This is a genomic window from Nocardia sp. NPDC102475, from assembly GCF_055584605.1.
Genome location: NZ_JBVJLS010000028.1, coordinates 3,612 through 60,269 on the forward strand (window position 1 = coordinate 3,612; position 56,658 = coordinate 60,269).

Genomic DNA, 56,658 nt, shown 5'->3' on the forward strand with positions numbered 1-56,658 from the left:
GGCCACATGTGTCCACATCGGAAGCCTGGACGCGGAACCCGGTCGTCAGACGGCCGGAGAGATTCCGGTGGGTCTGTGGATCTCCTTGGGGCTGAGCATCTCCGGAAGGGCGGACGTTGTCGTACCGTGCACGGCATTGCTGGTGGCCACATGTGTCCACATCGGAAGCCTGGACGCGGAACCCGGTCGTCAGACGGCCGGAGAGATTCCGGTGGGTCTGTGGATCTCCTTGGGGCTGAGGATCTCTGGGGGCCAGGGGCTGCAAACCCGAATACTCCAGGGGTGCTGGGTGTCTCGGTGGGGCGGAATGTAGTTGTGGCGGTGTATGTCCCATAGCGGGGGCGGTGTCCGGCTACTCGGGACATTAGGAAGGCCGCCCCGGTGTGGGGCGGCCTTGGTGTGAATTCGGTTGGGGTGTTGCGTTTGTCGCCGCTCAGCCCGCCGTCGTCAGTTGGTGATTTCGGCGTTCTCGCGCTCGTCGGCGTCGATGTCGTCTTCATCGGCCGAGACCTCGGGGATGGCCTTGGTGCGCGAACCGCCGGTGACCGACTTGGTGCCACCGCCGATGGACTTGCGCTGGTCCGGAACCCCGTCCAGCAGTTCGCTTTCCCGGTTGACGGCCGCGAGCATGGCGGGCACCGAGTCGAGCTGGCCGCGAATACCGAGCAGCTGGGCGAGCACCCGGCCGCGCAGCACGCGCATCTCCTCGGCGAGTTCCTTGGCGTGCGCGATCTTGCGCTCGGAGGTCTGCGTGGCGGAGGTGATGAGGCGGTTGGACTCGTCGGTCGCGTCCTTGATCCGCTGAGCGGCCTCGGCGCGGCTGGTGGCCTCGAGCTCCTCCATGGCGCGGGTGAGCTTGGTGCGACGCTCCGCCATGGTGGCCTCGAAGTCCTGCTGGGTCGCCTTGCGCTTGGCATCGGCTTCCTTGCCGAGGCGGTCGGCCTCGGCCTGAGCGGCCTCGATGATCTTGGCAGACTCGGTACGCGCATTCGCCAGGGTCTGCTCGAATTCGATTTCGAGCGCCTCGCGCTTCTCCTTGGTCTCGGCGAGCAGCGATTCGTACTTACCACGCATTTCGGTGGCTTGCTGCTCGGCGATCGACACCATTTCCGCCGCCTCGGCCTGCGCGAGCGCGCGGACCTCGGACGCCTCGTCGGAAGCCAGGCGCAGCATCCGAGAGATGCGGTCGGACATGCCTTCCGCAGTGGTCGGCGGAACCGAAAGGCGATCGACTTCCTTACGGAGCTCGTCGATCTCGTCCCGCGCGTCCTCCAGCTGGCTGGCGAGGTTACGGGCTTGCGCCGCAGCGGCATCCCGATCTGTGGCGGTGACCCTTAACTCGGCATCGAAACGGTCGAAGTAGTTGCGTACCTCGTCTTGCGCATAACCCTTGCGCACAACGGTGAAGGGCAGTGCAACGAAGCGATTGCGATCGGACTCAGGTGACGACATGGCACACAAACTACAGCCTACTTGCACCTCATGGTGACTCGACCGCGAATGTGATGCGGACGAGTTTTTCAGGCCCGATCTTGATACTAGTGCGTAACATTCGCGTTCGGTTCGACCAACTCGATCAGCACACCGCCAGCATCCTTCGGATGAATGAAATTGATGCGCGAATCGGCGGTTCCGTGACGCGGGGCGTCGTACAGCAAACGCAGACCTCGATCACGAAGATACATGGAGACGGCCTCGATATCGGTAACTCGATAGGCGAGTTGCTGCAGGCCCGGTCCGCTGCGGTCGATGAACTTGGCGATGGTGGAGTCCGTGTTGAGTGGCGCCAGCAACTGCAGGGCAGTCGCGCCGTCCGGTGCGCCGGGCAATGACAGCATCGCCTCGTGCACACCTTGGGCCTCGTTCACCTCCCGATGGGTCTCGATCATGCCGAGATTGTCGGCATACCAGGCAATTGCGGCATCCAGGTCGGGTACCGCGATGCCCACGTGGTCGACGGCGATGACGTAGTCGCCGGGGATGAAGTTCGACGGGTCGATAACGTTGCTCACCCTTCGAACGTAGCGCCTGATCTGACACACCCGGCCGGAGGTCGTCATTAGTCCCTTGCGCTTGCCCGAGCGTAGGCGAGGGCGCCGCGTACCTGATAGGGGGTGTTCGAGCAGCACAAGCTACCGTGGGGTACAGAGGTTGACGTCGCGGGTGCTCGGTGCGCGACGCTGTTCGATCAATGAATGCGAGGCTCGTCGTGACCACAACCGTGATCGTTTCCGGTGCGCGTACCCCGGTCGGTCGGCTGCTCGGGGGTCTGAAGGACTTCACCGGTTCCGACCTGGGCGGTTTCGCCATCAAGGCGGCGCTGGAGAGGGGTGGCGTCGCGCCGGAGCAGGTCGACTACGTGATCATGGGCCAGGTGCTCACCGCGGGTGCGGGGCAGATCCCGGCCCGGCAGGCTGCGGTCGCCGCGGGCATCCCGATGGATGTACCCGCGCTGACGGTGAACAAGGTGTGCCTGTCCGGTATCAATGCGATCGCGCTGGCGGATCAGCTGATTCGCGCCGGCGAGTACGAGATCGTCGTCGCGGGCGGTCAGGAATCCATGAGCCAGGCCCCGCATCTGCTCGAAAAGAGCAGGGAGGGTTACAAATACGGCGATGTGACGCTGCGTGACAGCATGGCCTACGACGGTCTGCACGATATCTTCACCGACCAGCCGATGGGTGCGCTGACCGAACAGCGCAACGACGCCGAGCCGGTCAGCCGCGAGGATCAGGACGCGTTCGCGGCGGCCTCGCATCAGCGTGCGGCGGCGGCGTGGAAAAACGGCGTCTTCGATGACGAGGTGGTCCCGGTGTCGGTGCCGCAGCGCAAGGGCGATCCGATCGTGGTGAGCACCGACGAGGGCATCCGCGCGGACACCACCGTCGAATCGCTGGCCAAGCTGCGCCCCGCTTTCCGCAAGGACGGCAGCATCACCGCGGGCACCGCCTCGCAGATCTCCGACGGCGCGGCCGCGGTGGTTGTGATGAGCAAGGAGAAGGCGCAGTCGCTGGGCCTGAGCTGGATCGCCGAGATCGGCGCCGCGGGCGTGGTGGCCGGTCCGGATTCGACGCTGCAGGATCAGCCCGCCAATGCGATCGCCAAGGCCTGTGCGCGCGAAGGTATTTCGCCCGCCGAGCTGGATCTGGTCGAGATCAACGAGGCGTTCGCGGCGGTCGGCATCGCGTCCACCCGCAAGCTGGGCATCGATCCGGAGAAGGTGAACGTCAACGGTGGCGCGATCGCCATCGGTCACCCGCTCGGCATGTCCGGTGCGCGCATCCTGCTGCATCTGGCGCTGGAGCTGAAGCGGCGCGGTGGCGGTATCGGCGCTGCCGCGCTGTGCGGTGGCGGCGGTCAGGGTGACGCGCTGATCATCAAGGTGTAATTCCAGGCTCCGCCGGCCCGGATATACCGGGTCGGCGGAGTTCAGGTGTGACCGGTTCAACTACGACCCGTCGTAGCAGTCCGGCACAATGGTGGCCATGGGCAATTTCTTCGACTTGAGCACCGTGGCCAAGCGGTTCCGCTTCATCGCCGTGCTGGAGGCGATCTCCTGGGTTTTCCTGATCGTCGGCATGGTGTTCAAGCGCCTCCCCGAACCGGCGCTGTGGCCGGTCAAGGTGTTCGGGATGACGCACGGCATCATTTTCGTCCTTTTCGTCATCACCGCGATCCTCGCGGCCCGCGAGCTGGCCTGGAACACCAAGACCACGGTGCTCGCGTTGCTGTCGAGCATTCCGCCGTTCTTCACGGTGCTGTTCGAGGTGTGGGCGGTGCGTGCGGGCAAGCTCGGTGAGCTGAGCGACGTGACTTCCGTCGACTCCGGAGCGCCGGCCTCGGTCACGCCGTGACAAACTGGAAACCGTGACTCGACCCGCTGCCCGCCGCCCTTCGCCAGCCGTCGCCGCCGCCATGTCCGGTGCGGTGGATCTGTCCAGCCTGAAGCAGCCCCCGGCCGGTGCGTCGGGTGCGGGAGGCGGCGGCGATTACGCCGTCTCCGAGGCGGATTTCGAAACGAAGGTGCTGCGCCGGTCCACCCAGGTGCCGGTGGTCGTCGCGCTGTATTCGCAGCGCAGCCCGGGCAGCGTCGAGCTGGTCCGGACGCTGGAGCGGCTCGTCCAGGAGGACGCGGGCGCGTGGGATCTGGCGACGGTCGAGGCCGAGGCCAATATGCGGATCGCCCAGGCCTTCGGTGTGAAGGGCATTCCGACGGTGATCGCGGTGGCGGGTGGTCGCCCGCTCGCGGATTTCGAGGGCGCTCAGCCGGAGCCGCAGGTCCGGCAGTGGTTGAGCGCGGTCGTCGAGGCGGTCGGCGGGCAGCTCGAGGGTGGTGAGCAGCCCCAGGCCGTAGAGGACCCGCGTTTCACCGCCGCAGAGGCCGCGCTCGAGCGCGGCGACATGGCTGGCGCTGAAGCGGCCTATGAGGCCATCATCGCCGCGGAGCCGGGAAATGAAGAGGCAAAGAACGCACTGCGTCAGGTGCGCTTCCTGTCCCGTGCCCAGACTGTTTCGGATTCCGCGATCGCCACTGCCGATGCCGATCCGGCCAATGTCGACGCGGCCCTTGATGCCGCCGATGTGGAGCTGATGAGCCAGCAGCCGGAGGCCTCGTTCGACCGGTTGATCGCCGTGATCAAGAAGACGGCAGGCGATGATCGCACCAAGGCGCGCACCCGGCTGCTCGAACTGTTCGAATTGTTCGACCCGGCAGAGCCTTTCGTGGTCGCTGCCCGCCGCAAGCTGGCTGCCGCGCTGTACTGACTCCGGCTGCCGCGGCGCGCATGGCATCGGCGGATAGCCTGCACTGATTGAATCGCCAGGCACTATCCGCCGATCGCAGCGGTGCGGTCGGTTGCCGGGCGGTCATCTGCAACGCACCGGCGCGGCTGAGCGCCGAGCGCTGCGGGACTGGCGCGGCTGAGCGCCGAGCGCTGCGGGACTGGCGCCGCTGAGCGCTGCGGGTGGCTTGCGGCTCTCCCTACTGTGTGGTGCCCAATGACTCTGGTGCGGGCTGGATCGCGGGTGTTCGGAGCTAGCGCCATGGTGGCCGAGGGCCGGGCTTAGCGCCGCGGTTTTGCCTGCGCGACTCACCCGGGTGGCCTGCTCAACCTAGCGTGTTGTGGCTTATGTCTTTGGGGCCGTAGCCGGGCTGCGCGGTGGCGCTCGCCCTGCCCGCGTGGTGGCTTATGTCTCCGGCGCGAGCCAGATCGCGGTATTCGGCGCGAGCGCCACGGTGGCCGAAGCCGGTCGACCGTGCCATGGCTCATCGGTCGCTTTGACACCGCCCAGGTTTCCGATGCCGGAGCCGCCGTATTCGGCGGCGTCGGTATTGAGGATTTCGCGCCAGGTGCCTGCGCTCGGCAGGCCGACGCGGTATTCGCCGTGCACCGAGCCGGAGAAATTGAAAACGCAGGCGATCACCGAACCGTCGGAACCGTAGCGCAGGAAGGCGATCACATTGTTTTCGCGATCGTCGGCCTGCACCCAGGAGTAGCCGCCGGGGCTGGTGTCCTGACTCCACAGCGCGGGATGGCCGCGGTAGACCGCGTTCAGATCCCGGACGGCGGCCGTAATGCCCTGGTGCAGTGGGTTTTCCAGTTCATGCCAGTCCAGGCCGCGGTCGTGTGACCATTCCCGGAACTGGCCGAAGTCCTGGCCCATGAACAGCAATTGCTTACCGGGATGCGACCACATGTAGGCCAGCAGTGCGCGCACGCCCGCCGCCTTGGCGAAATCGTCGCCGGGCATTCTGGTCCAGAGGGTGCCCTTGCCGTGCACGACCTCGTCGTGGCTGATGGGCAGCACATAGTTCTCGCTCCAGGCGTACACCAGCGAGAAGGTGATCTCGTTGTGGTGCCAGGAGCGGTGGATCGGATCGCGCCCCAAATAGCCCAGGGTGTCGTGCATCCAGCCCATATTCCATTTCATGGTGAAGCCGAGGCCGCCGACATCGGCGCCGCGGGTGACACCGGGCCAGGTGGTGGATTCCTCGGCGATGGTGACGACGCCGGGATGGCGGCGGTGCACGGTTTCGTTGAGGTCCTGCAGGAAGTCGACGGCCTCCAGGTTCTCCCGGCCGCCGTGCACATTGGGTTCCCATTCGCCGTCGGCGCGTGAGTAATCCAGGTACAGCATGGAGGCGACCGCGTCGACGCGCAGTCCGTCGATATGGAATTCCTCGATCCAGTACCGCGCGTTGGCGACCAGGAAGTTGCGCACCTCGTTGCGGCCGAAGTCGAAAATGTAGGTGCCCCAGTCGAGTTGCTCGCCGCGGCGCGGGTCGGCGTGCTCGTAGAGCGCGGTGCCGTCGAAGCGCGCGAGCGCCCATTCGTCGCGAGGGAAGTGCGCGGGCACCCAGTCGAGCAGTACGCCGATGCCTGCCGCATGCATGCGGTCAATAAAGGCGCGGAAATCGTCGGGGGAGCCGAAGCGGGCGGTGGGTGCGTAGTACGACGTGACCTGGTAGCCCCAGGAACCGCCGAACGGGTGCTCGGCGATCGGCAGCAGTTCGATATGGGTGAATCCGGCCGCGCGCACGTAATCGGCGAGCTGATCTGCCAATTCGCGGTAGCCCAGGCCGGGACGCCAGGAGCCCAAATGTACTTCGTAGACGCTCATCGGGGCGCGAGTGGCGTCGGTGCGTCCGCGGGTCGAAACCCAATCGCCGTCGGACCACACATAATTGCTTTCGGTGACCACGGATGCCGTCGCGGGCGGCAGCTCCGTCGCGAACGCCAGCGGATCGGCGTGATCCACGGTGCGTCCGTCCGCGCCGTGCACCCGGAACTTGTACTTGGTGCCGACGCCGACCCCCGGTACGAAGACCTCCCATACCCCGGAGGACCCGAGCGAACGCATCGGTGCGGTACTCCCGCTCCACCCGTCGAAATCCCCGATCACGGTGACACCCCGGGCATTCGGTGCCCAGACGGCGAACGAGGTCCCGTCCACCTCGCCGTCGAGGGTGGTGTAGTGACGCGGGTGCGCGCCGAGCACATCCCACAGGTGTTCGTGGCGGCCCTCGCCGATGAGATGCAGGTCCAGCTCGCCGACGGTGGGCAGGAAGCGGTAGCCGTCCGCGCTGACGATCGTCTGTCCGCCTTGGTAATTGGTGACGATGCGGTAATCCATCAGGTCCGGATGCGGTACGACACCGGCGAAAATGCCGTGCCCCAATGACTTCAGCGGATGGTCGACGCCGCCGACCCGGGCGAACACGGTATCGGCATGCGGGCGCAGCACCCGCACGATAGTGCCGTCTGGATGCGGGTGCGCGCCGAGCACGGTATGCGGATCAGTATGGGTGCCCGCCGCGAGCAACATCAGATCGCGACGCTTCATCGAAATGTCCTCCGGAACGCCAGTTCCGCGCGCGCCTGCTGCGATACTGCGGGCAGCGTGAGAATGTGCGCGACCGCGCCGGCCGGATCCAGCCGCACGTAATTGGTCTGCGCCCAGTGGTATTCCTCGCCGCTGACCTCGTCGAACACCACCGGATGGTCGTGCCATTCGCGGCCGATGGCGGGCAGATCGAGCGAGATCATGCCCCATTCGGCGCCATAGGGATTCAGATTCACCACGACCAGCACCGCGTCACCGCTGACCGGATCGATCTTCGAATAGGCCAGTAGTGCGTCGTTGTCGACGTGATGGAAGTGGATGCAGCGCAACTGCTGCAGCGCCGGATGCGCGCGCCGGATCTCGTTGAGCCGAGTGATCCACGGCTCCAATGATTCTCCGCGCGAGAGCGCCTCGGCGAACGGGCGCGGGCGCAACTCGTATTTCTCCGAATCCAGGTATTCCTCGCTGCCCGGACGGACCGCCTGATGCTCGAAGAGTTCGAATCCGGAGTAGACACCCCAGGTCGGGGCCATGGTCGCGGCCAGCACCGCGCGGATGGCGAACATGCCGGGCCCACCCTGCTGCAGGCTCTCGTGCAGGATGTCGGGGGTGTTGACGAACAGGTTCGGTCTGGCCTCGTCGGCCTTGGCGGCCAGTTCGTTGCCGAATTCGGTCAGCTCCCATTTGGCAACGCGCCAGGTGAAATACGTGTAGGACTGGCTGAATCCGCGGCGGGCCAGACCATAGAGCCGGGCCGGTCGGGTGAACGCCTCGGACAGGAAGATCACATCGGGATCGGTGCGTCGCACCGTCGCGATCAGCCATTCCCAGAAGTCGGCGGGCTTGGTGTGCGGGTTGTCGACGCGGAAGATCTTGACGCCCAAGCCGATCCAGTGCCGGACTACCCGCAGCACCTCCGCGTACAGCCCGTCCGGATCGTTGTCGAAGTTGACCGGGTAGATGTCCTGATACTTCTTCGGTGGATTCTCGGCGTAGGCGATGGTGCCGTCCGGGAGCGTGGTGAACCACTCCGGGTGCGCGGCGACCCACGGATGATCCGGTGCACACTGCAATGCCAGGTCGAGCGCGACTTCGAGGCCGAGTTCGGTTGCGGTGGTGACGAATTCGGTGAAGTCGGCGGTGGTGCCGAGTTCGGGATGGATCGCGTCGTGCCCGCCATCCTTCGATCCGATCGCCCACGGGGAGCCGACGTCACCGGGATCGGCGGCGAGCGCGTTATTGCGGCCCTTGCGGTTGATCTCGCCGACCGGGTGGATCGGCGGCAGATAGACGACATCGAAGCCCATGCCCGCGATGCGCGGCAATTCCTTTGCGGCGGTGGCGAAATTGCCGTGGATCGGGTTGCCCGTGGCATCACGGCCGCCGGTCGAGCGCGGGAAGAACTCGTACCACGAGCCGTACAGTGCGCGTTGACGTTCCACCAGCACCGAGTGCTGTGGGCCGCGAGTGACCATGTCCCGCAATGGCGTATCGCGCAGGATCTCCGCGACCTCCGCGCTGAAGGCGGGGGCGACCCGGGCGGGCAGCTGTTCGCCGGCGCGCAATGCCGTCGCGGCGGCGCGCAAGCGCTCGAACTGCTTCTTGGGCACCGCCTGCGCGGCGCGTTCGAACAGCCGGGCACCGAGCTCCAGGTCGTTGGCGAGGTCGGCGGCGCTCTGCCCGACGGCGAGCTTGGCCTCTACCGCCGCCCGCCAGGTGGCGATCGGATCGCTCCAGCCCTCGATGCGGTAGGTCCACGCGCCGGGCATGTTCGGTACGAAGGTGGCATTGAAGACATCCGGCTCATAGTCCGGCGTCATGCGAATGCGGGTGATCCGCGTCGAGCCGGGGCCGCGCACCGTCAGCGTGGCGGAGACGGCGTCGTGCCCCTCGCGCCAGACCACGGTTCGCACCGGAAACACCTCGCCGACCACGGCCTTGGCCGAACGACCGCCGGGTATCGAAGGGGCGGTGTCATCGATGGCGATGCGGCCGGTCACGTCGACCAACCTACCGGGTGCGGGTCGGGTAGACGGGATCAGCGTGCGTCGGCCGCAAGACCGAGACCGAGTGCGACCAAGATCGCGCCGAGCGCGCGCTCCACCCGCTGCCGGATTCCGCTTCGCCGCAGCCAGGTCCCCGCGCGGTCCGCCGCCAGCACGATGCCGATGCACCAGGCGGTATCGATGACCAGCTGGATACCGGCCAGGATCAGCACGGTCGGCAGCACCGGCCCGCTCGACGGCAGGAACTGCGGCAGGATCGTCAGGCCGAAGACGGCCGCCTTCGGATTCGCCGCGATCGAGATCAGCGAGGCGCGGAACGCCGAACCGGGGGTGCGGCCGGTGGGCAGCAGCTCGGTCATCCTGCTGCCGAATTCGTCCGCGCCGCGCGCGCCGCGCCAGGCCTGCACACCGAGCCAGATCAACACCAGCGCCCCGATGACGTGCACCGCCGTATTCATGAACCGGTTCGCGACCAGCAGCACAGACAGACCTGCGCCACCGGCGAGCGTCCAGCCGAACACCCCGATCTCGTTCCCGGCCACCGCCGCCAGCCCGGCCGCGCGACCGTCGCGCACTGCGCGCTGGAGGAACAGCGCCGTCGCCGGTCCGGGTAGTGCGGCCAGAATGAGGCAGGCCAGCAGGAACTGGGGGAGCACATCGATCCAGTGCGGCATCAGCCGATGCTCTCATTCACCCAGGTTCGCCGCGAGTGATATTCCGGTGCGATTCAGTAGCGGCGGCGGGCAGTTCCTGTGGTTCGTCGCGTCTGGTCCGGTTGCTCGGTCGCAGGCCAGCGGCGGCCTCGATGGGTCCCGTGGCCCGCTGGAGCCACCAGGTACTGCGGCATTGGGTAGGGTTCGATTGGTGAAGGCACTCCGTCGTTTCACCGTCCGTGCCCATCTGCCCGAGCGTTTGGCGGCCCTGGGCGAACTTTCCACGAATCTGCGCTGGTCGTGGCATTGGCCTACCCAGGATCTGTTCGCGGAGCTCGATCCCGAACTGTGGCGCGAGCTCGGCCACGATCCGGTGCGCATGCTGGGCGAGGTGCCCGCGGCGCGGCTGGACGAACTCGCCGCCGATGCGGACTACGTCGGGCGAGTGGATGCTGCCGCCGCGGATCTGCGCGACTATCTGACGCGGCCGGGCTGGTTCCAGCGACAGACCGATGAGCCGGTGCGCGGCATCGCCTATTTTTCGATGGAGTTCGGCGTCACCGAGGTCCTGCCGAACTATTCGGGCGGCCTCGGGATTCTCGCCGGTGATCATCTGAAGTCCGCATCGGATCTGGGACTGCCGCTGATCGGCGTCGGATTGCTCTACCGCTCCGGCTATTTCCGGCAGTCGCTGACCGCGGACGGCTGGCAGTCCGAGCACTATCCGGCGCTGGATCCGCAGGGGCTGCCGTTGCGGCTGCTGACCACCGAAGGTTCGCCGGTGTTGGTCCACGTGGCCATGCCCGATCAGCGGGTGCTGCGGGCGCGGGTGTGGATCGCGCAGGTCGGGCGGGTGCCATTGCTGCTGCTGGATTCCGATATCGCCGAGAACGATCCGGAACTGCGCGCGGTGACCGACCGGCTCTACGGCGGTGATCAGGACCATCGGATCAAGCAGGAGATCCTGGCCGGTATCGGTGGCGTGCGGGCGGTGCGCGCCTATACGCGCGCCGCGGGTGTGCCGGATCCCGATGTGTTCCATATGAACGAGGGGCACGCCGGATTCCTCGGCGTCGAGCGGATCCGTGAACTCGTCTCGGCCGGACTGGATTTCGACACCGCGCTGACTGCGGTGCGGGCCGCCACCGTGTTCACCACGCACACGCCGGTGCCCGCCGGTATCGACCGGTTCCCGATGCCGTTGGTGCGCAGATACTTCGGCGGTGGCCACGGGGAATCCGAATCCGCCATGCTGCCAAGGCTTTCCGTCGACCGGATCGTCGCGCTCGGTCGCGAAGCCGATCCGTCCGTATTCAACATGGCGCATATGGGCTTGCGACTCGCCCAACGCGCCAACGGCGTTTCCAAATTGCACGGCGAGGTGAGCCGCGCCATGTTCGCGCCCCTGTGGCCCGGCTTCGACGCGACCGACGTGCCGATCGGTTCGGTAACCAATGGTGTGCACGCACCGACCTGGGCGGCGCGCGAATGGTTCGACAAGGCACGCGAGCACATCGGTCCCGAGTTGGTCGAGGAGGCGCGTGGCTGGGAGAAGCTGCGCGATTTCGACCTGGGTGAATTGTGGTCGACCCGGAATGCTCTGCGCGCCACCCTCGTTGCCGAGGTGCGCCGACGGGTTCGCGCGTCCTGGTTGGAGCGCGGCGCGGCTTCGGCTGAATTGGGGTGGGTCGATAGCGTTTTCGATCCGAATGTGTTGACCGTCGGTTTCGCGCGCCGGGTGCCGACCTACAAGCGGTTGACACTGATGCTGCGCGATCCGCAGCGCTTGCGTGCGCTGCTACTGAATCCCGATCGGCCGATGCAACTGGTCGTCGCGGGTAAGAGTCATCCCGCCGACGATGGCGGCAAGGCGCTGATTCAGCAGGTCGTTCGGTTCGCCGACGATCCGGAAGTGCGTCATCGCATCGTCTTCCTGCCCGATTACGACATGTCGATGGCCCGCTACCTGTACTGGGGTTGCGATGTCTGGCTGAACAATCCGCTGCGTCCGCTGGAGGCCTGCGGCACCTCCGGTATGAAGTCCGCACTGAACGGCGGGCTCAACCTCTCCATCCGCGACGGCTGGTGGGACGAGATGTACGACGGCGAAAACGGTTGGGCCATACCGACCGCCGACGGCGTCTCCGATGAACACCGCCGCGACGACCTCGAGGCCGCCGCCCTCTACGACCTGTTCGAACGCACCGTCGCACCGCGCTTCTACGATCGCGACGGCTCCGATATGCCGGTGCGCTGGGTCGAGATGGTGCGTCACACCCTGCAAACGCTCGGTCCGAAGGTGCTGGCCTCCCGCATGGTTCGCGACTATGCCGTCGAGTACTACGCCCCCGCCGCATCCGCCGGTAAACGCGTGAGCGCCGACGAATTCGCCGGTGCCCGAGCGGTTTCGGAGTATCGCCGCCGGGTCGAGGCCGCCTGGCCCTCGGTCAAGATCATCCAGGTCGACAGCGCGGGCCTGCCCGACACCCCGATCATCGGCGCCGAACTCTCGCTCGCCGCCCGCATCGACCTCGCCGGCCTCACCCCCGCCGACGTCACGGTGCAGGCGGTACTCGGCCGAGTCTCACCGACCGACGACCTCTCCGACACCAACACCTTCCCGATGACCCACACCGGATCCGACTCCGGTGTAGACCTTTTCACCGTCGAAACCCCGGTCCCCCTGTCCGGTGCAGTCGGTTACACGGTCCGGGTCCTGCCCCACAACGAACTACTCGCCAGCGACGCCGAACTGGGTTTGGTAATCGCCCCGAACGGCTGATGCCGAATCCGGGATCTACTCGGAGCTCAGTTGGACCAGGCCCTTGGGGTCCCAGGGCAACGGTGGCTGGGGAACGGTTCGACCTTGCCGCCGAACCGCAGGTGTGCGGTGCCTTCGAAATTGCCTAGATCAATCTGTCTGAGATGGCTACCGTGACGCTGCTCACGAAAACCTATACCTGCTGATGGGCCGGGTTCTCGAGTGCAGTGAATTGTCGGCTACCGTGCCCTGGCACCCCTGTACTCGTTTTTCGACTGGAGAGCTCATGGTCACCGACGTTCTGACGCGAACCCGAGGACGCCTCGACGCGTACTTCGGCATCAGTTCGAACGGTTCGACCATGAAGCGTGAGCTGATGGCCGGAACCATCACCTTCCTCGCCATGTCCTATGTGCTCGCCGTGAATCCGTCGGTGCTCGGCGACGAGGGCGCGCTCGGTGCCAAGGGCATTCCCATGCAGGCGGTCTTCACCGCGACGGCCGTCGCCGCGGTCTTCGGCACGCTGGTCATGGGGGTGTGGGCCAGATATCCGATCGCACTCGCGCCAGGCATGGGCCTGAATGCCTTCTTCGCCTATTCGGTGGTGCTCGGGATGGGGATCCCGTGGCAGGTGGCGCTGTCGGGGACCTTGCTGTCCGGGGTGATCTTCTTCGTACTCGCGCTCACCAAGGTGCGCGAACGCATCCTCAATGCGATTCCGATGCAGATGAAGCTGGCCGTCGGCGCGGGCATCGGCATGTTCGTCGCATTCCTCGGTCTGAAGAACGCGGGCATCGTGGTCAATAGCGAGGCCACTCTCGTCACTCTCGGCGACTTCACCAAGGGGACCACGCTGCTCGCGCTGTTCGGTCTCGTGATGACCGTGGTGTTCCTGGTCATCGGCTGGCACGGCGCGGTGCTCTACGGCATCGTGCTCACCGCCATTGTGGGCGTCATCGGCGGTCTGGTCGATCTGCCCAACGGTGTCGTCGCGATGCCGAAGGGGCTCGAACACACCTTCGGTCAGGCCATCATCCATCTGCCCGATGCGTTCACCGGGCAGATGGCCGTCGTCGTTCTCACCATGCTCTTCGTCGACTTCTTCGACTGCTCCGGCACCCTTATCGGCGTCGCCAACCAGGCCGGATTGCTCGACAAGGACGGCAAACTGCCGCGCGCGGCAAGTGCGCTGGCCGCGGACTCGGTGGGCACCATGGCCGGCGCGGTCATCGGCACATCGACCACCACCGCCTATGTCGAATCGACGGCGGGCGTCTCAGCGGGTGGCCGGACCGGAATGACCGCCGTGACCACGGCGGGCTGGTTCCTGATCGCCATGTTCTGCTATCCGATATTCGCGGTGGTCGCCGGTTCGGCGGCCATCACCGCGCCCGCGCTGATCGTGGTCGGCGTGCTCATGTCCCGCGCGCTCGGCGAGATCGATTGGAATCGGCTGGAGTACTCGATTCCGGCCTTCATCACCGTCGTCATGATGCCGCTGACCTACTCGATCGCCAATGGACTGGCGATGGGCATGCTGTTCTATCCGATCGTCATGGTCGCGAAGGGGCGCGTCAAAGAGGTGCATCCGGCGATGTGGGCGCTGATGGTGATGTTCCTCGGATATTTCTTCTTCCTCGCGGAGTAGGCCTCGCCTATCGCGCGGTTGGGCTGAACTGTGGGATAATCGGACCGCAGTCCGATTCATTGCCGAGGCTAAAGAGCCATTGTTCATACCGATGCGCGGATGAGGACCAGCATGACTTCCAACGGCACACTCGAACGCCCCACCCATCCGAGTGGCGCGACTCTCGACAACTCCGCCGCCGATATCGGCCTCCTGGTGCTGCGCGTCGTCTTCGGCGGCCTGCTCGCGGCGCACGGCTCACAGAAACTGTTCGGCTGGTTCAGTGGCCCGGGTTGGCGCGGCAACGCCGCCTCCTTCGATTCCATGGGCTACAACCCCGGAAAACTGTTCGGTACCCTCGCCGGACTCAGCGAATTCACCGGCGGCATCCTGCTGCTGCTCGGCCTGCTGACGCCGCTGGCCTCGGCCATCGTGCTCGGCACCATGATCAATGCGATCAATGCCACCTGGGGTGGCGGTCTGCTTACCGGAAAGGGCTACGAAATGCCCTTGCTGTTCGCCACCGTCGGCGCGGTCGTCGCATTCACCGGGCCCGGCAAGTTCTCGCTCGACCACGGGCGCCCGTGGCAGCGTCGGGGCTTTGTCTGGGGCGTGGCGGCGATCGTGGTGGCCGTGATCGCGGCCGTCGTCACATTGATCCTCAAGTGGACGCTCTGATCTGTCGTTTTCACGTTTCGTCGCGGTTCGAGTGCAGGACCAGAACCGTGGTCGCCCCGCGGTGGAACTCGTACGCGGTTTCCCGGAGCGACGAGCGGATTCCCTTGTCGTGCAGTTCTTTTCGCAGATGTGCGACCAGGTCGTCTTGGCGTGCTCCGGTGTGATCGACCAGTGGATACAGGCGCGTCTCGCCTGCGGATGCTCGGGAGAGTTCGAGCAGGGACGCCAGATGGAAATCCGGATCGAGGCGGTCGGCGTAGGTGAAGAGCAGATGTGAGCTCAGGACCAGATCGAAACTGTTGTCGGGGAAGGGCAGCGACGGCAGTAGAGCCGCGACGTACCGATCGCGATGCGCGGTGAGGTCGGCGCCGAAGCGGGCCGCCGCGGCCAGGCGTATCGCTCGGTGCTGTTGCGGATCGCCGTAGAAGTCCCACCGATATCGATCCAGATGTGCTGTTGCCCAAATGTTTCCGCGATCGGTTTCGGAGACGGCGAGGGTGCGCAGTCGCTCCGCGGGTTGGGCGTAGATCGGATCCGCCGCGATGACCGTGGCCCCGAGTTCACTCGCCTCCGCGGTGAAACTTGCTGCGCCGCCTGGACAGTCGAGTATGCGTCCGCTGAGGTCGGCTTCGGTGAGTGCGAAGATCGCACGGTATTCGGCCAAAGATCTTGCGCTGATCAAGAATTCGCCGAGGGTGTCGATATCTGGCTGGTGCGTCATTGGGAAACGGTCTCACGGGTGGACCGGCGGTGACAGGGATTCGTGGTGTCCCCGCGCCGCGTGCAGGGCTTGGCGCGGGGACTCGCCGATACATCCGATGTGGGAATTGGGGTTCCACCGAAGTATCGGTTCTCAACTTACTTCTGTCTGGAAATATTGAAATGCTTTGTGAGTGGTCTCACAGTTCACCAGCTCAGGCGCTTGCGGCGGTCAGCCGACGCAGTGCTTTGGCGACGACTTCTGGATCGGAGGTCTCCCAGTACGGCGGCAGTGAGGCCCGCAGATAGCCGCCATAGCGTGCGGTCGCCAAACGGGAATCCAGGATCGCCACGACGCCCCGGTCATCGACGCTGCGCAAGAGCCTGCCGGTGCCCTGGGCCAGCAGCAGCGCGGCGTGATTGGCCGCGACCGTCATGAAACCGTTGCCGCCACGCGACTCGACGGCCCGCTGTCGCGCGGTCAGCAGCGGATCGTCGGGGCGCGGGAACGGGATCCGATCCAGGATCACCAGACTCAGCGACGGACCAGGCACATCGACGCCCTGCCACAGCGACAGCGTGCCGAATAGGGACGTCTCGGGGTCGTCGGCGAACTTGCGCACCAGCGCGCCGGTTGCGTCGTCCCCTTGACACAAAACGGGCGTATTCAGCCGCTCGCGCAGCGCGTCGGTGGCCGCGCGTGCGGCGCGCATCGAGGAGAACAGCCCGAGCGTGCGCCCGCCCGCAGCGCCGATCAGCCGCTCGATTTCGTCGAGGTAGGCCGGTGCCAGACCGTCTCGGCCGGGCGCGGGCAGATGCTTCGCGACGTACAGGATGCCGGATTTGGCATGGTCGAACGGCGAGCCGACGTCGAGCGAACTCCAGCGCACGGTCTCCGCGTCCGAGGGCGCCTGCGCGCCGTTGGCGGTTGCGGTATCGCTGCGGTTGGCCGATTGTGCGGGCAGGCCCCAGGTGATGGCGAGTCCGTCGAAGGAGCCGCCGATCTGCAGGGTGGCCGAGGTCAGCACGACGGTGGCGGTGCCGAAAAGTCTGCTGCGCAGTAGTCCGCCCACCGACAGCGGCGCCATCCGCAGCGTGCGCCGGGTGACGCCGCGGATCTCGTCGGCGGCGAGCCAGATGACATCGTGGCGCTTGGCCGGATCGGATTCGTCGAAGGCGGTCAAGGCGCGTACCGCGCTGTCGTGCACCTCATCGATGGCGGCCAGCGCCTGGGTGCGGGCGGCGGCGCTCTCCGGATCGCCCTGTGCGGTGGTGCCGCCCTGTGGCGCGAGCGCGGTGCGGGCATTCCAGGCGGCATCGCGGACCAGTGCGAGCACCGGCGTGATGCCGTCGGGCAGTGCGTCCCAGCGGGCGGCGGGCAGTTCGTCGAGCACGGTGTGCCAGGCCTCCGCGGCCTCCTCGAGCCGGTCGACTTCCTGCTGGTCGATGAGTTTGGCGCAGCGCCGGGCCGCGGCACTGATCGCCGATGCGGCCAGTTCGGCGGTGGCGACGCCGGTGACCCGATCGACCAATTCGTGCGCCTCATCGATCACGACCACATCGTGTTCGGGCAGCACCTGGATGCCGCTGATCGCATCGATGGCGAGCAGAGCGTGATTGGTCACCACCACGTCGGCCTGCGCCGATTCCGCCCTGGCCAGTTCGGCGAAGCAGTCCTGGCCGAACGGGCAACGCGACTTGCCGAGGCACTCCCGCGACGACACGCTGACCTGTCGCCAGGCCCGATCGGTGACACCGGGCGCGAGCTCGTCCCGGTCGCCGGTTGCGGTATTCGAGGCCCATTCGTTGAGTCGCTGCACCTCGCGGCCCAACCGCGAGATGGCGAATGCGTCGAAGAGCTCCGCCTCCGCGGGCTCGTCCGGAATCACGCTATTGATCTTGTTCAGGCACAGATAGTTATTGCGCCCCTTGAGGATCGCGAATTTCGCCGCCCGGCCCAGCGGCTTGCTCAGCGCCTCGGCCAGTCGCGGCAGATCCCGGTCGACGAGCTGACGCTGCAGCGCGATCGTCGCGGTCGACACCACGACGGTCCGGCCGGTGCGCACCGCGTGACGCAGACTCGGCACGAGATACGCCAGCGACTTTCCGGTCCCGGTGCCCGCCTGCACGGCGAGGTGTTCCTTGGTATCGATGGCGTGATCCACCGCGGCCGCCATCGTCACCTGCCCGACGCGTTCCTTCCCGCCGAGCGCGCGCACAGCGGTGGCCAAAAGCTCGGGGACGGGCGGCAGTTCGGGCACGCGACGAGCCTACTGCTTGGGACCGACAACCGATCACCGCCCGATCGGATCCTCGTCCTGCTCCGCACACCTTCCACATGTGAGGCTGGCGTGTCTTGCGGCAGGTCGGGGCAGGCGGTCTGCGTCAGCGAACGACCGAGCCCTCGATGTCGACTCCGGCCGTGCGCATGCGGTCGAGTGCGGCGGCGGTCGTGTCGGGTGCGACGCCTGCGGTGAAGTCCAGCAGCACCCGGGTGTCGAAACCTTCGATACGGGCGTCCAGTGCGGTCGCGCGGACGCAGTGGTCGGTGGCGATGCCGACGATGTCGAGTTCATCGATGGCGCGCTCGCGCAGCCAGTCCGCGAGGCCGGTGCCGTCCTCGGTGGCGCCTTCGAAACCCGAATAGGCGGCGGAGTATTGGCCCTTGGAGAAGATCTCCTGGATCTGCTCGGTATTCAGGGCGGGGTGGAAATCCGCGCCGGAGGTGCCGACTCGGCAGTGCGGCGGCCAGGTGTCCACATAATCAGGATGTTCGGAGAAATGGCCGCCGGGATCGATGTGGTAGTCGCGGGTGGCGACGACCGCACTGTAATGCGCGGAGTTCAGGTAGCCGGTGATGCGCCGGGCGACCGTGGCCCCGCCGGTGACGGCCAGCGATCCGCCCTCGCAGAAATCGTTCTGCACGTCGACGATGATCAACGCTCGGTTCATGTCGACCTCACTTTCCCACGATCTGAGCACCGAGGCTGTAAACACTCGGCACCTGTCTGTGGATTACATTGTGCCGCCTGATCGATCGGGCGGGCTACGAACACCCGGAGGTCCACGTGAGCAGCACCGTCAGAATTTCGATCGCACTCTTCATCGGTTATACCGCCTATCTCGCCGTCGACTTTCTGTTCGGCAACCGACCCGACGAGGTCGTCGACTGGGTGCGGCTGGTGCTCAGGGGCGTCCTGATCGTGGTGGTAGCCGTCTCCATCGTGGAATGGGCGAACCGGCGCAACGCCGCAGCCCGGGTCAATTCACAAATGTCGTCGGAATCGCAGGTTCCCCAGCCGACAGTTTCAGGCCCTCCCACGGCAGGCTGACCAACCCGCGCGCCACCAACTTGCGACTGTCCGCGAGGGTGGGCAGCCCATCGACCGGTTCGCCACCGCGCACCAGCGGTGCCAGCAGCTCGCGAACCTCGAATCCGTTTGCGGCGGGTTGGTTTCCGGCGGCCGGGTAGACGATCTCCTCGACCAGGGTGCCGGTCCGGCGGGACAGTCGAATCGCCTTCTTGGTGCCGCCGCGCGACTCCTTGTGGCTGCTGCGTTTCGCGACCGGCAGCCCGTCCACCTCGACCAATTTGTAGACCATTCCGGCGGTAGGCGCCCCGGACCCGGTGACCAGCGACGTCCCGACCCCATAGGCGTCCACCGGTTCGGCGCGCAGTGCGGCGATCGCGTACTCGTCCAGATCGCCGGAGACCACGATGCGGGTCTTGGTCGCGCCGAGCCCGTCGAGTTGGTCGCGCACCTGCCTCGCCAGTACGCCGAGATCACCGGAATCGATACGCACACCGCCCAATTCGGGTCCGGCGATCTCGATTGCGGTCGCCACCCCCTGGGTGATGTCGAAGGTGTCGACCAACAGTGTGGTGCCGATGCCGAGCGCCTCGATCTGACCGCGGAACGCGGCGGCCTCGTGCGCACCGTCCGCGGCGCTGTGCAACAGGGTGAACGCATGCGCGCTGGTGCCTGCGCCGGGCACGCCGAAGCGGCGCACGGCCTCCAGATTGGAGGTGGCGTCGAAGCCTGCCAGATATGCCGCCCGTGAGCAGGACGGCGCCGCGAGCTCATGGGCGCGGCGCGAGCCCATTTCGATCATCCGGCGGCCATCGGCCGCGCTCACCATGCGGGCGGCGGCCGAGGCGATCGCGCTGTCGTGATTGAGGATCGACAGGGCGAGGGTCTCCAACAGGACGCATTCGGCGAAGCTGCCGCGCACCGAAAGAATCGGGGAGCCCGGGAAATACAGCTCGCCCTCCGGATAGCCGTCGATATCGCCGGTGAAGCGGTAGTCGCGCAGCCAATCGATGGTCTTCGAGTCGAGGAAACCGGCCGCGATCGCGAGCTCCGATTCCTCGAAACGGAAATGCGCCAGTGCGTCGACCAGTCGGCCGGTGCCCGCGACAACGCCGTAGCGGCGACCATTCGGCAAGCGCCTTGCGAACACCTCGAAGGTGCAGCGGCGGTGCGCCGAGCCGTCGCCGAGGGCGGCCGCGAGCATGGTCAGTTCGTACTGATCGGTCAGCAGTGCGGTGCTGCGCATGTCCACGCAAGCCACTGTAGACAGCCGTGGCGGGCATGATAGGCCGGTGCGGCCGGGGTGTCTGTCGATTCCCGGTGCGCGGGTGTTGTGTATCCGGAGTCGAGTCGTACCCTGAGTGTTATGGCCTTGTGCGAAGTGAACGCGACGCTGTCGGCGGCACAGGCGACTCCGGAGGCGGTCGAATACACCGAGATCCTGGAGGCCGAGGACCGTCCGTGGGTGACGGTCGTCTGGGATGATCCGGTCAACCTCATGCACTACGTCGCCTACATCTTCCAGAAGCTGTTCGGCTACAGCAAAGCGAAGGCGACCGAATTGATGCTCAAGGTGCACAACGAGGGCAAGGCAGTGGTGTCGTCGGGTTCGAGGGACAAGATGGAACAGGACGTGCGACGGCTGCACGCCGCGGGACTCTGGGCGACCATGCAGCGGGACGACTGACCGGTACGACTACCCTGACGTCAGTGCGTAAGTGGAGCCGGAAGAACTCGCTGAGCGGCCTCAAATTGCGATCCGAAATGGACGCGCGTGAGGCGAGCGTACTGCGGTCCCTGGTCGGCGCCGTTTCCGGCCTGCTGACCGAGCGGGCCGATTCCGCACCCGACGATGAGCTCGCCGAGCTCACCGGGCTGCGTAGCGGCAATACGACCCCGCCCGACGATCCCCGGCTGCACCGGCTGCTGCCGGATTTCCACCGGAGTGAACCGGGCTCTCCCGACGCCGATCGCGCCGATCTCAACAGCGCGCTGCGCGGCCTGCACGAGCCGGAGATCATCGATGCCAAATTGGCGGCCGGATCGGTAGTGCTGAAGACGGTGCCGACCGACGGCGGGAAGATCGTGCTGACGCCGGAGCAGGCCGACGCCTGGCTGACCGCGCTGACCGATGTGCGGCTGGCATTGGGCACGGTGCTCGGAATCGATGCCGAGACACCGGATCACCTGGAACCCGACGATCCGCGTGGGCCGCATCTGGATGTGTATCACTGGCTGACTTGGATGCAGGATTCCCTGCTGCAGGCCCTCGCGCCCTGACGGTCCGGTGTGATCGTGACGAGCAGCCAGGAGAATGTGCGAGCGGGACAGCGGAATTCGCTCACCGATGTGCCCAGCCTGCTGGTCGGGCACCATCATGTGCTCGATCCGGATGCGACGTTGGGTTCCGGCGCGGCGACCGGCTGCACCGTCGTGCGCGTACCCGGCGGTGCGGTCGCCGCGGTCGATGTGCGCGGCGGCGGACCGGGGACCAGGGAAACCGATCTGCTCGACCCGGGCAACACTGTGCGCCAAGTGAATTCGATCCTGCTCACCGGCGGTAGCGCCTACGGACTCGCGGCCGCGGACGGCGTAATGCGTTGGCTGGAGGAACATCACGAGGGCATACCGATGGATCCGGTCGACCCGAGCCGGGTGGTGCCTATCGTCCCCGCCGCGGTGATCTTCGATCTTCCGGTGGGGGACTGGCGAATTCGACCGACCGCCGACTTCGGTTTCTTGGCGGCCGAAGCCGCGGCGGACGAGTTCGAGCGCGGGTGCGTCGGCGCGGGCGTCGGTGCACGAGCCGGTTCGATCAAGGGCGGCGTGGGGACCGCGAGCGTCGTGCTCGGTGCGGGTGCCGCCGCGGGCGTCACGGTGGCGGCGCTGGTCGTCGCCAATCCGGTCGGCTCGGTCTTCGATCCGCGTACCGGCCTGCCATGGGGCGTCGGGACCGAAGGCCCCGACGTATTCGGCCTGTATCCCGCCACGCCCGAGCAACTGGCCGTGGCCAACGCCCTCCCGGTCAAGGGCACCGTTCTCAACACGACCATCGGTGTGGTCGCCACCGACGCACCGCTGGACCCCGCCAGTTGCCGGCGCATGGCCACCACCGCCCATGACGGGCTCGCCCGCGCCATCCGTCCCGCCCACTCGCCCCTCGACGGTGACACCCTCTTCGCACTGTCCACCGGCACCGCCGAAATCACCGCCGCACCGATGCCGCCCGCCTTCCCGTCCGACCTGCTGGTGCTGGATGAGGTCTGCACCGCGGCGGCGGTCTGCGTCGAGCGCGCCATCGTCGACGCCATCCTTTGCGCCCACTCCGTGGCAGGCATCCCTGCCTACTCGGACCTCTTCCCGCGCTTCTAGCGGGTTCCCATACCGGACATGCCGGGCGGAATCCGTGAAAGCGCGCGGGAGCGTTGGCAACAGCGCCGGGGAGGGTACCGGCCGACAGGCGGGTGGGAATAGCCGAATATTCTGGGTCGTTGTCGGGTGCGATATGTCGGCAGCGGATATGCCGAATGCGGAAGGGTTTGACTCGTGCTGGTGATCAGGACCGACCTGGTGGAGGCGATGGTGGCGCACGCGCGCGCCGATCACCCGGACGAGGCCTGCGGCGTCATCGCCGGTCCGGAGGGTTCGGATCGGCCGGAGCGGTTCGTCGCCATGGCCAATGCCGAGCGCTCGCCGACCTTCTACCGGTTCGATTCCGGTGAACAGCTGAAGGTGTGGCGGGCGATGGACGATGCCGACGAGACCCCGGTGGTGATCTACCACTCGCATACCGCCACCGAGGCCTATCCGAGCCGCACCGATATCTCCTATGCGTCCGAGCCGTTCGCGCATTACGTGTTGATCTCCACCCGCGATCCGGAGCAGCACGAGCTGCGCAGCTACCGGATCGTGGACGGTGAGGTCACCGAGGAGCCGGTCCGGATCGTCGATGCGTACGAGACCGTTTAGTACCCCAATGTTCGTCGAATTCGAGGAGTTCCCATGCCGGTAACCGTGTCCATCCCGACCATCATGCGTGGCCTTACCGGAGGCGAGAAGCGTGTCGACGCGCAGGGCTCGACCCTGTCCGCGCTGATCGACAACCTCGACGCCAACCATCCGGGCCTCGCGGAGCGGCTGCTCAAGGACGGCAAGCTGAACCGCTACGTCAACATCTACGTCGACGACGAAGATGTGCGCTTCGCGGGCGGCCTCGCCGCGGAGGTGCCCGAGGGCGCGAGCGTCACTATCCTGCCCGCCGTCGCCGGAGGCTGATCGACCCCGTGGCGCGCTACGAATCGCTGATCGCGACCCTCGGCAACACTCCGCTGGTCGGGCTGCGCAATCTGTCCCCGCAGTGGGACGGTGACCACCCGGTGCGGCTGTGGGCCAAACTCGAGGACCGCAACCCGACCGGTTCCATCAAGGACCGGCCTGCCCTGCGGATGATCGAACAGGCCGAGGCCGACGGACTGCTGACACCCGGCTGTACGATCCTGGAGCCGACCAGCGGAAATACCGGAATTTCGCTGGCCATGGCGGCCAAACTCAAGGGCTACCGGCTGGTCTGCGTGATGCCGGAGAACACCTCGGTCGAACGCCGTCAGCTGCTGACCATGTTCGGTGCGGAGATCATCGATTCCCCGGCCGCGGGCGGTTCGAATCAGGCGGTCGCGCTGGCCAAGCAGATCGCGGTGGAGAATCCGGACTGGGTGATGCTGTACCAGTACGGCAATCCGGCCAATGCCTTGGCGCACTATGAGACCACCGGCCCGGAGATCCTCGCCGATCTGCCCGAGATCACGCATTTCGTCGCGGGCCTCGGGACAACCGGCACGCTCATGGGGACCGGCCGCTTCCTGCGCGAGAAGGTGCCCGGCATCGAAATCGTCGCGGCCGAACCCCGCTACGGCGAACTCGTGTACGGACTGCGCAATATCGATGAGGGCTTCATTCCCGAGCTCTACGACGAGTCGGTGCTGACCACGCGCTTTTCGGTCGGTCCCTTCGATGCGGTGAAGCGCACGCGCGAGCTGGTATTGGAAGAGGGCATTTTCGCGGGCATTTCGACCGGCGCGATTCTGCATGCGGCGCTCGGTGTCGCGCGCAAATGCGTGCGGGCGGGCACGCGGGCGGATATCGCCTTCGTGGTTGCCGACGGCGGGTGGAAGTACCTGTCCACCGGCGCGTACGACGGGACTCTGGAAGAGGCCGAGGAACGCCTCGACGGCCAGCTCTGGGCCTGAGTTCATCGGCCGCTGGGTCGCGATATGGCCCGGTACCCTCGAAGGAGCGGGCCCTCGCGCGCTGAGGACTCGCTCCACGAGGAGGTTGCGATGACCGGCGGTTCGGGAATCGGTTCGTCGTTCGATCCGGAGCGGATCGCCGCACTACGCGCCCAACTGGGGCAACCGAGCGTGTCGACTCCCGGTACGCCCGCCGAACCGGATAGCTTCGCCCCGGTCAAACAGCTCTGGTTGCGCGCGGGCATCATCATCACCGCATTCGTCGCACTGCTCTACGGCGTCGAAGGTGTCGACGAGCTCGACCACAATCAACTCGATTACAACGGCATCGAACCGCGCGAGGCGGACGGCCTGTGGGGCATTCTCTGGGCACCGGTCCTGCACCACGGCTGGGACCACCTGTTCGCCAATACACTTCCGGTTATCGTCCTCGGCTTCATCACCCTGCTCGCGGGCATCGGGCGCGGACTCGCCGCCACCGCGATCATCTGGATCGTGGCCGGAGTCGGCGTCTGGCTCACCGGCGCGACCGGATCGGTGCACCTCGGCGCGTCGTCGCTGATCTTCGGCTGGCTGACCTTCCTGATCTCGCGGGGCTTGTTCGCCCGCAATCTGGTGCAGATCGGCATCGGCCTGGTTGTACTGGCGATTTACGGGTCGGTGCTATGGGGTGTGCTGCCCGGACAGCCCGGAATCTCTTGGCAGGGGCATCTTTTCGGGGCAATGGGTGGAGTGCTGGCCGGCTGGGTACTCTCTGGTGATGAACGTCGACACCGTCGCGGGGATCGAGCCGGAGTCAATGCGTAGCCGCGGTAATCGCGCGGCGCGCAGCGGAATGTGGGGGATCGGTTCTTGAACGAGAAATCGTCGTGGGAGCATGGGGGAATGCGCCTTACCGTCCTCGGGTGCTCGGGCAGTGTGTCCGGCCCGGACTCCCCAGCGTCGGGGTACCTGCTGACCGGGCCGGATATGTCGCCGGTGGTCATCGATTTCGGACCCGGCGTACTCGGCGCATTGCAGCGCTACGCCGATCCCGGTGAGATCGATATCTTCCTCACGCATCTGCATGCCGATCACTGCCTGGATCTGCCCGGACTGCTGGTCTGGCGGCGCTACCACCCGACACCCCCGGTGGGGCAGGCGATCGTGCGTGGTCCGTCCGATAGCGCGGAGCGCATCGGCAATGCCTCCGCCGAGATCGGCGGTGCATGCGACGACTGGTCCGACGTCATCGATCACCAGACGTGGGTCGAGGGCGAGGCGGTCGAATTCGGTCCTGGCCATACGGTGCTCGCGCGTCGGATGTATCACCCGCCGGAGTCGTACGGGCTGCGCATCGCGACCGCGTCCGGGCGGACGTTCGTCTATACCGGTGATACCGCGATGTGCGATGCGGTTCTCGAACTCGCGCAGGGCGCCGACCTTCTCATGTCGGAGGCGTCGTGGACGCACGATCCGGCCAACCGGCCCCCCGGCATTCATCTCTCCGGCACCGAGGCGGGCATTATCGCCGCCCGTGCGGGCGTGAAAGAGCTGCTGCTCACCCACATTCCGCCGTGGACCTCCCGCGAGGACGTGATCGCGGAGGCGAAGGCGCAGTTCTCCGGACCGGTGCACGCCGTCGCACCGGGCGAAACCTTCGACATCTGACCGGTTGCCGCGCGCGGTAAGCCATGTGACTAGGCTTGGCGCGTGTCGAGACGAGCCGATGGCAGGGCGGACGATGAGCTCCGCGAGGTACGGATCACCCGTGGCTTCACCACGCATCCAGCCGGTTCGGTGCTGGTGGAGTTCGGGCAGACCCGGGTGATGTGCACCGCGAGCGTCACCGAGGGCGTGCCCCCGTGGCGTCGCGATTCCGGGCTCGGCTGGCTCACCGCCGAATACGCGATGCTGCCCGCGGCCACGCATACCCGCAGCGGGCGGGAGTCGGTGAAGGGCAGGGTCGGCGGGCGCACCCAGGAGATCAGCCGGTTGGTCGGCCGGTCGCTGCGCGCATGCATCGACCTGGCGGCCATCGGCGAGAACACCATTGCCATCGATTGCGATGTGCTGCAGGCCGACGGTGGCACGCGGACCGCGGCCATCACCGGCGCGTACGTCGCGCTCTCGGATGCGGTGACCTACCTCGGCGCGGCGGGCGGATTGGCCGACCCGCAGCCGATCTCGTGTGCGATCGCCGCGGTGAGCGTCGGCGTCGTCGACGGCCGGGTGCGGTTGGATCTGCCGTACGAAGAGGATTCGCGCGCCGAGGTCGATATGAATGTGGTCGCCACCGATACCGGCACCCTGGTGGAGATCCAGGGCACCGGTGAGGGCGCGACCTTCCCGCGCTCCACCCTGGACAAGCTGCTCGACTCCGCGCTGGCGGGATGCGACCGGCTGTTCGCCATCCAGAAAGAGGCGCTCGCACTGCCGTATCCGGGTGTGCTGCCGCAGCCCGCCGAGTCGAAGAAGAAGTGATGTCGCGTCGCGTCCTGGTCGCCAGTCGCAATGCCAAGAAGTTGAACGAACTGCGTCGGATCCTCGCAGATGCGGGTATCGCCGGCGTCGAGATCGTCGGACTCGGCGATGTGCCCGCCTACGATGAGGCGCCCGAGACCGGCGCGACCTTCGAGGAGAATGCGCTGGCGAAGGCGCGCGATGGCGCCGCCGCCACCGGATTGCCCTGTGTCGCAGACGATTCCGGGATCGCGGTGGACGCGTTGAACGGGATGCCCGGTGTGCTGTCCGCGCGCTGGTCCGGTGGGCACGGCGACGATGCGGCCAATAATGCGCTGCTGCTCGCGCAACTCGGTGACGTACCGGACGAGCGGCGCGGTGCACAGTTCGTTTCCACCTGCGCGCTGGTGGTGCCCGGTGGCACCGAGATCGTGGTGCGCGGTGAATGGCCCGGTGCGATCGGCCGGAAAGCGATGGGTGACGGTGGATTCGGCTATGACCCACTGTTCATTCCGGCGGGCGGCGATATCACCGCCGCTCAGCTGACTCCCGCGGAGAAGGACGCCGTGTCCCACCGCGGACGCGCGCTCACCCAACTTCTTCCTGCGCTCGCGGCCCTCGCCGAGTCCTGAATCAGCCGCACGCTCGGGGGCCGCAACGGATGCGGATCCCGGCGACGGATGCGCGCCGCGCAACTGGTGCTGTTCTCCGGCAATGGGTGCAAATCCCGACGGCGCGTGCGGGCCACGGGTGCGGCCCCACAGCGGGTGCGGATCCGGACGACGGGTGTAGGCCTGACTACGGGTGCGCACCCCGCTGAGGGTGCGGCATTTGGAGTGATCCGGTCAGAGGTTGAAGTCTTGCTTGACCTTGTTCGCGTTGACGTGTTCTACGAAGAAGGACAGCAGCGGGATGGTGCCTGCGATCAGGGTGCCGACGGTGCGCGGGATCGGCCAGCGCACCTTGACCGCGAGGTCGGCGGTGACCAGCAGGTAGACGAAGTAGACCCAGCCGTGCACGACCGCGATCCAGTTCGGGGTGTGCACGTCGAAGCCGTACTTGGCGATCATTTCGCCGGTGAGCAGCAGCAGCCACAGACCCGTCGTCCAGGCGAGCACGCGGTAGCGCAGCAATGCGGGCTTGATCTTCGCGACCTTCGTGGCCGTCGGCTCGGGTGCGAGCGTCGCGGCGGATTCGGTCGAGTTCTCGCTGGTGGTCAACCGGCGCTCCTGTGTGTGTCGTGGGCCAGGCCCGCATCCCGGACGTATTGGTCGATATCTTGCACGTGCAGCTCGGCCAGATATTTGTTGTATTCGGCGAGCACCGGATCATCATCGCGGGCAGCCTTGGGCCGCTCGGGCAGTAGTCCGGCCGGAATCTCGCGCGGCACATCGACTTTCGCGGGTCGGCGCGCCTTCGCGGGAGCCGGTTCGGCTTCCGGCTCCTTATCCGCTTCGGATTCCAGCCGCACGAACCGGAAGTACGCGAAGACCGCGAACCCGGCGAACAGCGGCCACTGCAATGCGTAGCCGAGATTCTGACCGGTACCGCTCGCGGATTCGAACCGCTCCCACTGCCACCATCCCAATGCCAGGCAGGCGAGGGCGGCCACGATCACCAGCACGATGAGGGCCGGGCGATTGTGTGCCGAGCGGCGAGGTGGAGCGGACACGCATACCACGGTACCCGTCTACTACACGGTACGTAGGAGCAGGTAGGGCCTCAGAACTTGTAGGTGATCCCGGTCATGCGCTCGGATTCCTCCCACAGGCGGCGCAGCAGTTCCGGATTGTTCGACAGCTTGCTCGACGGCGAGGGCTCGACCGGGCCCTGGCTCTGGAACAACCGGTTCGGACCCCAGTAGGTGGTGGGGTCGGCATCGGGCATGGTGGCCGCGAACAGCGTGGATTGGGCGGCCTTGGCCGGGGGATGGCCGATGATGCGGATGAAGGGTTTGCTGATCCGGTCCAGCGGGGTTTCGGTCCTGGCGAACAGATCGGTCGCCGAGACGCCCGGGTGCACCGCGTAGGAGCGCTTGTCGGAGCCCGCTTCGGTCAGTCGCCGCTGCAGTTCGCGGGCGAACATCAGGTTGGCCAGCTTGGACTGGGCATAGGCGAGATTGCGCTGGTAGCGGCGGTTCTCGTAGTTGAGGTCGTCGATCCACAGCTTCGGGGTCTGCTTGTGCGCGATGCTCGCCAGGCTCACCACCCGGTCCCGGATGCGATCCAGTAGCAGTCCGGTCAACGCGAAGTGTCCGAGATGGTTGACGCCGAACTGGGTCTCGAACCCGTCCTTCGTGCGGGAGAACGGAATGTTCATCAGACCGGCATTATTGATGAGCACATCGAATTCGCCGGTCTTGTCGGCGAATTCGCGCACCGACGCCAGATCCGCCAGATCCAATTGCTCGACCCGGACGTCGCCGTCGATCCGGTCGGCGATCGGCTGTGCCTTCGCGACATTGCGGCAGGCCATGATCACAGTGCCGCCCTTGCTTGCCAGCACTGTGGTGGTCTCGACACCGAGGCCGCCGTTGGCTCCGGTGACGATAAAGGTGCGCCCACTCTGGTCGGGCATATCTTTCGGGTTCCATGCCATGAGGCGACCTTACTCTGGAGTAAGTTACGGTGGAAGAGCGACACGCGATCTGGACCGAGAGGAGCTGTCACCGGCGCATTCTCGATGATTGCTGTCGTGTCGCTGGTGGAGGCGGATGGTTGGGGGTGGCGATACTTGGGGGATGAGCGCTGCTGTTGCTGTCGCTGAGAAGGCGGCCGAGCCGTTGAGCAGGGGCAAGACGAATATTGTGTTTGCCACGATTGTGCTCGGAATGTTGTTGGCGGCGCTGGATCAGACGATCGTGTCGACCGCGTTGCCGACGATCGTCGCCGATCTGGGCGAGGCCGGGCAGATGGCGTGGGTGGTCACGGCCTATTTACTGGCGGAGGCGGTGGCGACCGCGCTGGCGGGTAAGCTCGGCGATCTCTTCGGCCGCAGGCTGATCTTCCAGCTCAGTGCGCTGATCTTCATCATCGGCTCGATGATCGCCGGTCTGGCCAACGGGATGACGTTGCTGATCGTCGCCCGCGGCATCCAGGGGTTCGGCGCGGGCGGTCTGATGGTCACCGCGATGGCGCTGATCGCCGACACCATTCCGCTGCGGCAGCGCGGTAAATATCAGGGCGCGCTCGGTGCCGTATTCGGTGTCACCACGGTGATCGGGCCGACGCTCGGCGGGGTGTTCACCGACCATGCGAGCTGGCGGTGGTGCTTCTACGTCAACGTGCCTGTCGCGGTGATCATGATTGCCATGGCCGCGCGCACCATCCCGCGGGTGCGCGCGGTGGTCAAGCCGATCATCGACTACGCGGGCATCGGACTCGTCGCGGCGGGTGTGTCCTGTCTGATTCTCGGACTGGAGTGGGGCGGGCAGGAGTACGCGTGGGGCTCCGCGACGATCATCGGGCTGTTCGTGGCGGCGGTGCTGCTGCTGGCCGCATTCGTCGCGGTCGAATTGCGGGCCAGGGAACCGACGCTGCCGATGAGCCTGTTCCGCAGCCGCGTGTTCACCGTGTGCTCGATCCTCAGCTTCATCGTCGGATTCGCGATGCTCGGCTCGATGACGTATCTGCCCGCGTATCTGCAGTATGTGAACGGGGTTTCGGCCACCGCGTCCGGCATTCGCACGCTGCCGCTGGTGGTCGGGTTGTTCATCACCTCGATCCTGTCCGGGCAGGTGGTCGGAAAGACCGGTCGCTACAAGTACTTTCCGATCGTCGGCACATTGGTGATGGCGCTGGGGCTGTACCTGATGTCCACCATGGGGCGCAACACCGGCGTGTGGTTGGAATCGCTGTACATGCTGGTGCTCGGCCTCGGGCTCGGCCTGAGCATGCAGGTGTTGACCATCGTCGTGCAGAACACTGTGCCGTACGCGCAACTCGGCACCGCGACCTCGGGTGTCACATTCTTCCGCACGCTCGGAAGTGCCTTCGGCACAGCGATATTCGGCACGCTGTATACCAATCGGATCGGACCGAACCTGGCCGCTGCGCTCACGCAGGTCCGGGTCGTTTCGCCGGAGGTCGCGGCGGATGCGAAGTCGTTGCGTGCGCTGCCTCCTGAGGTGTCCGCGCCGATCATCGATGCCTATGCCGAATCCATCGACCACGTCTTCCTGTGGGTGGTGCCGGTCGCGCTGGCCGGTTTCGTGGTCGCCTGGTTCCTGAAGGAGGTGCCTCTGCGCGACAGTTCCCGAGCGGGTGCGACCGATGTGGGCGAGGGCTTTTCGATGCCGGAGTCCCCGGATCGGGTGGTGCTGCTGGAACGCGCCGTCGCCGACACCATGCGCAAGGCGCGTGAGGAGGGGCCGATCGGTCCGCGCATTCTCGCGGATTCGGGCAGCGGGCTGACGCGCGGCGAGGCCTGGGCGTTGGGGCAGGTCTATATGCACATCCGTATCCGGGGGATGGCGACGCTGGCTGCGATCGCACAGCGGCACAAGGTGCCGGACGAGGTCATCGAACCCATCTACGACCGGGTGATCGGCCGCGGCTATCTCGCCGAAGACGGTGCGGGACTGCGACTTACCGATGCCGGACAGGACGAGGTCGATCGGATCCAGGCGTCGTGGCGGTGCTGGCTCGATACCAAGCTCGACGATTGGGACTGCGCCGATCCGGCCGACCGCGCGCTACTCGATCAGGCCCTGGAGAACATCGCAGCCAAACTGCTCGACGAGGAGACCAGAGAGCGCGAGCCTGTCCGCGCCTAGTACTTGTGCCCGAATGCTCGTAGACGTATATTCGTAGACGAGTAAGGAGGTGTCCATGGCCACGAAGCGCAAGGTGAACAATCTGCTGGCGCTGGCGGTGCTCGCGACCGTCATCGAACGGCCGATGCACCGCTACGAAATCGCCTCGCAGATGCGTGAGCGCGGCAAGGACCGCGATATGGACATCAAATGGGGCTCGCTCTACACCGTCGTGCAGAACATGGAGAAGGCGGGCTTTCTCGAGGTCGTCGGCAATGAGCGCGACGGTGCTCGGCCGGAACGCACGATCTATGCGATAACCGATGCCGGTCGCGCCGAAATGGCCGACTGGACAAGGGAATTGATTGCCGAGCCGGCGCCGGAACACCACCGGTTCACGGCCGGACTCTCCGTCGTGGCGGCACTGCCGCCGGATGAAGTCGTCGAGTTGCTCGGCCGGCGCATCGACGCGCTGGGTCGCATCATCGAGGCTGCGCGCCGAGAACTCGATCAACTCGCGGCCGCCAATCTGCCCAGGCTGTTCGTCGTCGAAGCCGAATACGGTGTGGCGATGCTGGAGGCCGAGGTGGCGTGGGCCGCGTCGCTGCGTGACGAGATCGCGGCGGGCGCTTTCCCCGGCGTCGATCTCTGGCGGCATATGCATGCCGTCGGCATGACGCCCGCCGAGGTCGCGGAGGTAGTGGAAAGGGGGATGACGGAATAGAGACCGGGCCCGGCGGGGTGCGGCAACACCGCCGCCGAGCCCGATGTAACCGTCTCGAACCGTGTCCGCATGCGCGCACCCGGCTACAAGGCTGGCAACCACAGGATAACTGGGTGTGCGATGGGGCGGTCGGTTCGGGCTTTCGAAGAAACCCGTATCGCACATCATTGGAGTACACCCATGTCCAAATCAGAAACGGCCATCGTTATCGGCGGTGGTATCGCCGGACCTGTCACGGCCACCGCATTGCACAAGGCGGGCATTGCCGCTCGCGTCTACGAGGCCTATCCGGGTCCTACCTACGGCATCGGCAGCGGGCTGGCATTGGCGCCGAATGGTGTTGCCGCCCTCGACATTATCGGTGCCGGTGACCTCATTCGTGAGATAGCGAGTCCGATATCGCATACCCAGCTGTCGGTCGGCGGCAAAGTGCTGCGGATGCCGGAAATGCCAGACGTTCCGTCGTTGAAGATGGTCGACCGCAATGAACTGCACCGGACGCTGCACGATCACGCGGTCGCCGCCGGTGTTCCTTTCGAATACAACAAGCGACTCGTGCGCGTCGAGGAGGACGCGGACGGTGTCACCGCGTATTTCGCCGATGGCAGTAGTGCAACCGCCGATGTGCTGATCGGCGCGGACGGTATTCGATCCACAGTGCGCGGTCTCATCGACCCGGATAATCCGGGACCGGAGTACACCGGGATGATCGGATTCGGCGCGGTGCTCGACGGTGATTTCGGAATTCCGCCGGAGACAATGGTTTTCGCATTCGGGAAGAAGGCGTACTACCTCTACGGAGCGGTCGACGGCAATAAGGTCATGTGGGGTGCGAATCTGCCGCACAAGGAGTATCTGTCGCTGACCGAGGCGCGCGCGATTCCGGCCGAGCACTGGTTGGCCATCCTGCGGGAGACCTACGCCGAGGACACCCCGGGTGGTGAATTCGCCCGCAGGACCACCGCCGAAAGCCTGGAAACGACTGGGGCACTGCACATTATGCCGCCGGTGCCGACCTGGTATCGGGGGCGCATGGTGCTGGTCGGGGATTCGGTTCATGCGCCGTCCAACAGCTCGGGTCAAGGCGCGTCGCTGGCCATCGAGAGTGCGGTACAGCTGGCACGGTGTCTGCGGGACCTGCCGGATCACACCTCGGCCTTCGCCGCCTACGAGGGCGTGCGGCGGCCTCGGGTGGAGGGTGTCGCGGCGCGGGCGCGCAAGATCAACCACAGCAAGACGCCGGGGCCGGTGGCGCGCCGGATGATGTCCATATTGATGCCGCTGCTGATCAAAGGGATGAACCCGGAGAAGACCATGGGGGTCGAGCAGCGGTATCGGATCGATTGGGATGCGCCGGCGCAGCAGGAGCTGGCGACTGTGCAGGCGTAGGGCTGGTGCTGCCTGCCTCTTCCAGGGGCAGGCGGCATTATTTTCGAACCCGATGGCCGGTTCGTCCGTAACGTAGGAGATGGGAACCGAACACCAGGGGGGATAGATGGTGCATACCGATCCTGCACTGCAGTTGACCGGGCTTTATAAGCGATTCGGCGGTCCGTGGGTGGTCGACGACGTCGGCCTCACGGTGCCGCCGGGCTCGTTCTTCGGGCTGGTCGGCCCGAATGGTGCGGGCAAGACGACCACCCTGTCGATGGCCTGCGGACTGTTACGGCCGGACGCCGGACAGGCGCGGATCTTCGGCGTCGATGTGTGGGCCGATCCGATCGCGGCGAAGACTTTGGCGGGCGTATTGCCGGATGGACTTGCGTTACCAGAGCGCCTGACGGGCCGAGAACTGCTGACCTACACCGGTTTACTGCGCGGACTGCCCGCGAATACGGTGGCTGAACGTGCCGAGGAATTGCTCGGAGTCTTCGAATTGACCGGTGCCGAACGGACTCTTGTCGTCGATTACTCCGCGGGCATGCGCAAGAAGATCGGGTTGGCGACGGCGCTGCTGCACGCGCCGAAACTGCTGGTGCTCGACGAACCGTTCGAGGCCGTGGATCCGGTATCGGCGAGCACGATTCGCACCATTCTGCAGCGGTTCGTCGCGGCGGGCGGTGCGGTGGTGCTGTCGAGTCATGTGATGGCGCTGGTGGAGAACCTGTGCGATCGGGTCGCGGTGATCACCGCAGGGCGGGTGGTGGCCGCGGGGACACTCGACGAAGTGCGCGGAGACAGCACCTTGGAGACGGCGTTCGTACATCTGGTCGGCGGCCGGGTCGGCGGGGAGGACGGGCTGTCGTGGTTGGCGTCCTGATTCGGATGCGGTTGTTGCTGACCAAGCGTGCGCTGGGCAATGGCTGGCAGGGTGTCACGTTCGTCAGCGGTGTGATCATCGGTCTCGTATTCGCGCTCGGCACAGCGGGTCTCGTCGGATTCGGGGTCCGGGACGGTGACGTGGCCGGTGGCATCACGGTGGCCGCCGCGTGGTTCGGGATATGGACGCTCGGCTGGCTGTGCGGTCCGGTATTGATGGGCAGCAGCGATGAGACCGTGCAGCCCGAACATCTGCGACTGTTGCCGCTGAGTCATCGGCAGTTGGCCACCGGGTTATTGGCGGCGGCCTTCGTCGGGCCCGCGCCGGTGATCAATCTGCTCGCCTTCTCCGGACTGATTGTGCTTGCAGCGCAACTGAGTTGGGCTGCGGCCGGGGTGGCACTGGTCGGTGTTGTGCTGCAGTTGATATTCGTGGTGGTGCTCTCGCGGGTGGTGCTGGCGTGGATCGGTGCCGCGATGCGTTCGCGGAGGGGGCGCGATCTCGGAGTGCTGCTCGCCGGTCTTGCCGGGTTGGCCTACTATCCGATGAGTTTCCTGCTGAATCATGTGGATTCGGTGCGGGAATCGGCACCGTGGTTGGCAAATATATTGCGCGCCTTGCCATCCGGGTGGGCACCTGTTGCGGTGGGGGCAGCTGCGCGCGGTGATTGGCTGGTGGCGCTCGGCGCGTTGGTCGGATTATCGGCCTTGACGGCGGTGCTGTGGCAGGCATGGTCGGTGCTGTTGCGGCGGCGGTTGACCGCGCCGCTGGATTCGGTATCCGGCACGGGCGGGCGTGGGATGCTGCTCGGCCGGGTGCGGACGTCCGCGCCGGTGGGTGCGGTGGTGGTCAAGGAGTTGCGGACGTGGTCTCGCGACAGTCGTCGCCGGGCGGCGCTATTGCCCGTGCTGTTGGTGGGGGCTCTGCTGCCGGTCTTTCCGGCAATCCAGGGCAACGGCTCGGGCGGTGCGGTGTTCGCGGGTGTGAGTGCCGCGTGGTTCGCGGGCCTGGCCGCCAACAATCTCTACGGCTACGACGGAACCGCGCTCTGGCAGACGTTGGTGACGCCCGGCGCGGTGCGCGCTGATGTGCGGGGGCGGCTGCTGGCCTTGCTGCTGGTGATCGGCCTGCCGTCCGTGCTGCTGGCCGTGGCTTTGCCGGGTGCGCTCGGCCGCTGGTCAATGTACCCGTGGACGCTGTCGCTACTGTTCGCTGTGCTCGGCGTCGGCGCGGGTTCGGCCGTATTCCTGTCGGTCACCGCGCCCTATCCGCTACCGCCGCGTACCGGAAACCCCTTCGCGTCCTCTGGAAATCCAGGCTGCGCAAAGGCTTTGATGCAAGTCGCCACCAGCCTCGGCCAACTGATCGCGGTGATCCCGGTCCTGATCGTGCTGATCATCGGCCTGGCCCTCGACCTGACCGCCGTGCTGTGGCTGGCCCTGCCGGTCGGGATCGCGATCGGGATCATCGGAGCAGTGGTCGGTGCACGTCTCGCCGAAGAGCGGTTGTCTGCTCATGGACCGGAGGTCCTTGCCGCTGTGCAGCCGCGTTGATGCTGGTCAGGAACGGTATTGCTGATGCGGTCGTTTGTGCATGCGAGCAGCGGATCGTCTGAAGGCCGGAAGTTCGTATAGTCGCGTCGACGATTGCGCTCACGCAGCAGCTAACGCCGCATCCAGCTGGCTTCCGAGGTAATCACGATCCGTCGAGCGCAGTCATATGGCGGTGCCGCAGGACGCGTCGTGCCGCGTTTCGACTGCGCTCGGCGAGCGAACCGGATCGGATAGCGCGGCAACCCATCTGGACGGAGTACTAGCTGGATCGGGCCAACGGGACATGGCTGGGACAGTCAGCGCAACGCGCACTCGTCACGCCTGGCTGCGAATCGAATGGCCCAGAGGTCATGGCGGGGATTCGAGCGATAGGCGCAGGCGCATGGGATGGCGATCGGCTGAGCGAGTATTGGGAGAGAAATACACTTGTTGGGTGGGCGATAGGAATTCCGATGGCAGTCTCGATCTGAATCAGCTGCGGACATTCCTAGCCGTGCATCGTGCCGGATCCATTACGGCGGGGGCGCGGTTGGTGGGGTTGTCGCAGCCGACGGTGACGACGCAGTTGCAGGCGCTGGAGAGGCGGCTGGGGTATCGGCTGTTCGAGCGGTTGCCGCGCGGGGTGGCGTCGACCACCGCTGCCGTGGAGTTGGCGGCGCGGGTCGCCGGGCCGTTGGATGCGCTCGACGGGGTTACGGCGCGCGCCGTGCCTGCCGAACCGGTGCCACAGCCGCCGGTGCGCTTGGCCGGACCTGCCGAATTGCTTGCGGTGCAGGCACTTCCGGCCCTCGCACCGTTGATCGAGCGTGGCGTGCGGCTGACGGTCACCGCGGGTCTTTCCGAGGAGCTGCTGGCCGGACTCCGCGCCGGACACTACGACCTCATCGTGTCCACGGTGCGCCCCCGCGGCCGCGCTTTGGTCGCCGAGCCGCTCGCGGACGAGGAATTCGTTCTGGTCGCCGCCCCCCAACTGGCCGCCCGCATCGATACCGCGCGGCTGCGCACCGACGGACCCACCGCCCTCACCGGTCTCCCCCTGGTCAGCTACTCGGCTGACCTCCCCATTCTCCGTCGCTATTGGCGACACGTCTTCGGCGTCCGCCTCGCCGCCGAAGCCGCAGTAGTCGTCGCCGACCTGCGCGCCATCACCGCAACCGTCGCCGCAGGCGCGGGCATCAGCGTCCTCCCGCGCTACCTCTGCGCACACGAACTCACCGCAGGCACCCTGGTCTCCCTACTCGAACCCGACGACCCGCCCATCAACACCGGCTTCCTGGTCCGCCGCCCCGGCACCACCTCACGCCCCCACATAGACCTGGTCCACAACCACCTACGAGCCGCCGCCCGTACCTGGTGAACCCGCGCCGACGCGGACGTCGGTACCCGTCGCTGCCGACACGGCGACATGTTGACGCGGCGGGCCGGTCCGCGACCGGTTTACCAGTCGCCGGGCACACTTGGTGAACTGCCGCCGCCGAGGTAGATATGTGGATTTCGCACCACTGCGACCCGTCAGTCTGTTCGACAGGTTCGCAGACGGTTTGCGAGTCACCGCCTGCAGTCGGTGAATCGCCGCTGAGGTACGTGCGCAGGCTTCGCGCCGCCGCCGACGCATCGCGACCCGCCCGCGCATCGGTCCCGTCTGCCGGCGGTGCGAGTCGCCGGGCACCGACCCTGACGCGGGCACTGGTTGTGGGCCGAGGTCGGCTGCTGCGTCGTCGCCTCCGTCGCTGAGTTCACATCGCGACAAACGCTAGTTGGCGTGTGCTTGGCGCTGTTCGGAGCGGCGGCGGAGGAATTCGGCGGTTCGGTCGTCGGCGGGGAGGAAGGCTTCCAGGTGGAGTTCGGAGAGGGTTATGTCTACCGCGGTGGCGAAACTGGTGATGGTGGTGATGAGGCGGAGTTCGCCGTCGGGACTGGTCAGGCGCAGAGGGACGGCGAAGCCTAGGTGGTCGGGGCCTGGGGTGGCGGCGGGGAGGTAGCTTTCGAGTTCGGCGATGAAGTCGTCGAGGTGGGGGTCGGGGCTGCGCAGGGCCTTGCCGCGCAGGCTTTCGGTGACGTGGCGCCCCCATTCGGGCAGATTCAGCACGCGTCGTGCCAGGCCGTCGGGGTGCAGGGCGAGGCGGAGGACATTGATCGGCGGGGCGATCAGTTCCGCCGCGGAACCCTCGGTGAGGATGTCGAAGGCGGCATTGGCGGCGACCAGTTTGCCGTAGGGGCGGGTGACGACCGCGGGATAGGGCATGTGCCCCTCGAGAATGCGTTCCAATGCGACTCGCACCGGGCCCAATTCCGGTGTGTCCAGGTCGGATTCGGGAAAGATCGGGGCATAACCAGCGGCGAGCAGCAGTGCATTGCGCTCGCGCAGCGACAACTCCAGCGATTCGGCCAGCCGCACCACCATGGTGCGTCCCGGACGTGAGCGGCCCTGCTCCAGGAAGCTCAGATAGCGCTGGCTGGTGTCCGCGCGAATGGCCAGATCGAGCTGGCTCACATGTCGCTGTGTGCGCCAGTGCCGCAACTGCTGAGCGAATGGATTCGGCTCCATCACTGTCGTCATGGATTCAGTGATATCCGACCCGCGGTGTCCGCGCCATTCCCTGGAGGGAATCACCTGACCCGCATCGGCTTCATTCCCTGGAGGGAATCGCGCCGCAGCGCCGCGCTCGCAAAACTCGGTGCCATGAGCAACCGAGATGACAACAACCTGGCCCACTTCGCAGAGCGCTACATGGCCCAGTGGAACGAATCCGATCCGGCGATCCGCCGCAAGATGATCGAGGAGATCTGGGCGCCCGCCGGTGCACAGACCCTGGTCGACCCGCCGGTGGAGATCCGCGAGGCGGCGGTGAACCTGAATTTCGCCGTCCCCGCCCTGGAAGTGCGTGGCCATGACGCGATGGAAGCCCGGGTGTCCCGCGCTTACGAGATGTTCGTGGCACCCGGCGAGTACACCTTCGAGGTGGGCGCTGCCACCCGGCTGCCCGCCGGTCTGATCGGCCTGCCCTGGTCGATGATTTCGCGTGCCGACGGTTCCGTCGCGGGCGGCGGTTACGAGGTGATCGGCCTCGACTCCGACGGGCGTATCACCTTCGACCACCAATTCATCGAAGGCGTGCGGTGACCGACGGCGCGACCTTGCGGTTCAGTCGAATCGTGCGCACTGCGGACGGCGGCTCCCGATTCGCCGATGCGGAGCTCGCATTGACGGGGCGAACCGTCACCGCAGGCGTACCCGCGATGGCCGTCGCCGGAATGTCGGCGGCGACAACCGTAACCTACCTGCGCAGTGCGCAATTCGACAGCGAGCCGCATTCCGCTCCGGCGCAGCAGTGGGTCGTGATGCTGCGCGGCGTGATCGAAGTGACGACGAGCGACGGCGCTCGGCGCAGATTCGGGCCCGGCGACCTGGTCCATGTCGAGGACACCGACGGCCACGGCCACATCACCACCGGTATCGGAGAAGCGCCCTTCGAGGCGCTGTTCGTGCCCACCACAGGAAGCAGATCATGAAAGCCATTGCCTACCACCTCGATCCACTACAGGGCCTCGCCGGTTTGACCATCCGAGACCAGGAACTGCCGCAGCCGGGACCGAATCAGGTGGTCATCAGGGTGCGCGCGGCCTCGCTGAATCGGCGGGACCTCATGCTCATGGACGGTATCTACCCGCTGCCCGCCACCCCGGGCATCATCCCGCTTTCCGATGGCGTCGGTGAGGTCATCGCGTTGGGCGACAACGTGACTCGCGCCGCCATCGGCGATCGCGTGACCGCGTCGTACTTCGTGCGCTTCATCAACGGCCCGCAGCGGCTGGCGCAGGTCGCCGAACAGTACGGCGCCAACTTCAACGGGATGCTCGCCACCTACGCGGTGATCGAAGAGGATTCGGTGGTGCATGTCCCCGAACATCTCACCGATGTCGAGGCGGCCACGCTGACCTGCGCGGGAGTCGTCGCGTGGGCCGCGCTGACCACACCGGTACCGGTGTCTCCGGACCAGACGGTACTGACTGTCGGCAGCGGTACCGTCGCGTTGTTCGCCGTGCAGCACGCGAAAATGCTCGGCGCACGGGTCATTTCGATCACCTCCGGCCCGGATAAGGCCGAGCGGCTGCACAAGCTCGGCGCGGACGAGACCATCGACCGCAACGCGACGCCCGACTGGGACGAGAAGGTGCTCGAACTCACCGGCGGCCACGGCGTCGAACATGTGGTGGAGGCCGTCGGACTGCCCACCCTGTCGAAATCGGTGCGCTCCGCGGGCTACAACGCGATGATCACCATGATCGGCGCCACCCAGCTGCCGGAAGGCGAGGCATTCGAGAATCCGTTCGTCGGACCGTATCTCGCGATCCGCCGGATCGCGGTCGGCAGCCGGGACGATTTCGAGGCGATGAACCGCACCATCACCGCACACCGCATGCGCCCGGTCGTCGATCGAACATTTCCGCTCGACCAGGCGGTGCAGGCGTACCGCTACTTCCGCGAGGACAATCCGTTCGGCAAGGTCGTCATCACCATGCCGTAGCCCGGATCAGGCCTCGAAGGGCACGGTATTGCCTGCCGCATCGCGGGTTCCGGCGGTGGCTTCGATGGCGGCCGCCAGCTCGGCGACGGTAGTCCAGGTGCGCGGCGGCTCCGCCTCGAGATTGCCGATGGTGTACCAGGTCTCGGTCTTGCGATAGCGCACCAGACCTTTACCCGTCGCATCGACGGTCACATCGAGCTCGCCGGAGACCGTCCCTTCCTCTTCGGTCATGACGGCCGCCTTGGCGGAAATCTCGATGATGTCGCTTATTTGAACTCTCCTCGACTGACGCAGTCGGCGACTGCGTTGCGCAGTGCGGTGTGTTCGGCGGGATCAACGTTCAGCGCATATTTTACTTTGATCTTGACGTAGTGCTCGAGATAGCCACACCGGAATTTTCCCGGCGGCAGATAGTTCGCGGCGTCCTGATCGCCCTTGGACCTGTTAGCCGAAGGATCGGAGGCGATCAGATTGACGGCGTCGTTGGCGATCCGGCGGCGGGTATCTTCGTCGCGCTTATTCGCACCCGAACGCCAGGCCTCGGCCAGCGGCACGATGTGTTCGGCGTCGACACCGGCCGGGTCGGTAATGAACTTGTACGGCTTGAGTTTTCCGGTCTTCGAATCCATGACGCCGTACTGGTCCTGCCAGCCACCACCCTTACCAACCGTGAGCTCACAGGTCTTAGGGTCGAGTTTGACCGATCCCGTCGCGTCCCTGAGCATCATCACGTCACGGCTGGTGCACTTGCTGTACTGCGCGAAATCGGGGCCGAAGCCGTGCTCGGTCTTATTGGTGTCCCAATGCGGGAACTTCTCCCGGCTGTAGCCTTCCATCGCCTCTTCGGGCGCATCGACGAGCTGGCCGAGCAGTTCATTGATGTCCTTGCCGGACGCCGTCGTGACATTCGCCGGTCCGGATCCATTGCCGGTCTGACCGGTCCGCTGGTCGATGAATGAATAGCCAACGGCGACAACGACAGCCAATACGATGGGTGCACAAACGGCGAGTACGCGACGCGCGGTGCGGGACGACAACCACTTCACAAGATCGAACTTCCTAGCCTCGCACCGATGAATTTGTCGGGCGTCAAGCTACCTGCGGCCGCTCGTCCCGTATGTGATTGTCGCGTATGACGTTCGGCACAGCTAGTCGAGGAACGCACGGTGTGGCAAGGGGACTCGACGGTAGACGTGAAACCACCCCTGGCTCGGCGTGCCGGCGCCGTTCCAGGGGTGGTCGTGTCACGAATGAGCTCGTGCGCGGCCGAATGAACGGGCCGGTTGTCCAGGCCGGATGATCCGTTCTCGCGGCGCCACGAGGCTGATGAGGGAAGTCTCGTCGTGCCGTGTCGTACTGCGGATAACTCCTCGTGACGGTCTGTGTGAACTTCATTGTTCTTACGTAGAGAGACAGTAGATCATTCCAGATTCCTTTGCAATTGCTTTACTTAAGTCTGAGAATCTCCTGAATGGCGCATCGGCCGGTTGAAACATGTACGGCTCACATACGGAAGTTAGGTTTACCTGCAGTAGTCGTGAGATCGGCCGCGAACGAGCCTTCCAGGCTGGTGACGAGCGTCACATTCGGTGGCGGTCACAGCCGGGCCGAAACCTGTGTCGAAACCGGGTGCAGGCACAAAAGCCGGATCCAGGAAGGACCCACATCATGGCCACCGTCGACGTTCTCGACTCGTTCATCAACTACACCGACCTCGGTACCGGTTCGGTACCGGTGGTGTTCCTGCACGGCAACCCGACCTCATCGCACCTGTGGCGCAATGTGATCCCGCACGTCGCCGATCAAACCCGGGTGCTCGCCCCGGATCTGATCGGAATGGGTGCGTCCGGGAAGCCGGACAGCGCCTACCGCCTCGCCGATCACGCCCGTTATCTGGATGCCTGGTTCGACGCACTGGGCCTGGACCAGGTCGTCATCGTCGGCCACGACTGGGGTGGTGCGCTCGGTATGCATTGGGCGGCACGGCATCCCGAACGCATCCGGGGCATCGCACTGATCGAGACGTTCCTGCGGCCGATGCGCTGGGAGGAACTCCCGCCGCTCGGCGCCGAACTGTTCCGGAAATTCCGGACGGCTGAGGGGGAGCGAATGGTGCTGGTGGAGAATACGTTCATCGAGTTCAACCTGCCGAGGGGCATTGTCGATCTGAAGCAGGAAGATCACGATGTGTATCGCGCACCCTTCCCGACGCCGGAATCGCGCAAGCCGATGCTGGCCTGGACGCGGGAATTTCCGCTGGAGGGCGAACCCGCCGATGTGGTCGCGCTGGTGGAGAAATACGACCGGTGGGCGGCGGACTCGCCGGAGGTGCCGAAGCTCATCATGGCGCTCGACAATGGCGTCGGCCTCGGTTCGCCGGAGGTGATCGGCTGGGCTGCCGAGACGTTCGCCAGTGCAGAGGTCGTGTCGGTCGGGGAGGCGGGGCATCACGCTCCGGAGGATCAGCCCGTTGCCATCGGGACCGCGGTCGCGACGTGGTTGCGCGCGCACTCGTTGACGGCGGCGACCGCGAGTGCATGAGCGGGGTGCGCCGCGCGGGTGCGAGTCACCCGCGCGGCGCATATAGGACTTGCGTAATGCCGGATACCGCCGAAGGATTGTGCGGTGGAACCCGAGCTATCGCACCCCGACCCGCCCACGGCAGAAAACGCCGAAGACATCGCTCGGGAGCGGGAACTGGTCGATCGGGCGATTGCCGGTGACGCAGCCGCCGTCTCGGATGTGGTGCGGCGGCTACAGGATCCGCTGTACCGGCTGGCGCTGCGCATGGTGTGGCGACCCGCCGAGGCCGAGGATGCGACGCAGGAAATCCTGCTTCGCGTGGTCGGCAATCTCGCGACGTGGCGGGGTGAGGCCAAACTACTGACCTGGGCCTACCGGATCGGCGTCAACTATCTGCTGAACCTGAAACGGCAGACGCCCCAGGAGGCGGCGCAGCTCAGCCTCGACGCCTACCGTGACGATTTGGCGGACGGGCTCGTCGCCGACGACTATCGCGGCCCCGAGGCCGAGCTGCTCACCCATGAGGTGCGGTTGAACTGCAGTCAGGCCATGCTGCAGTGCCTGGCCCGCGACGAGCGGGTCGCCTTCGTACTCGGTGACGTTTTCGAACTCGCTTCCGCCGACGCGGCCTGGATTCTGGGTATCACCGCACCCGCCTTCCGAAAGCGGTTGGAACGAGCCAAGAAACGCATCGGCACATTCCTGAATGCGACCTGCGGGGTGGCAAACCCCGAGGCTTTCTGTCGCTGCTCCCGTCGGGTGGACAAGGCATTGGCGCTGGGGCGCGTCGATCGGAAGCGGCCGGTATTCGCCCGGCATGCGGTGAGTGCGGGCGGCCGCAGCGTCACTGAGGCCGAACAGCAGATGATCCGGCTGCACGACGCCGCGGCGGTAATCCGGCTGCATCCGGATTACGCTGCGCCGCAGGCGAAAATGGACGCGATCGCCGGGCTACTGAATTCGGGCAGGTTCCCGATGCTCGACTGATTACGCGTTGGCTGGAAAGCGAACCTCGGTCAGTTCTTCGGATTTGGTCCACAATGCGGCGGCGAGGTCGGCATTCGCGGCGGCTGTGCTGCGGCCGACGATCTTCGGGTGACCGCGGAATTCGAACCAGCTGTCCGGGCCGATATAGCTTCCCGGCGGCAACTCCTGGCTGGCGGCGAACAGCGTGGGCAGCGCGCCGAAACTCGCATCCTGGGCGAGCAGTTTATTGCCCACCTGCATGACCTCGTGCAGGATCCGGTTGCCGGAATGGCCCTGCAGATTCGTTGCGGCCCAACCGGGATGGGCGCTCAGCGCGAGCCGGGATCCGGATTCGGTGAAGCGCCGCTGTAGTTCGAGGGTGAACAGCAGGTTCGCGAGTTTGGACTGTCCGTAGGCGGCAGCGGAGTTGTAGGACCGGGTTTCCCAGTTGAGGTCGTCGAGGTCGATGCTGCCGCGGCGGTGCGCCTGCGAGGAGACGGTCACCACGCGGTCGGTGATATGCGGCAGCAGCAGATTCGTCAGCGCGAAATGGCCGAGGTGGTTGGTGCCGAATTGGCGTTCGAAACCATCTTTCGTGCGTCCGGCGGGGACCAGCATGATGCCCGCATTGTTCACCAGCACATCGATATCGCCGGACCAGTCCGCGGCGAAGCGGCGAATGGAGGCCAGGTCGGCAAGGTCGAGTTCGCGCACCTCGGTGCGACCCGACATGCTCTTCGCCGCTTCCTCGCCGCGCGCGATATCGCGCACCGCGAGCACCACGCGTGCGCCGACGCGGGCCAGTTCGCGGGCCGTCACCAGGCCGATCCCGCTGTTGGCACCGGTGACGACGACGGTGCGGCCGTCGAATCGGGGCAGATCTGCTGAAGTCCACTTTTGGTTCGTCATAGCGCCCAATGTAGGCAGCGACAACAAAGTAGTCAATGCCAACAATGCCGCGGTATCGGATATCCTGCAGCAACCATGAGTTTTGTCCGCTCCCGCTCCTATCACCACGGTGACCTGCGCGCCGAGCTGCTCCAGCGCGCCGAGGCCACATTGCGCGAGTCCGGTGTGGACGGGCTTTCGCTGCGTCAGCTTGCCCGCGACCTCGGCGTCAGCCATGCCGCGCCGAGCAGGCACTTCCGGGATAAGCAGGCGCTGCTCGACGCGCTCGCGCTGGTCGGGTTCGACCGGCTCGCCGCGCTGTACGGCGAGGGCGACCCGACCGGATCGTTCTCCGAGCGGCTGCATGCCGTCGCACGCGCCTACCTGGATTTCGCGATCGACAATCCGGCGCTGCTCGCGCTGATGTTCGCGCGCAAACACAGTCCGACCTCGGGCGAGGAAATGCTGGCTGCGGTCGGGCGGGCATTCACCGTGCCGATCGCCGTGATTGCCGAGGGACAGGCAGGTGGCGAGGTCGTTGCGGGCGATCCGATGCGGATCGGTATCGCCGCCATTGCCGCACTGCAGGGGTTAGCCACCTTTGTCGGGTCCGGGTTCGTCGACGCGGAGAACGTGGACGTGGCACTGACCGAAACGATTACCCAGCTGACCTACGGTCTGCGCCCCCGCGATTGACCCGCGTCTACCTCGAGGAGAAGAACACGATGAGTTCGACCGTCACCGCACGGCACGCCTTCGACAGCGCGGTCGCGCTGAAATCCGACGGCGCCGGAAACTTCAGCGGTCGGACGACTCCCGAGTACGGCAATATGGTCGGCCCGTTCGGCGGCATCACCGCGGCAACCATATTGCGTGCGGTACAACAACATCCGCAATGTCTCGGTGATCCGATCTCGCTCACCGTCAACTTCGCGGGCCCGATCGCCGAGGGCTCCTTCGCCATTGCGGCGCAACCGGTGCGGACCAATCGCAACACCCAGCACTGGACGCTGTCGATGAGCCAGGACGGCATCGTGACCACCACGGCCACGGCGGTTTTCGGTACCCGCCGCGAGACCTGGACCGCTACCGAAGCCACCGCGCCCGCCGCTCCGCCGCCGGACACCGTCGAGCCGGACGCACTGCCCGAATTCATTGCCTGGGTGGACAATTACGAGATGCGCTTCATCGAGGGCGGTATCACCCAGCTCGACGGCGCTGCGGCACAACCGACTTCCACCACGACGCTCTGGGTCCGCGACCGGCCCGCGCGCCCACTGGACTATCCGGCCCTCACCGCGCTGAGCGATGTGTTCTTCCCGCGGGTGATGCTGCGACTCGGTCGCGTCGTCCCCGCCGGAACCGTCACGCTGACCGTGTATTTCCACGCCGATACCGACCGCCTCGCCGCCCAAGCCGATCACCCGCTGCTGGCCACCGCGCGCTCGCAGCATTTCGGCAAGGGTTTCTTCGATCAGTCGGCCGAACTGTGGGCGCACGACGGTGGGTTGCTCGCGACGAGTCATCAGCTGGTGTACTTCAAGGCCTGACGGATCAGGCCGGTCGGAGCAGCGGCCCGGTGAGTACCCCGCGAATGGTCTTGGCGGCGACGACGGCCCAGGCACTGACCAGTCCGACATACAGCACCACCGCGGCGACGGCGAAGAGATCGGCGCCGGTGTGGCCGTAGAGCACGGTGCTGCCGGTAATGCAGGTGCCCAGCGGGAAGGTGAAGCCCCACCAGGTCAGGTTGAACCGCAATTCGCCTGCGCGAGCGGTCTTTACGGTGACGGCGGTGGCCAGCGCCACCCACAGCATCGCGAATCCCCAGGTGACGACGCCGAAGATCACCGAGAAGACGGTCAGCCCCTTGGCGTAGAGGTCGGGCAGTGCCGAGGGACCGGCATCGGCGAGCAGGCCCGCGGCGGTGACGGATTGGCCGAGCGGGCCGAGCACGAGCCACAGGGTCGGCACCATGCCCGACTGCGGGATGCCGTGGTGCACCAGGCGTGACCAGATCATGGTAGTGGTGACCAGTGCGGCGATCAGGCTCAGGCCGAACATGGCCAGGCACAGCAGGATCATGGTGAGCCGCAATTGGCCTTCGGGCAGATAGGGGACCAGCAGTGCCCCCATGGCCGCCGACACCATCGGCGGCACCACGGGCATCAGCCAGCCACCGAAGGCGGCATCGGGCTCGATGTGGAAGTGGGTGAACATCCGGTAGGGAATGGCGACGGCGGTCAGCAGGCCGAGCACGGTGCCGAGCGACCACAACACCGCATCGATGATGAGTGCGGCATCGAGGCCGATCACATCGCGGCCGAGCAGCAGGGTGCCCCCGCCGACGGTCACCAGTGCCATCGGCGGTGCGCCGTAGAAATGCGCCATGACCGGGTGATCCTTGTGGCTGCGGGCCTGCTCTGGATAGCGCACCCAGTGCACCACCCAGGCGGCGCTCAATGCCACCAGCAGCAATGCGGCCAGCGCCCAGACGACGGTCGCCGCGCCGCGCAGTCCGGGGAACTGCAGCGGAAGCGTGGCGGCGGCGCCGGCGACAATGCTGGTGCCCATGACGGCGGCGAACCAATTGGGTGCGAAATGTCGCAGTGACGGGGATTCGATGCGGTGGGTCGCACTCTCGCCGAGCAGTTGCCGCGTGGGTGCGGGGCGCAAGGTTGCTATGGCGGTCATGAGTCCAGGTTCGTCGGCTTCGGCGGTGTCGAGTAGCCACCGCATTCCTATGGATGCATAGACTCGTTCTATGCCCCTGTCGCCGCGTGTTCCCGACCTGGCCGCGCTCGACCTGCTGCTTTCGGTCATCGAACTAGGCAGTCTCGGACGCGCGGCGCAGGCGCACGGCATCAGCCAGCCCTCGGCGTCCTCCCGCATCCGCTATCTGGAGAAGCTGGTCGGCGTGCCGGTGCTGGAGCGCACCACACTCGGCTCCCGGCCCACGCCCGCCGGGGCATTGATCGCCGAATGGGCGCGCGGGGTCGTCGATGCGGCGGAGCAATTGGACGCGGGCATCGACAGCTTGCGCTCCGAGCGTGATTCGCACCTGCGGGTGGCGGCAAGTCAAACCATTGCCGAATACCTGTTCCCCGGCTGGCTCATGACCCTGCGCGCCACGGCACCCGATACCGCGATCGCGTTGCAGTCCGGCAATTCCGTCGAGGTCGCGCAGGCGGTGCTCGACGGCAAGGACGCCATCGGCTTCATCGAGAGCCCGCGGAATTTCCGTGGGCTGGAGAGTCATATCGTCGCCCGCGATCAGCTGGTCGTCGTGGTCGACCCACAGCACCGCTGGGCCGGGCAGGGCTCGGTCGACCTGGCCGAACTCGCTCGAACCGCGCTGATCCAACGCGAACCCGGATCGGGCACCAGGACCTGGTTCGAAAATGCTGTCGCGCGGGCCATTGCGGGCTGGGAACCCACGGTCGCGCTGGAACTGTCCTCCACCACCGCGATCAAAACCGCGGTCGCCTCCGGCGTCGGTCCCGCCGTCCTCAGCTCCCTGGCCGTAGCCGCCGAAATCGCCGCGGGCACTCTTGTTTCCCCGACCGTCACCGGCCTGGATCTGACCCGAACCCTGCGGGCGGTCTGGCCGACGGGCCACCGCCTCACCGGCCCCGCCCGCGACCTCTACACCATCGCCCGCCGCAACTCCTAACCTGCGTCGGAGGTTTGGGCCGTCGGCGGAATTCCGGTGTCCAGGAAGCGGATCAGGCGATCGATGCGGATGGTGTGGTCGATACAGCGTTCGAGGTTATTGCCCACCAGGGCGATATCGATGGCGGCTTCGGTGGCGGTTCGTTCGGTCAGGGCCGAGTGGAGTTGTCGCTGGAGTTGATCCATTGCGGGGGTGCCGGATTCGGGAGTAACGGGTTGGCGGCCGGTGGCAACCGATTCGCCCGCGAGGGCGGTGTGGTGTGCGGCCAGCCGACCCATGGCGGTGAGGATATCCATAAGGGGTTGGGGTGCAACGGGTTCCGGATGGTACTTGTAGACCTGATCGGCGACTCGGTTGATCAGCGAGCCGATCCGGGACAGTTCACCGGCGATCTGGATGGCGGTGACCACATGCCGCAGGTCGCGCGCGACCGGCGCCTGCAGTGCGAGCAGCACCACGGTTCTGGCCTCGCAGGCGGAGTACATCTTCTGTAGCTGTTCGTCGATCGCGAAGGCCTCATAGGTTGCGGCGAGATCGGCATCGCCGAGCGCGGCCGTGGCACGCTCGGCGGCATCGTGGGCGAGCCGACACATGAGCGTCAAATCATTGGTCAACGCGATGAGCTCGCGAGTGAACTGGGTCCGCACTCCGCACATTGTCGCTTATCGCCGCGCTATCCAGTACACGAATCTCGAGTCGATCGTCGCATTGGCCGGAATACGTGGGTGTTCGGCTGGGAGGATTGTGAGGTGAAGCGCGATGTCTCGGCCCATCTCGATATCGGTATCGCCGCGCCGACCACCCTCGAATTCCAGCTCGCCGTCGCCAGGCTGCCCGGGCTCGAGATCGATGAGTCTCTGGTGTTCGAGCAGGATGGCCGCACGATCGGGCCGCAGGAGATTTCCGGGCCGCATGGCACCCGCATCCACAAATTCGCCACCGGTAGCGGCAATCTGCGCGTGCACTACAGCGCGACCGTTGTGGGCGCGGCGAACCTCGAACCGGCATCCGACTACGACATCGCGGTCTACCTGCGCCCGAGCCGGTTTGCCGAGAGCGACAAGATGTTGGGCTTCGCCGCAACCGAATTCGACGGCAATGCCGCACCCGCGGAACTGGCCGCCGCGGTGACCGCGTGGGTGCGCCGCCGCCTGCGCTACGTCGCGGGCAGCAGCGACCCGATCGATGGCGCGGTGGAGACATTGCTGTCCGGGGCGGGCGTCTGCCGCGATTTCAGCCACCTCGTGGTGGCACTGCTGCGCGCGGTGAAGGTGCCCGCGCGACTGGCCGCGGTGTACGCGCCCGGCCTGTATCCGATGGACTTCCACGCGGTCGCCGAGGCATATATCGACGGCGTGTGGCGCGCATTCGACGCCACCGGTCTCGCCCCGCGATCCTCGCTGGTCCGAATCGCCACGGGCAGAGACGCTTCCGATATCGCGTTCATGGACAACCACGGCGGCGAGGTCTTTGTGAACAGCATGTGGGTCAATGCGATCATCGACGGCTACCTGCCGTTCGACAACGGCATCGACCAGGTCTCGATCGTCTGATCGAGATCGGGCCGCCGCGGCTCCCGAAGGAGAAGGAATCGGCGGACGCCGTCGCCGTTGTTCAGGAATACCGCGACCGAGGTCCAAGCCTGGGCGATTACATCCGGCTGGCCGTCACCGTTGAGGTTGCCGCAGATGCGATCGGCCGGTGCTAGCGTCGGGACATGGCGAACTTGCGTGATATTCAGCACCGAGTCGTGACAACGCTTCAGCGGCGGCTGGGGAATCCGATTCTGCGCAGATTGCCGACGCAGCAGTTGCTGGAGACCGTCGGGCGCAAGAGCGGGCAGCCGCGTATTACGCCGATCGGGGGGCGACGAGTCGGCAAGGAGTTCTGGTTCGTCTCCGAATTCGGTGACAAGTCGCAGTACATTCGAAATATCAAGGCCGACAACCAGGTTCGATTGCGGCTGCACGGACATTGGCACACCGGTACCGCGCATCTACTGCCGGATGACGATCCGCGCGCACGGTTGCAATCGTTGCCCAAGGCCAACAGCACGGGCGTTCGATTGCTCGGCACCGACTTGCTGACCGTCCGGATCGATCTCGACGACTGACGCACCGCATGCGCCCGATCACACGCGATCGAGTGCGAATATTTTGCTGACACGATGGAAGTCATGCTCCGTGCGCCGACTTCCCGCTGGACCGTATTCATCCCGCTGCTAGCCGCGATCATCCTGGCCGCCACCTGGGGGCGATCGCTACCCGGAATCGGCGTGGTCGTGGTGGTCGCCGCGCTGGTCGGTGCGGTGCTGGCGGCGGTGCAGCACGCCGAGGTCATCGCGCATCGGGTCGGTGAACCGTTCGGGTCCCTGGTGCTCGCGATCGCGGTGACGGTGATCGAGGTCGGGCTGATCGTCACGATGATGGTGAGCAGTGGGGAGAAGTCCGCGGCGCTGGCCCGCGACACCGTTTTCGCGGCGGTCATGATCACCTGCAACGGCATCTTCGGTCTGTCGTTGCTGGTCGGCGCGGTTCGGAGGCGGGTGGCGGTATTCAATGCCGAGGGCACCGGCGCGGCGCTCGGCACGGTTGCGACCGTGTCCACCCTCAGTCTGGTCCTGCCGACCTTCACCACCAGTAAGCCCGGGCCGGAATTTTCCCCAGCGCAGTTGGCCTTCGCCGCGGCGGCCTCCCTACTGCTGTATGCCCTGTTCGTAATGGTGCAGACCGTCCGGCATCGCGATGACTTCCTGCCCGTCGAGGAATCCGATGGCGCCGATGAGCGCGGCGATCGGCCCGCGGTGCGCGCGACGCTGCTCAGCCTGGCTATGTTGATGGTCGCCTTGGTCGCGGTCGTCGGTCTGGCCAAGGTGGTATCGCCGTCGATCGAATCGGCCGTCGCCTCGGCTGGTCTGCCGCAGTCCGCGGTCGGCGTGGTCATCGCTCTGCTCGTCCTACTGCCGGAAACTCTCGCGGCCGTGCGTGCCGCTCGCCGCGATCAGGTGCAGATCAGCCTCAATCTCGCGCTCGGCTCCGCCATGGCGAGCATCGGCCTGACCATTCCGGCGATCGCCGTAGCAACTATCTGGCTAGATGGTCCGCTGGTCCTCGGGCTCGGTGCGACGCAGATGGTGCTGCTTGCCTTGACGGTCGTCGCCGGTGTGCTGACGGTGGTGCCGGGTCGCGCGACGCTGCTGCAGGGCGGTGTCCATGTGGCTCTGTTCTCGGCTTTTGTGTTTCTTGCTGCCAGTCCGTAGCCGGTGTGACCGGATCCATGAATGACCGCTCCGAGCGGGGTAAACGGCCGCTAAGTGGCGAGCATCACAGCTCGCTGATTTTGTTGTGACTCGCAGTAACGATTAGCTTGCTGGATGTTGGCATCGACGCCGAATCCGGAGAGTGCGGCATGAAATTCGACACAGCCCGTGCCGCAGGCGCGACACCGGGATACGGACTATGACGCCGGACCTGCATGTCCGCGAATCCGCGAGTTCGGTTGTCCGGAAGAACTTTTCGGATACGGTCGTCTCGTCGCTGCGCACCTTCGGCAGAGCCTTCGGCGTCGCGCAGGAGTCGGTCCTCGGCGCGGTCGGTGATATCGCCCGCGGCCAATTCCAGTGGCGCGAGGCCCTGCTCCAGGCTTGGCGGTTGATCACCGTCACGACCATCCCCGCGATCTTGATGGCGATCCCGTTCGGCGTGATCGTCTCGATCCAGGTCGGCAATCTCATCCACACCCTGGGCGCCGATTCGCTGCTCGGCGCGACCGGCGGACTCGGCGTCATCAAGCAGGGCGCACCGATGGCGACCGGCTTCCTGCTCGGCGGCGCAGGCGCGGCGGCCATTGCGGCGGACCTCGGCGCACGCACCATTCGCGAAGAGATCGACGCGCTGAACACCATGGGCATCAGCCCGATCCACCGCCTGGTGATCCCGCGAATGGCTGCGATGCTGATGGTCGCGCCGCTGCTGAATATTCTGATCATTTTCGTCGGCATCATGGCCGGGTACGCGGTCGCCATCGGCGGCCAGGGCGTCACGCCGGGTAGCTACTGGGCCACCTTCGGCTCGTTCACCACCACCGCGGATGTGTGGGTCTCGCTGGTGAAGGCGCTGATATTCGGCTTTCTCGTGGTGGTCATCGCGTGTCAGCGCGGGCTCGAGGCCAAGGGCGGACCGCGCGGTGTCGCCGATGCGGTGAATGCCGCCGTGGTGCTGTCGGTCGTCTCGATCACCGTGGTGAATCTGGTGCTCACGCAGGTGACCGCGATGTTCCTGCCGACGAGGTTGGCGTGATGGCGATTTCGTCCTACGCCCCCAAGGGGTTCGGCTGGGTCACGCGGTATTTCCGTCGCGGTAGTCGGGTGCTCGGTGCGGTCGACGGGTTCGGCTTCGTCGCCGTATTCGTGTGGCAGGTGCTCGCGGCGATTCCGTTGACGCTGAAGCGGTATCGCGGTGAGACCATGCGTGCCATTACCGATATGACCTGGGGTCGCGGCTCGGTCGTGGTCGGCGGCGGGACGGTGCCGATGATGATCGTGCTCGGTCTGGTGATGGGCGCGTCCGTCGCGGTCGAATCGTTCGCGACGCTGAGCATGCTCGGGATGGGTCCGGTCACCGGCATCGTCTCGGCCTATGCCACCACTCGTGAGTTGGCGCCGATCGCGGCCGCGGTCGGTTTCGCCGCGCAGGCCGGTTGCCGGATCACCGCGGAGATCGGTTCGATGCGCATCTCCGAGGAGATCGACGCCATCGAGGCGCTCGGTCTGCGCTCGGTGCCGTTCGTGGTCACCACCCGGGTGCTCGCGGGTGCGTTGGCCATCGTGCCGACCTTCCTGATCGCGCTGATCCTCAGCTACGCGGCCTGCCGCGGCATCATCACGCTCGTGCACGGCCAGTCCGCGGGCGTCTACGACCACTACTTCTTCCAGTTCGTCTCCGGCTTCGACGTGATCGCCGCGGTGATCAAGGTCGCCATCTTCGGGACGGTGGTGATCCTGGTGCACAGCTATTACGGATTCTTCGCCACGGGCGGGCCCGAGGGCGTCGGTATCGCGTCGGGTCGCGCGGTGCGCACGAGTTTCGTGGCCATTATCGCGATCGACATGGTGCTCAGCATTGTGCTGTGGGGCTTCAACGCGGCGATCAGTTTTACGGGGTAGCGGATGCCGAAGTATGGAATGCCCGGCGTTGCCGCGGATAAGAAGCGTTCGCGGACGGTCGGTTCGGCGATCATCGCGCTGATAGCCGTTGTCGCCCTTGCGACCACGCTCTATAGGCACCTGCGTGTCGACGAGGGGCTGCGGATCGCCTTGCACACCCAGGAAATCGGTGACGGTGTCAGCGCTGGCACGCAGGTGCGTCTCGACGGTGTGCTGGTCGGCACGGTCTCGCGGATCGCGCCGGATGAGCGCGGCACCCAGCGAATCACCTTGCAGCTGGACCAGTCCCGGCTCTTCGGCATCGATGACAGCCTGCGCGTCGACTACGCGCCCGCCAACCTTTTCGGCATCAGCGAACTCGAATTGCGCCGTGGCCCGGGCGGTTCGCCGTTGCGACCGGATGCGGTCATCGAGCTGACCGGGGGACGCGCGGCGGATGTCTACGACGCGACGATGGGCAGCATCCTGCGCAGCCTGTCCCAGGTCGGCGCGACCATATTCACACCGCAGCTGGCCAGTGTCATCGCCCAGGTCTCCGCGGATTTCCAGGCATTCACCCCGCTGGTGCAGGCGCTGATCACGGTGGCACGCACGATTGCCGACAACCAGACCATGCCGACCTCCGAACTCGTCGGCAGACTCGGCCCGGCCTTCGACGGCGGCGGCAAATTCGCGGGCGCGACCATCCAGGTCCTCGACCAGATCCGCGATATCAAGATCCTGCAGACCGATCGCGAGCACTACGACCGCGGTGCCGCCGCGCTGACCGGCAGCATCCTGCCCGCGCTCGGAACCACGCTGACCACCGCGGGCACCCACTTCGCCGAGGGCGCCGACATGCTGGCGCCGATGCTGAATGTGTTGGCGCAGATGGTGCCTCGACCCCAGCAGTCCGCGGCCGAACTGCGCGCCCTGCTCGAGCGGCTGCGGGCCGCCATGCCGGATACGCCCGACGGTCCGGTGTTGAATCTCGATGTCGATCTGCGGGGCGTGCCCGGTATCGCGGTGCCGCTGCTCGGTCAGGCGGGTGTGCGATGACGGTGCGTGGCGCGGCCTGGCGGCTCGGGGTTTTCGCCGCGGTGATGATCGTGGTGCTCTCGCTCGTACTGACGGCGATCAAGCGGCCGGTGGCCGGGGATACCGAGGCGCACGATGCGCTGTTCACCGACGCCAACGGCCTGAAGGTCGGTGATGACGTGCGCATGTTCGGCGTGCAGGTCGGCAAGGTCGAGGGCCTATCGCTCGACGGTATCAAGGCCAAGGTCCGGTTCACCGTGAAGACCTCGACGCCGATCTACGACAACAGCATCCTGGCCATTCGCTACCAAAACCTCACCGGCCAGCGGTATATCGACCTGCAGCAGCAGCCGAATCCCGGTGTCCGGCTGCCCGCGAACGCGGTCGTCGATACCGAGATGACACTGCCGTCCTTCGATGTGACCAGCCTGTTCAACGGCCTGAAACCGGTGCTGGCCACCATGTCTCCGGAAGCCGTCAACCAGTTCACCGAGAGCATGCTCGCGGTGATCGAGGGCGACGGTTCGGGTTTGGGTCCGGCCATGGATGCCATCGGCAAGCTGAGCAAGTACGTCGGCGATCGGCAGACTGTGATCGCGACGCTGGTGCGCAATATGTCCGAACTCGCCGACCGGGTCGGTGGCCGGGTGCACTATCTGGTTCCGCTGCTGGCCCGGCTGACCGATATTTTCCAAGCGCTGCAGACGAATATCGGCGGTCTCGCCGAATTCGCGATGAACGCTCCTTCGGTGCTCGGACCGCTCGACCGGCTGCTCGCCACCGTCGGCCTGACCGCCGACAGCGGCGCGGATATCGACGGGCTCATCCGCAAACTCTTCCCCGACCCGAAGGAAGCCGTCGACGTTTTCGGCAAGCTGCCCGGGCTGCTCGCCTCGATCGACAATGCCGTGCCGCGCACCATCGCGGACTGGAAACCGGAGTGCAGCAAGGGGAATGCGGACCTGCCGAGGCCCGTGCAGGTGCTGGTCGGCGGACAGAAGGTGGCCGTATGCAACGGGTGAGACGGTGGTTCGGCGGAAATACGCCGATCCTCGACGAACCGGCCCGGCTGCGCAAAGAAGTGCGGCTCGGCATTATCGGCGCGGTGCTCGTGGTCATCGTAATGGGCGCTGCCGCAGCGCTCTACGTGATTCCCTTCGGCAAGACGACCTATACCGCGGAGCTGTCCGAGGCGCAGTCGGTGAAGTCCGGCGACGATATCCGATTGGCGGGCATCTCGGTCGGCACCGTGAAATCGCTGGAGCTGAAACCGGATAAGGTCGTCATGCGATTCACCGTGGACTCGGATGTCTTCGTCGGCGACCAGACTTCGCTGGATGTGCGCATGCTCACGGTGGTCGGCGGCCATTACGTCGCAATGTTCCCGGCGGGCACCGAGCCGCTCGGCGACAAGCCGATTCCGGCCGATCGAGTTCGCCTGCCCTACAGCCTGATTCAGACCTTCCAGGATGCGACGGCTCCGATCGGCAAGATCGACGGTGATACTTTGCGGCGCAATCTGGCGGCACTGGACAAGTCGGTCGAGGGCGCGCCGGATACCTTGCGCACCACATTGGATACCGTCGGCAGCTATATCGATGCCATCGACCGCCAGCGCACCCAGGTGTCGAATGCCATTGCGGTGGCCGATGAATACGTGACCATGTACGACGGCGCGAAGAGTGATCTGCGCAGGTTGATGGAGAATGCCAATCTGCTCGAGACCGTACTCCTCGATAAGCGTGCCGAGCTGCGCGAATCGATTGCCTTGCTCAACAGCGTGGTTCAGCGGGTCGCCGCACTCGCGCCTTCTTGGGATTCCACGCTGAAACCCAAGGCAC

Annotated in this window: 57 protein-coding genes (1 of these 57 cut by a window edge); 39 read left to right on the forward strand and 18 right to left on the reverse strand. The window is 66.0% G+C overall.

What is annotated here, in order from left to right; translation table 11 throughout:
- Nucleotides 1-447: 447 nt before the first annotated feature.
- Both ACZ60G_RS36270 and mce read right to left on the reverse strand, forming a co-directional pair.
- A complete protein-coding gene (locus ACZ60G_RS36270; RefSeq protein WP_465816072.1) occupies nt 448-1,452 on the reverse strand; it encodes a hypothetical protein in 1,005 nt (334 codons plus the stop codon).
- Between the two features lie 86 nt (nt 1,453-1,538).
- Nucleotides 1,539-2,012, reverse strand: a complete 474-nt coding sequence (gene mce, locus ACZ60G_RS36275) for a methylmalonyl-CoA epimerase (protein WP_465816074.1) — start codon at nt 2,010-2,012, stop codon at nt 1,539-1,541.
- A gap of 197 nt (nt 2,013-2,209) precedes the next feature.
- On the opposite strand from mce, the gene ACZ60G_RS36280 reads away from it, so the two are divergent.
- From ACZ60G_RS36280 to ACZ60G_RS36290, 3 genes are all read left to right on the forward strand, one after another.
- Complete coding sequence (locus ACZ60G_RS36280; protein ID WP_465816076.1) at nt 2,210-3,388, forward strand: acetyl-CoA C-acetyltransferase; 1,179 nt, start codon at nt 2,210-2,212, stop codon at nt 3,386-3,388.
- 88 nt (nt 3,389-3,476) lie between these two features.
- Nucleotides 3,477-3,854, forward strand: a complete 378-nt coding sequence (locus tag ACZ60G_RS36285; protein WP_465816077.1) for a DUF3817 domain-containing protein — start codon at nt 3,477-3,479, stop codon at nt 3,852-3,854.
- A 61-nt stretch (nt 3,855-3,915) separates the two neighbouring features.
- On the forward strand, nt 3,916-4,764 hold the full coding sequence (locus tag ACZ60G_RS36290; protein WP_465816206.1) for a tetratricopeptide repeat protein: 849 nt from the start codon (nt 3,916-3,918) through the stop codon (nt 4,762-4,764).
- A 423-nt stretch (nt 4,765-5,187) separates the two neighbouring features.
- Here the strand turns inward: ACZ60G_RS36290 and glgB are convergent, their stop codons facing one another.
- From glgB to ACZ60G_RS36305, 3 genes are read right to left on the reverse strand one after another with little or no spacing between them, the layout of a single operon-like run.
- Nucleotides 5,188-7,344, reverse strand: coding sequence for a 1,4-alpha-glucan branching protein GlgB (gene glgB, locus ACZ60G_RS36295; protein ID WP_465816079.1), 2,157 nt, complete (start codon nt 7,342-7,344; stop codon nt 5,188-5,190).
- A complete protein-coding gene (locus ACZ60G_RS36300) occupies nt 7,341-9,344 on the reverse strand; it encodes an alpha-1,4-glucan--maltose-1-phosphate maltosyltransferase (RefSeq protein ID WP_465816081.1) in 2,004 nt (667 codons plus the stop codon). The genes glgB and ACZ60G_RS36300 overlap by 4 nt, the downstream gene beginning before the upstream one ends.
- A 38-nt stretch (nt 9,345-9,382) precedes the next feature.
- Nucleotides 9,383-10,024, reverse strand: coding sequence for a LysE family translocator (locus tag ACZ60G_RS36305; protein WP_465816083.1), 642 nt, complete (start codon nt 10,022-10,024; stop codon nt 9,383-9,385).
- Nucleotides 10,025-10,214: 190 nt separating this feature from the next.
- Between ACZ60G_RS36305 and glgP the strand changes: the two genes are divergently transcribed.
- The 3 genes from glgP to ACZ60G_RS36320 all read left to right on the forward strand — a co-directional run bounded on the left by glgP (nt 10,215) and on the right by ACZ60G_RS36320 (nt 15,069).
- Entirely contained in the window at nt 10,215-12,785 is a 2,571-nt protein-coding gene (gene glgP / locus ACZ60G_RS36310) for an alpha-glucan family phosphorylase (protein ID WP_465816085.1), read from the forward strand.
- 265 nt (nt 12,786-13,050) lie between these two features.
- A complete protein-coding gene (locus tag ACZ60G_RS36315; protein ID WP_465816087.1) occupies nt 13,051-14,412 on the forward strand; it encodes an NCS2 family permease in 1,362 nt (453 codons plus the stop codon).
- A 111-nt stretch (nt 14,413-14,523) separates the two neighbouring features.
- Nucleotides 14,524-15,069 (forward strand): DoxX family protein, encoded by a 546-nt coding sequence (locus ACZ60G_RS36320; protein ID WP_465816089.1) that lies wholly within the window; start codon nt 14,524-14,526, stop codon nt 15,067-15,069.
- A 10-nt stretch (nt 15,070-15,079) separates the two neighbouring features.
- On the opposite strand, the gene ACZ60G_RS36325 is transcribed toward ACZ60G_RS36320, so the two are convergent.
- The 3 genes from ACZ60G_RS36325 to ACZ60G_RS36335 form a co-directional block, all read right to left on the reverse strand.
- On the reverse strand, nt 15,080-15,790 hold the full coding sequence (locus tag ACZ60G_RS36325) for a methyltransferase domain-containing protein (RefSeq protein ID WP_465816091.1): 711 nt from the start codon (nt 15,788-15,790) through the stop codon (nt 15,080-15,082).
- 193 nt (nt 15,791-15,983) lie between these two features.
- Nucleotides 15,984-18,029: an ATP-dependent DNA helicase gene (locus ACZ60G_RS36330; protein ID WP_465816092.1), complete on the reverse strand. Its 2,046-nt coding sequence runs from the start codon at nt 18,027-18,029 to the stop codon at nt 15,984-15,986.
- A 124-nt stretch (nt 18,030-18,153) separates the two neighbouring features.
- Nucleotides 18,154-18,720, reverse strand: a complete 567-nt coding sequence (locus ACZ60G_RS36335) for a nicotinamidase (protein WP_063044710.1) — start codon at nt 18,718-18,720, stop codon at nt 18,154-18,156.
- 116 nt (nt 18,721-18,836) lie between these two features.
- Between ACZ60G_RS36335 and ACZ60G_RS36340 the strand changes: the two genes are divergently transcribed.
- The gene (locus ACZ60G_RS36340; RefSeq protein ID WP_465816094.1) at nt 18,837-19,100 is read left to right on the forward strand and encodes a hypothetical protein; all 264 of its coding nucleotides are present in this window, start codon (nt 18,837-18,839) and stop codon (nt 19,098-19,100) included.
- Here the strand turns inward: ACZ60G_RS36340 and ACZ60G_RS36345 are convergent.
- Complete coding sequence (locus ACZ60G_RS36345; protein WP_465816208.1) at nt 19,030-20,325, reverse strand: nicotinate phosphoribosyltransferase; 1,296 nt, start codon at nt 20,323-20,325, stop codon at nt 19,030-19,032. The genes ACZ60G_RS36340 and ACZ60G_RS36345 overlap by 71 nt on opposite strands.
- A 120-nt stretch (nt 20,326-20,445) precedes the next feature.
- Between ACZ60G_RS36345 and clpS the strand changes: the two genes are divergently transcribed.
- The 10 genes from clpS (at nt 20,446) to rdgB (ending at nt 27,399) form a co-directional block, all read left to right on the forward strand.
- A complete protein-coding gene (gene clpS, locus ACZ60G_RS36350) occupies nt 20,446-20,766 on the forward strand; it encodes an ATP-dependent Clp protease adapter ClpS (protein ID WP_040687186.1) in 321 nt (106 codons plus the stop codon).
- A 23-nt stretch (nt 20,767-20,789) separates the two neighbouring features.
- Complete coding sequence (aosR, locus tag ACZ60G_RS36355) at nt 20,790-21,359, forward strand: oxidative stress transcriptional regulator AosR (RefSeq protein WP_397055376.1); 570 nt, start codon at nt 20,790-20,792, stop codon at nt 21,357-21,359.
- 15 nt (nt 21,360-21,374) lie between these two features.
- Complete coding sequence (locus ACZ60G_RS36360) at nt 21,375-22,451, forward strand: P1 family peptidase (protein WP_465816097.1); 1,077 nt, start codon at nt 21,375-21,377, stop codon at nt 22,449-22,451.
- 174 nt (nt 22,452-22,625) lie between these two features.
- On the forward strand, nt 22,626-23,048 hold the full coding sequence (locus tag ACZ60G_RS36365; protein ID WP_465816098.1) for a M67 family metallopeptidase: 423 nt from the start codon (nt 22,626-22,628) through the stop codon (nt 23,046-23,048).
- A gap of 33 nt (nt 23,049-23,081) precedes the next feature.
- The gene (locus ACZ60G_RS36370; protein ID WP_465816100.1) at nt 23,082-23,354 is read left to right on the forward strand and encodes a MoaD/ThiS family protein; all 273 of its coding nucleotides are present in this window, start codon (nt 23,082-23,084) and stop codon (nt 23,352-23,354) included.
- Nucleotides 23,355-23,362: 8 nt separating this feature from the next.
- Nucleotides 23,363-24,325, forward strand: a complete 963-nt coding sequence (locus ACZ60G_RS36375; RefSeq protein WP_465816102.1) for a PLP-dependent cysteine synthase family protein — start codon at nt 23,363-23,365, stop codon at nt 24,323-24,325.
- 90 nt (nt 24,326-24,415) lie between these two features.
- On the forward strand, nt 24,416-25,132 hold the full coding sequence (locus ACZ60G_RS36380) for a rhomboid family intramembrane serine protease (protein WP_465816103.1): 717 nt from the start codon (nt 24,416-24,418) through the stop codon (nt 25,130-25,132).
- 78 nt (nt 25,133-25,210) lie between these two features.
- Nucleotides 25,211-25,975, forward strand: a complete 765-nt coding sequence (locus tag ACZ60G_RS36385; RefSeq protein ID WP_465816105.1) for a cyclic nucleotide-degrading phosphodiesterase — start codon at nt 25,211-25,213, stop codon at nt 25,973-25,975.
- Between the two features lie 42 nt (nt 25,976-26,017).
- Nucleotides 26,018-26,788 (forward strand): ribonuclease PH, encoded by a 771-nt coding sequence (gene rph, locus ACZ60G_RS36390; RefSeq protein ID WP_465816107.1) that lies wholly within the window; start codon nt 26,018-26,020, stop codon nt 26,786-26,788.
- On the forward strand, nt 26,788-27,399 hold the full coding sequence (rdgB, locus tag ACZ60G_RS36395) for an RdgB/HAM1 family non-canonical purine NTP pyrophosphatase (RefSeq protein ID WP_465816109.1): 612 nt from the start codon (nt 26,788-26,790) through the stop codon (nt 27,397-27,399). The genes rph and rdgB overlap by 1 nt, the downstream gene beginning before the upstream one ends.
- A gap of 213 nt (nt 27,400-27,612) precedes the next feature.
- Here rdgB and ACZ60G_RS36400 read toward each other — a convergent pair whose 3' ends face one another.
- Genes ACZ60G_RS36400 through ACZ60G_RS36410 form a run of 3 tightly spaced genes read right to left on the reverse strand, consistent with a single transcriptional unit; the run spans nt 27,613 to nt 29,365 of the window.
- Nucleotides 27,613-27,987, reverse strand: a complete 375-nt coding sequence (locus tag ACZ60G_RS36400) for a DUF3817 domain-containing protein (RefSeq protein WP_465816111.1) — start codon at nt 27,985-27,987, stop codon at nt 27,613-27,615.
- Nucleotides 27,984-28,439 (reverse strand): transcriptional regulator, encoded by a 456-nt coding sequence (locus tag ACZ60G_RS36405; protein WP_465816113.1) that lies wholly within the window; start codon nt 28,437-28,439, stop codon nt 27,984-27,986. Before ACZ60G_RS36405 ends, ACZ60G_RS36400 begins: the two co-directional genes overlap by 4 nt.
- 50 nt (nt 28,440-28,489) lie before the next feature.
- Nucleotides 28,490-29,365, reverse strand: a complete 876-nt coding sequence (locus tag ACZ60G_RS36410; protein WP_465816115.1) for an oxidoreductase — start codon at nt 29,363-29,365, stop codon at nt 28,490-28,492.
- Nucleotides 29,366-29,507: 142 nt separating this feature from the next.
- Here ACZ60G_RS36410 and ACZ60G_RS36415 point away from each other — a divergent pair, with 142 nt between their 5' ends.
- The 6 genes from ACZ60G_RS36415 (at nt 29,508) to ACZ60G_RS36440 (ending at nt 37,414) form a co-directional block, all read left to right on the forward strand.
- On the forward strand, nt 29,508-31,541 hold the full coding sequence (locus ACZ60G_RS36415) for an MDR family MFS transporter (RefSeq protein ID WP_465816117.1): 2,034 nt from the start codon (nt 29,508-29,510) through the stop codon (nt 31,539-31,541).
- A gap of 55 nt (nt 31,542-31,596) precedes the next feature.
- Nucleotides 31,597-32,244, forward strand: coding sequence for a PadR family transcriptional regulator (locus ACZ60G_RS36420; protein WP_465816119.1), 648 nt, complete (start codon nt 31,597-31,599; stop codon nt 32,242-32,244).
- Between the two features lie 180 nt (nt 32,245-32,424).
- Nucleotides 32,425-33,633, forward strand: coding sequence for an FAD-dependent oxidoreductase (locus tag ACZ60G_RS36425; RefSeq protein ID WP_465816121.1), 1,209 nt, complete (start codon nt 32,425-32,427; stop codon nt 33,631-33,633).
- 106 nt (nt 33,634-33,739) lie between these two features.
- Nucleotides 33,740-34,504, forward strand: a complete 765-nt coding sequence (locus tag ACZ60G_RS36430) for an ABC transporter ATP-binding protein (RefSeq protein WP_040687208.1) — start codon at nt 33,740-33,742, stop codon at nt 34,502-34,504.
- Nucleotides 34,489-36,057, forward strand: coding sequence for a hypothetical protein (locus ACZ60G_RS36435; RefSeq protein WP_465816123.1), 1,569 nt, complete (start codon nt 34,489-34,491; stop codon nt 36,055-36,057). The genes ACZ60G_RS36430 and ACZ60G_RS36435 overlap by 16 nt, the downstream gene beginning before the upstream one ends.
- 433 nt (nt 36,058-36,490) lie before the next feature.
- Nucleotides 36,491-37,414, forward strand: a complete 924-nt coding sequence (locus ACZ60G_RS36440; RefSeq protein WP_465816125.1) for a LysR family transcriptional regulator — start codon at nt 36,491-36,493, stop codon at nt 37,412-37,414.
- Between the two features lie 396 nt (nt 37,415-37,810).
- Here ACZ60G_RS36440 and ACZ60G_RS36445 read toward each other — a convergent pair whose 3' ends face one another.
- The gene (locus ACZ60G_RS36445) at nt 37,811-38,617 is read right to left on the reverse strand and encodes a helix-turn-helix domain-containing protein (protein ID WP_465816127.1); all 807 of its coding nucleotides are present in this window, start codon (nt 38,615-38,617) and stop codon (nt 37,811-37,813) included.
- 123 nt (nt 38,618-38,740) lie between these two features.
- Between ACZ60G_RS36445 and ACZ60G_RS36450 the strand changes: the two genes are divergently transcribed.
- The 3 genes from ACZ60G_RS36450 to ACZ60G_RS36460 are packed head-to-tail and all read left to right on the forward strand — an operon-like array spanning nt 38,741 to nt 40,586.
- Nucleotides 38,741-39,181, forward strand: a complete 441-nt coding sequence (locus ACZ60G_RS36450; protein ID WP_465816129.1) for a hypothetical protein — start codon at nt 38,741-38,743, stop codon at nt 39,179-39,181.
- A complete protein-coding gene (locus ACZ60G_RS36455) occupies nt 39,178-39,570 on the forward strand; it encodes a cupin domain-containing protein (protein ID WP_465816130.1) in 393 nt (130 codons plus the stop codon). Before ACZ60G_RS36450 ends, ACZ60G_RS36455 begins: the two co-directional genes overlap by 4 nt.
- The gene (locus tag ACZ60G_RS36460; protein ID WP_465816132.1) at nt 39,567-40,586 is read left to right on the forward strand and encodes a zinc-dependent alcohol dehydrogenase family protein; all 1,020 of its coding nucleotides are present in this window, start codon (nt 39,567-39,569) and stop codon (nt 40,584-40,586) included. Before ACZ60G_RS36455 ends, ACZ60G_RS36460 begins: the two co-directional genes overlap by 4 nt.
- A gap of 6 nt (nt 40,587-40,592) precedes the next feature.
- Here ACZ60G_RS36460 and ACZ60G_RS36465 read toward each other — a convergent pair whose 3' ends face one another.
- Both ACZ60G_RS36465 and ACZ60G_RS36470 read right to left on the reverse strand, forming a co-directional pair.
- On the reverse strand, nt 40,593-40,817 hold the full coding sequence (locus ACZ60G_RS36465) for a hypothetical protein (RefSeq protein ID WP_083897694.1): 225 nt from the start codon (nt 40,815-40,817) through the stop codon (nt 40,593-40,595).
- A gap of 35 nt (nt 40,818-40,852) precedes the next feature.
- Nucleotides 40,853-41,632, reverse strand: coding sequence for an HNH endonuclease family protein (locus ACZ60G_RS36470; RefSeq protein ID WP_465816134.1), 780 nt, complete (start codon nt 41,630-41,632; stop codon nt 40,853-40,855).
- Nucleotides 41,633-42,254: 622 nt separating this feature from the next.
- On the opposite strand from ACZ60G_RS36470, the gene ACZ60G_RS36475 reads away from it, so the two are divergent.
- A complete protein-coding gene (locus tag ACZ60G_RS36475) occupies nt 42,255-43,127 on the forward strand; it encodes a haloalkane dehalogenase (RefSeq protein WP_465816135.1) in 873 nt (290 codons plus the stop codon).
- An 84-nt stretch (nt 43,128-43,211) separates the two neighbouring features.
- A complete protein-coding gene (locus tag ACZ60G_RS36480; RefSeq protein ID WP_465816137.1) occupies nt 43,212-44,096 on the forward strand; it encodes an RNA polymerase sigma factor in 885 nt (294 codons plus the stop codon).
- On the opposite strand, the gene ACZ60G_RS36485 is transcribed toward ACZ60G_RS36480, so the two are convergent.
- Nucleotides 44,097-44,984: an oxidoreductase gene (locus ACZ60G_RS36485; protein WP_465816138.1), complete on the reverse strand. Its 888-nt coding sequence runs from the start codon at nt 44,982-44,984 to the stop codon at nt 44,097-44,099. It lies immediately after the preceding gene.
- Between the two features lie 75 nt (nt 44,985-45,059).
- Between ACZ60G_RS36485 and ACZ60G_RS36490 the strand changes: the two genes are divergently transcribed.
- On the forward strand, nt 45,060-45,659 hold the full coding sequence (locus tag ACZ60G_RS36490; RefSeq protein WP_465816140.1) for a TetR/AcrR family transcriptional regulator: 600 nt from the start codon (nt 45,060-45,062) through the stop codon (nt 45,657-45,659).
- A gap of 29 nt (nt 45,660-45,688) precedes the next feature.
- Entirely contained in the window at nt 45,689-46,513 is an 825-nt protein-coding gene (locus ACZ60G_RS36495; RefSeq protein ID WP_465816142.1) for an acyl-CoA thioesterase, read from the forward strand.
- A 4-nt stretch (nt 46,514-46,517) separates the two neighbouring features.
- On the opposite strand, the gene ACZ60G_RS36500 is transcribed toward ACZ60G_RS36495, so the two are convergent.
- Nucleotides 46,518-47,657, reverse strand: a complete 1,140-nt coding sequence (locus tag ACZ60G_RS36500; protein WP_465816143.1) for a TDT family transporter — start codon at nt 47,655-47,657, stop codon at nt 46,518-46,520.
- Nucleotides 47,658-47,727: 70 nt separating this feature from the next.
- Between ACZ60G_RS36500 and ACZ60G_RS36505 the strand changes: the two genes are divergently transcribed.
- Complete coding sequence (locus ACZ60G_RS36505) at nt 47,728-48,636, forward strand: LysR family transcriptional regulator (RefSeq protein WP_465816145.1); 909 nt, start codon at nt 47,728-47,730, stop codon at nt 48,634-48,636.
- On the opposite strand, the gene ACZ60G_RS36510 is transcribed toward ACZ60G_RS36505, so the two are convergent.
- Nucleotides 48,633-49,283: a phosphate signaling complex PhoU family protein gene (locus tag ACZ60G_RS36510; protein WP_465816147.1), complete on the reverse strand. Its 651-nt coding sequence runs from the start codon at nt 49,281-49,283 to the stop codon at nt 48,633-48,635. The genes ACZ60G_RS36505 and ACZ60G_RS36510 overlap by 4 nt on opposite strands.
- 102 nt (nt 49,284-49,385) lie before the next feature.
- On the opposite strand from ACZ60G_RS36510, the gene ACZ60G_RS36515 reads away from it, so the two are divergent.
- From ACZ60G_RS36515 to ACZ60G_RS36550, 8 genes are all read left to right on the forward strand, one after another.
- Nucleotides 49,386-50,189 (forward strand): transglutaminase-like domain-containing protein, encoded by an 804-nt coding sequence (locus ACZ60G_RS36515; RefSeq protein WP_465816149.1) that lies wholly within the window; start codon nt 49,386-49,388, stop codon nt 50,187-50,189.
- A 164-nt stretch (nt 50,190-50,353) separates the two neighbouring features.
- Complete coding sequence (locus ACZ60G_RS36520) at nt 50,354-50,749, forward strand: nitroreductase/quinone reductase family protein (protein WP_465816150.1); 396 nt, start codon at nt 50,354-50,356, stop codon at nt 50,747-50,749.
- A 63-nt stretch (nt 50,750-50,812) separates the two neighbouring features.
- A complete protein-coding gene (locus tag ACZ60G_RS36525; protein ID WP_465816210.1) occupies nt 50,813-51,895 on the forward strand; it encodes a calcium:cation antiporter in 1,083 nt (360 codons plus the stop codon).
- 199 nt (nt 51,896-52,094) lie between these two features.
- The gene (locus ACZ60G_RS36530; protein WP_465816151.1) at nt 52,095-52,934 is read left to right on the forward strand and encodes an ABC transporter permease; all 840 of its coding nucleotides are present in this window, start codon (nt 52,095-52,097) and stop codon (nt 52,932-52,934) included.
- A complete protein-coding gene (locus tag ACZ60G_RS36535; protein ID WP_387292302.1) occupies nt 52,934-53,800 on the forward strand; it encodes an MlaE family ABC transporter permease in 867 nt (288 codons plus the stop codon). Before ACZ60G_RS36530 ends, ACZ60G_RS36535 begins: the two co-directional genes overlap by 1 nt.
- A gap of 3 nt (nt 53,801-53,803) precedes the next feature.
- A complete protein-coding gene (locus tag ACZ60G_RS36540) occupies nt 53,804-54,838 on the forward strand; it encodes an MlaD family protein (RefSeq protein ID WP_465816153.1) in 1,035 nt (344 codons plus the stop codon).
- Nucleotides 54,835-55,839: an MlaD family protein gene (locus ACZ60G_RS36545; protein ID WP_465816155.1), complete on the forward strand. Its 1,005-nt coding sequence runs from the start codon at nt 54,835-54,837 to the stop codon at nt 55,837-55,839. The genes ACZ60G_RS36540 and ACZ60G_RS36545 overlap by 4 nt, the downstream gene beginning before the upstream one ends.
- A protein-coding gene (locus ACZ60G_RS36550) for an MlaD family protein (RefSeq protein WP_465816157.1) crosses the window boundary here: on the forward strand, nt 55,827-56,658 show its 5' portion. It continues 176 nt past the right edge of the window; the window shows 832 of its 1,008 coding nt (coding positions 1-832); it begins with the start codon at nt 55,827-55,829; the stop codon falls past the right edge of the window. The genes ACZ60G_RS36545 and ACZ60G_RS36550 overlap by 13 nt, the downstream gene beginning before the upstream one ends.

Bases quoted from the DNA above. Each gene is read 5' to 3' on its own strand.
- ACZ60G_RS36425 (WP_465816121.1), top strand. From the start codon at position 32,425: ATGTCCAAATCAGAAACGGCCATCGTTATCGGCGGTGGTATCGCCGGA.
- ACZ60G_RS36335 (WP_063044710.1), bottom strand. From the start codon at position 18,720: ATGAACCGAGCGTTGATCATCGTCGACGTGCAGAACGATTTCTGCGAG.
- ACZ60G_RS36305 (WP_465816083.1), bottom strand. From the start codon at position 10,024: ATGCCGCACTGGATCGATGTGCTCCCCCAGTTCCTGCTGGCCTGCCTC.
- glgB (WP_465816079.1), bottom strand. From the start codon at position 7,344: ATGAAGCGTCGCGATCTGATGTTGCTCGCGGCGGGCACCCATACTGAT.
- ACZ60G_RS36270 (WP_465816072.1), bottom strand. From the start codon at position 1,452: ATGTCGTCACCTGAGTCCGATCGCAATCGCTTCGTTGCACTGCCCTTC.
- ACZ60G_RS36410 (WP_465816115.1), bottom strand. From the start codon at position 29,365: ATGGCATGGAACCCGAAAGATATGCCCGACCAGAGTGGGCGCACCTTT.
- ACZ60G_RS36465 (WP_083897694.1), bottom strand. From the start codon at position 40,817: ATGACCGAAGAGGAAGGGACGGTCTCCGGCGAGCTCGATGTGACCGTC.
- ACZ60G_RS36535 (WP_387292302.1), top strand. From the start codon at position 52,934: ATGGCGATTTCGTCCTACGCCCCCAAGGGGTTCGGCTGGGTCACGCGG.
- clpS (WP_040687186.1), top strand. From the start codon at position 20,446: ATGGCCTTGTGCGAAGTGAACGCGACGCTGTCGGCGGCACAGGCGACT.
- ACZ60G_RS36500 (WP_465816143.1), bottom strand. From the start codon at position 47,657: ATGACCGCCATAGCAACCTTGCGCCCCGCACCCACGCGGCAACTGCTC.
- ACZ60G_RS36540 (WP_465816153.1), top strand. From the start codon at position 53,804: ATGCCGAAGTATGGAATGCCCGGCGTTGCCGCGGATAAGAAGCGTTCG.
- ACZ60G_RS36545 (WP_465816155.1), top strand. From the start codon at position 54,835: ATGACGGTGCGTGGCGCGGCCTGGCGGCTCGGGGTTTTCGCCGCGGTG.
- rdgB (WP_465816109.1), top strand. From the start codon at position 26,788: ATGTCGCGTCGCGTCCTGGTCGCCAGTCGCAATGCCAAGAAGTTGAAC.
- ACZ60G_RS36505 (WP_465816145.1), top strand. From the start codon at position 47,728: ATGCCCCTGTCGCCGCGTGTTCCCGACCTGGCCGCGCTCGACCTGCTG.
- ACZ60G_RS36380 (WP_465816103.1), top strand. From the start codon at position 24,416: ATGACCGGCGGTTCGGGAATCGGTTCGTCGTTCGATCCGGAGCGGATC.
- ACZ60G_RS36460 (WP_465816132.1), top strand. From the start codon at position 39,567: ATGAAAGCCATTGCCTACCACCTCGATCCACTACAGGGCCTCGCCGGT.
- ACZ60G_RS36430 (WP_040687208.1), top strand. From the start codon at position 33,740: ATGGTGCATACCGATCCTGCACTGCAGTTGACCGGGCTTTATAAGCGA.
- ACZ60G_RS36450 (WP_465816129.1), top strand. From the start codon at position 38,741: ATGAGCAACCGAGATGACAACAACCTGGCCCACTTCGCAGAGCGCTAC.
- ACZ60G_RS36520 (WP_465816150.1), top strand. From the start codon at position 50,354: ATGGCGAACTTGCGTGATATTCAGCACCGAGTCGTGACAACGCTTCAG.
- ACZ60G_RS36525 (WP_465816210.1), top strand. From the start codon at position 50,813: ATGCTCCGTGCGCCGACTTCCCGCTGGACCGTATTCATCCCGCTGCTA.
- ACZ60G_RS36445 (WP_465816127.1), bottom strand. From the start codon at position 38,617: ATGACGACAGTGATGGAGCCGAATCCATTCGCTCAGCAGTTGCGGCAC.
- ACZ60G_RS36485 (WP_465816138.1), bottom strand. From the start codon at position 44,984: ATGACGAACCAAAAGTGGACTTCAGCAGATCTGCCCCGATTCGACGGC.
- ACZ60G_RS36285 (WP_465816077.1), top strand. From the start codon at position 3,477: ATGGTGGCCATGGGCAATTTCTTCGACTTGAGCACCGTGGCCAAGCGG.
- ACZ60G_RS36495 (WP_465816142.1), top strand. From the start codon at position 45,689: ATGAGTTCGACCGTCACCGCACGGCACGCCTTCGACAGCGCGGTCGCG.
- ACZ60G_RS36420 (WP_465816119.1), top strand. From the start codon at position 31,597: ATGGCCACGAAGCGCAAGGTGAACAATCTGCTGGCGCTGGCGGTGCTC.
- ACZ60G_RS36415 (WP_465816117.1), top strand. From the start codon at position 29,508: ATGAGCGCTGCTGTTGCTGTCGCTGAGAAGGCGGCCGAGCCGTTGAGC.
- ACZ60G_RS36385 (WP_465816105.1), top strand. From the start codon at position 25,211: ATGCGCCTTACCGTCCTCGGGTGCTCGGGCAGTGTGTCCGGCCCGGAC.
- ACZ60G_RS36475 (WP_465816135.1), top strand. From the start codon at position 42,255: ATGGCCACCGTCGACGTTCTCGACTCGTTCATCAACTACACCGACCTC.
- ACZ60G_RS36315 (WP_465816087.1), top strand. From the start codon at position 13,051: ATGGTCACCGACGTTCTGACGCGAACCCGAGGACGCCTCGACGCGTAC.
- ACZ60G_RS36345 (WP_465816208.1), bottom strand. From the start codon at position 20,325: ATGCGCAGCACCGCACTGCTGACCGATCAGTACGAACTGACCATGCTC.
- ACZ60G_RS36530 (WP_465816151.1), top strand. From the start codon at position 52,095: ATGACGCCGGACCTGCATGTCCGCGAATCCGCGAGTTCGGTTGTCCGG.
- ACZ60G_RS36290 (WP_465816206.1), top strand. From the start codon at position 3,916: ATGTCCGGTGCGGTGGATCTGTCCAGCCTGAAGCAGCCCCCGGCCGGT.
- ACZ60G_RS36320 (WP_465816089.1), top strand. From the start codon at position 14,524: ATGACTTCCAACGGCACACTCGAACGCCCCACCCATCCGAGTGGCGCG.
- ACZ60G_RS36490 (WP_465816140.1), top strand. From the start codon at position 45,060: ATGAGTTTTGTCCGCTCCCGCTCCTATCACCACGGTGACCTGCGCGCC.
- ACZ60G_RS36325 (WP_465816091.1), bottom strand. From the start codon at position 15,790: ATGACGCACCAGCCAGATATCGACACCCTCGGCGAATTCTTGATCAGC.
- ACZ60G_RS36370 (WP_465816100.1), top strand. From the start codon at position 23,082: ATGCCGGTAACCGTGTCCATCCCGACCATCATGCGTGGCCTTACCGGA.